Here is a 55442-nt window from a genome sequence, read left to right as displayed (position 1 = left end):
GCCAACCGGTACCCGCTGACGCCGGCGCCTACGATCACCGCGGCGCACACCGGCGACAGGTAGGAGTGGTGCCGGAATTCCTCGCGCTGGTGCACATTGGTGATGTGGACTTCGACGGCGGGAAGCTGCACGGCGGCGAGGGCGTCGCGAAGTGCCACTGAGGTATGGGTGAAGGCACCGGCGTTGATGACGATTCCGGCAGCGTTTCCGCGGGCGGCGTGGATGGTGTCCAGCAGGACGCCCTCATGGTTGGACTGGACGCATTCCACCTCGAAACCATGCCCCTTGCCGGCGGAGGCGGCGAGCTGCTCGACGTCCGCCAGCGTGGACGTGCCGTACTTCTCAGGCTCCCTGGTACCCAGCATGTTCAGGTTGGGTCCATTGATCACCAGGATGGTGCCGCGGCCGGCGGCAGGGGTAGCTTCAGTCATGCGAGCCAATCTATCGCCCGCCGGGGACGGGACGTGCATTCTTACGCCACTGTCCCGCCCGTGCCTGGAGAGCCGTGACCTTCAGCAGCAGCGCCGCTGAACTGGTCCTGGCGCAGCTTCATGGGTTGCCGGGGACGCCCCGCGTCCTGGAGACGACCATCATGTGGCGGGGATCAGCATAACCGCGCTTAAGCGGGCACCACACGCAGCTTCGCCCGTTCGCCAACGACGCGCCGGGCTTCGGCGCTGAGCCCGGCATCGCTGATCACCTCGTCCACGTCGTCCAGGGCCGCGATGGTGCTGATCCCCAGCATGCCCCACTTTGTGTGGTCGGCCAGGACCACGGTCCGCCGGGCAGCGGCCATGAAGGCGCGGTCCGTCTCCGCCTCGAGCAGGTTGGGCGTGGTGAAGCCGGCACCGGCATCCATGCCGTGGACACCCAGGAACAACAGGTCAAGGTGAAGCTGCCTTAGTGCACCCGTCGCGATGGGACCAACCAGGGCGTCCGACGGCGTGCGCTCGCCACCTATCAGGATCACGGCAGACCCGCCGGGGTGGAAGAGATCGGCGATCCTCATCGAGTTGGTGACCACCGTGATGCGCGGCCCGCCCACCAGTTCCCGGGCCAGCGCCCACGTAGTGGTGCCCGCGCTCAGGCCGACGGCCATCCCTTCCTGCACAAGGGCGGCTGCGGCCACCGCAATAGCCCGCTTTTCGGCGGTCAACCGGGTGGATTTCAGCTCAAACCCGGGCTCGTGCGCGCTGGCGTCCCCGGGAAGTTTCGCACCGCCGTGGATGCGCTCAAGCTTCCCGTCCTCTTCCAGCTGCTCAATGTCGCGCCGCACCGTCATCAGCGACACGCCCAGCTGGGCAGCCAGATCCGAAATCCGCACCACCCGCTCCCGCTGGAGTGCGTCCAGTATCACCTCGTGGCGTGCGACGGCGAGCATCCAGGTTGGTCCTTTGGGGCAGGGGAACGGTCTGCTCCCAGCATACGGCGACGGGGACTGGTGGGAGGGGAGGATGACTCCCTCCCCTCCCCCAAGGAGCCCCTACTTCCGCAGGGACGCCGCTATCTGGGACATGATGGTCGGGTCCGAGAGGGTGGTTGCGTCGCCCGGGTCCCGGCCTTCGGCTACGTCCTTGAGGAGCCGGCGCATGATCTTGCCGGAGCGCGTCTTGGGCAGTTCCGGCACCACAAGGATGTTCTTGGGCTTGGCGATGGGGCCGATTTCCTTGCCCACGTGGTTGCGCAGTTCCTGGACAGTGACGTCGCCTTCGTTGACCGCATCGCCGCGGAGGATGACGAACGCGACGACGGCCTGGCCGGTGGTCTCGTCGGCGGCGCCGACGACGGCGGCCTCGGCCACGGACGGGTGTGAGACCAGGGCGGACTCGATCTCCGTAGTGGAGAGCCGGTGGCCGGAGACGTTCATAACGTCGTCCACCCGGCCCAGGAGCCAGATGTCGCCGTCTTCGTCCTTCTTGGCGCCGTCGCCGGCGAAGTACATGGTCTCGAACCGGGACCAGTAGGTGTCCTTGAACCGTTCCGGGTCGCCCCAGATCCCGCGGAGCATGGCTGGCCACGGTTCGCGGATCACCAGGAACCCGCCGTGGCCGTTGGGCACGGACTCGCCGTTCTCGTCCACGACATCGACGGCGATGCCGGGCAGCGGAACCTGCGCGGAGCCCGGCTTGGTGGCGGTGACACCGGGCAGTGGGGCGACCATCTGGGCGCCGGTTTCGGTCTGCCACCAGGTGTCCACGATGGGGGTCCGGTCGGCGCCGATGACCTTGCGGTACCACATCCAGGCTTCGGGGTTGATGGATTCGCCCACGGATCCCAGAACGCGCAGGGAGGAGAGGTCGTACTTGTCCGGGATCTCCCGGCCCCACTTCATGAAGGTGCGGATGGCGGTGGGGGCGGTGTAGAGGATGGAGACCTTGTACTTCTCCACGATCTCCCACCAGCGGCCCTGGTGCGGGGAATCCGGGGTGCCCTCGTACATGACCTGGGTGGCGCCGTTGATGAGCGGCGCGTAGGCGACGTATGAGTGGCCGGTGACCCAGCCGACGTCGGCCGTGCACCAGTACACGTCCGTTTCGGGGTGGAGGTCGAACACTGCCTTGTGGGTGTAGGCGCCCTGGGTGAGGTATCCGCCGGTGGTGTGCAGGATGCCCTTGGGCTTGCCGGTGGTGCCGGACGTATAGAGGATGAACAGCGGGTGCTCGGAATCATGGCCCACGGCGGTGTGCTCGGCGGATGCGGCGTCCACGGTGTCCGCCCACCAGTGGTCGCGGCCCTCGGTCCAGTCCACGTCCTGGCCGTTGCGCTTGACCACCACCACGTTCTGCACGGTGTGCCCGGTGGCGGCGAGTGCCTCGTCCACGGCCGGCTTCAGCGCGCTCGGCTTGCCGCGGCGGTAGGTCCCGTCCGCGGTGACCACGAGCTTGGCTTCGGCGTCATCGATCCGTGAGCGGAGGGCGTCCGCGGAGAAGCCGCCGAACACCACCGAGTGCACGGCGCCGATCCGGGCGCAGGCCAGGAGCGTTATGACTGCTTCGGGGATCATGGGAAGGTAGACCGCCACGCGGTCGCCCTTGGCAACGCCGAGGGACTCGAACGCGTTGGCGGCTTTCTTGACCTCTTCGGTGAGCTGCGCGTACGTGTAGGTGCGGGTGTCGCCGGGCTCGCCCTCGAAGTAGATGGCCACCCGATCCCCGTTGCCAGCCTCCACATGGCGGTCCAGGGCGTTGTATGCGGCGTTGACCTCGCCGCCGACGAACCACTTGGCGAACGGCGGGTTGGACCAGTCCAGGGTCTGGTCGAAGTCCTTGCTCCAGGTCAGCAGCTCGCGGGCTTTCTTTGCCCAGAATGCCGGCCGGTCGGCGGCTGCTTCCCCGTAATCGGCAGCGGTGACCACAGCGTCGGCTGCGAACTCAGGGGTTGGCGCGAAGGCGCGGGTCTCATGCAGCAGGTTTTCGAAGGCGTCACCTTCCTGGCCGGCGGGGGCCGGGACGGGAGCAGTGGCCGTGGAGCTTGTTGTGTCCTGGGACATGTGAACCTCATCATTCATCGATCTTTGCTGCGCGGGCGTTCCGCGTGGACCTGGCTCCGCCGCATGCACGGCGTCGGGCCCGCCTGGCGGATTTTCCGCAAAGAGCTGTTCCGGGTTCAAGAGTAGTGGCTGCGGCTGCCCGCATGTGTGCCGTGTCACAAGAGAGCCCGTGAGCGGCATTTATTAAGCGGTGAATGGTCCGGCGGCTGGCTTGTGACGTCTTTTGGGCCGGACCGCCGGGCGCATGCCCGGCTAGTGATCAGGCAGGCTGTTGGCTAGGGTGAAATGGAATTGTGACTTACTTCGGGCCGGTCGCGCCAGGCATCACGAATTCCTGCGACGGCCGGATCCGCTGTACGACGGCACGGTTTGACGGGGCCACCCGGCCCCGGTGCCGCCACGCTAAGGAGAGCAGAATGGACCAGCAGAGCCATGGCCGGACAACCGGCCAGGACACTAACTCAGCGTCGAACCCCGCGGAGTCCGGTGCAGCATCCCCGGGCGGGAAGGCCGCAGCCGGGAACGGCTCCGCTGCGGACGGTGCGCAGCAGGCGGTCCTCGGCCCCTTCACTGTCCGGGACCTGGCCGTTTTCGCCGCCACCCTCATTCTGTTCACCGCCTCCCTGCTGCCCCTGTTCGGCGGCCGGTACAACCTCTGGAACCTGAACAACCAGTTCTTCCTGGGCCTCGGCGTCGTCCTGCCGCTGGTGGTCTCGGCGCTGTTCGCTGCTCGCAGGCTGGCGCCGCAGACAAAGATCCGGATTGGTTCCCTCTCGATCGACCAGTTCGCTTCCGTGACCGCATCGTTTGCGGTTGCGTTCTTCTTCCTGGCCACCGCTGCCGCGTTTGGCCCCAGCCTGCTGGTGGGCCTGATCGGTGCCGTGATCCTCTTCGCCGCCACCGTCCTGGGGCGGTTCCTGCCCTTCATTTCGGCCGACTTCCAGGGCCGGGCCGAAGTGCCGGCACATGTGGTGGCCCGCGAAGCGGCGGTTCCAGTGCGTAAGCCGCGTGCGCCGAAGCCGCCGAAGCCGTCCGAACCGGTCGGCGACGCCGCCCGGAAGTCTCCCCTGGGCGGCCGGCTGCTGGCCGGCGGCAACGCCGGGTCGTCTGCGGTGCGGCCGGGTTCCGCGGGCACCGCGGTTCCGCATGCACCCGCTCCGCACGCAGCCGCTCCGGCCCAGACTGCCGCGGCCGGAGCGGCCGCAACCGCCGCCGGCACCACCCCCCACGCGGCCGCCGCCCCCGTCTCCACAGCTCCCGAAGTTTCCGAATGGACCGCACAGGGCGAGCAGCTCCCGGCAACCCAGGCAACCGCCGTCGTACGCCCTGCCAGTGCTCCGGTGGGTGAACAGACCCAGCCAGGAGACGTCGTCGCCCCCGCCGCCGCGCCTGAAACAGCGCACGACGGCGGCGCGCGGCAGGGTGCCCCGGCCACCGGGCGCACGGCGGAACCCCCGGCGGCCACTGCGGTCCACCCGCAGGTCAGGGTTGAACAGCAGATCGGCGCCACGGTGGACCCCGCCAGCCGTCCGGAGGATTCCGGCGAGCACCCCGTCCCCGAGGCCTTCTGGTTCGCCGTGGCGCAGCACCGCACCGCCGTGGACCCTGAAACCGGTGCCCCGGCCTTTGTGATCGAGCCCGGCGGCTGGGTCCTTGCCCTCGAGGACCGCGGCCACGAATTCCTGGTCCAGCACACCGACGGGCGGCTGGGGGTCCTGCGGGACCTGAGCAACATCGAACGCGGCTAGCCTGCCATGGTGACGGTGAGCGCGGAGTCGGCCCTCGCGCTGAAGCGGCGGGCGCGCCGGATCAACCGGATCCTGGCGGAGAAATATCCCTACGCGCATGCGGAACTGGATTTCACCAACCCGTACGAGCTGCTGGTTGCCACCGTGCTGTCCGCGCAGACCACGGACGTGACGGTCAACCTGATCTCGCCGCTGCTCTTCCGCACCTACCCTGACCCGCGCGCACTGGCCGAGGCAGACCCGGCGCGGCTCGAGGAAATCATCAAGCCCACCGGCTTCTTCCGCGCCAAGGCCCGGAATCTTATCGCGCTGGCTACGCGCCTGGTGGATGAGTACGACGGCGTGGTCCCCGGACGTCTGGAGGACCTCGTTACGCTCCCGGGAGTGGGGCGGAAGACGGCGAACGTGGTGCTGGGCAATGCTTTCGGCGTGCCTGGCATCACCGTGGACACCCACTTCGGCCGGCTGGCCCGGCGCTTCGGCTGGACCCTGTCCGAGGATCCCGTACAGATTGAGTCCGATGTGGCCGAGCTGTTCGAACCGCGCGACTGGACCATGCTTTCCCACCGGGTGGTGTTCCACGGCCGGCGGGTGTGCCATTCACGGAAGCCGGCCTGCGGGGCGTGCCCGGTGGCCAACCTCTGCCCGAGCTATGGCCTGGGCGAGACGGACCCGGCCAAGGCGGCCAAACTGCTCAAGTACGAGCTCGCGCCCGGCAGCGAGGAACTGCTGGCCCGGCTGCTGGCGGAGACGCACCGGGCCGCCGAAATCCGGATGGAATCCCGGCGGGCTGCCCAGTGAGCGCGCGGGGCGACCTGCAGGAGCTGGTCCGCAGGAATCAGGAGGGGATGGCGGCCGAGCCTGATCCGCTGTGGGCGGCGCTCACCGTGGATGAGGCCACCGCCCGTAAGGCTGCCGTCCTGATGCTTTTCGGTGCGCTGGACAATGTTCCGGCGGCGTCGGACAAGCCCCTCGCGCCGGCCGACCTGGACGTGCTGTTGCTGGAGCGGGCCCATACGCTTGGCTCCCATCCCGGACAGGTGGCGTTCCCCGGCGGGCGGATCGACCCCGGCGAGTCCGCGGTGGAGGCGGCGCTGCGGGAGGCCGAGGAGGAAACCGGCCTGGATGCCGGCGGCGTGGAGGTGCTCGGCACGCTCCAGGAACTCGGGCTCGCCCACAGTAACTTCCTGGTGACGCCGGTGGTGGGCTGGTGGCAGTCGCCCTCGCCCGTCCGGGTGGTGGACTACGGGGAATCCGCACAGGTGTTTCGGGTGCCCGTGCGGGATCTGCTGGATCCGGACAACCGGGTCATGGCCACGGTGCGCCGCGTGGGCCGCACTTTCGACAGCCCCGCGTTCACCGTCAACGGCGTGCTGGTGTGGGGTTTTACCGGGATAGTGCTGAACGGGCTGTTCGAGCAGCTCGGCTGGGCCGTCCCATGGGACCGGAGCCGGAAACACAAAGTAGAGGTGTAGGACGCCAGCAGGTCCGGAGCGCCGGGCCTTGGGCGTTCTAGGCCTGCTGCTGACGCAGGTCCACCACGATCCCGGTGGCGGCGTTTTCGCGCACGGCCTTCACGCCTTCGCGGAGCGAGTGAAGGGACTTGAACCGTGGTGAGACGGCCACCGTATTGCCGTCCGAGTCGGTGAGGCGGAGCCGATAGTCCTCGTCCCCTACCCGGTGAATTTCAAATCTGCCCGCCACACGGACCTCCCTTGATATGCGTCGTTGCATCAGTCAAGTCGTTGCATCAGTCAATATGGACCGGTCTGCCTCAGTCGCAGTTATGACTGTAACGCCCGTCACTGGGGGCGGTCGAGCTACCACCGGGTAGGTTACCTTCCGCGAAGCGGCGGGTCTATTTGGCGTTGTCGTAGGAATCCACGACGGCCACGCTCACGGGAAACTCCACCGGAATCGGGCCGAACAGGAGCTCCTTTGCCGCATTGGCGGCTTCCTCGATGGCGGTGACGCAGGCATCCACGGCATCGGCCGGGGCGTGGACCATCACTTCATCGTGGAGGAAGAAAACCAGCTCCGCCGATGTACCGCCGGCACGCAGGGTGCGGAGCCGCCGTCGTAATTCCGCGAGCCAGCACGCTGCCCAGTCCGCTGCGGAGCCCTGCACCACGAAATTCCGGGTGAAGCGCCCGCGCGCCCGGGCGATGGATTCGGCGCGGCGCTGTTCCTCGGCGGTCGCCGAGCGCTGGCTGTGGTGCCAGCGGTCCGACGGGGGAGGGCTGCTGCGGCCCAGCCGGGTGGTGACCGTACCGCCTTTCTCGCCTGTCCGTGCCGCCTGCTCCACGAAGTCCACCGCACGCGGATAGGTGCGCGCCAGCTGGGGCATCAGCCGCCCCGCCTCTCCGGAGGTGGCCCCATACATCGCACCGAGCAGCGCCATCTTTCCCTTCGAGCGGTCGCCGCCGAACCCCTTGGCCGCGATGCCCGCGTACAGGTCCTGGTCCCGGGCTGCCTCGGCCATGACGGTGTCCTGCGCCAGGGCCACGAGCACCCGCGGTTCCAGCTGCGACGCATCCGCCACAATGAGCTTGTTGCCCGGGACGGCGTGGACCGCGCCCCGGACCTGGCGCGGAATCTGCAGCGCACCGCCGCCGCGCGATGCCCAACGCCCGGACACCACGCCGCCCACCACGTATTCGGGGCGGAACCGGCCGCCGGCCACCCAGGCATCCAGCCAGGCCCAGCCGTTGGCGGTGTGCAGTCGGGAGAGTTTCTTGTACTCCAGCAGGGGTCCTATGGCCGGATGGCTGGACTCCCGCAGCTCCCATTTACGCGTGCTTTTGACCTCGATGCCGTTCCGGTGCAGGGCGCGCATGAGCTCCTGCGGGGAATCCGGGTTCAGCGCCGGGGTGTTCAGGAGGAGGCGAAGCTCAGCGGCCAGCGCCTCCAGTTTCTCGGGGCGGCGGCCTGCCGGAGGGCGGGGGCCGAGGTGTTCGGCGAGGATCCGCTCGTGCAGGTCTTCGCGCCATGGAACACCGGTGTGCTGCATTTCGGCCGCGACCATGGCCGCTGCGGATTCCGCTGCAAGCAGGAGCTGCAGACGGCCGCGCATGTTTCCGGCGTGGTTCACCGCGGCCAGCGCGGCCTGCTGCGCGGCGAACTCGGTGCGGAGCTCCTCAGGAGTAAAGCGCGGCGCCGGTCCGGAGGCGTCGAACAGGGCTCCCTGCTCCGCCGGTGGAGCAGGCGGGAGGAGCGCTTTAGGCGGCAGGAGGGTTTCGTCGCCGGCTGTTGCCACGGCGGTCCTGGCGTATTCCGTGTGGGCCGAAAACTGCGAGTTCGCCAGGATGGCGCCGCAGAGCGAGAGGTCATAGCAGCGTTCAACTTCCACCCCGGCCGCTAGCAGGTCCGGGTACCAGTCCCGGGTTCGGTGCCAGATCCACCGCGGTGCCTGGCCTCCGGGGCGGCCGGCTTCCAGTCCGCGTACGACGGCGGGGAGTTCCGCTGCGCCGGCCAGACGCGGTTCGGGGTTGTCCGGCCACGGGTGGCCCGCCGGGGTTAGTTGCTGCAGCACCGCACCGTCGGGGTGGGCAGCCAGCAGCAGGTACATGGTCCAATTGTGCCTTCTTTTCCACATACGGAAGCTGACCCTTACAGGCGGCGCGGGCGCGCGGGGAGGGTAGGGCTATGAGCAGGCATGAAATGACCCCGTCCCCGCCACCCGGCACAGCACCTGCGTCGCGGGACGGCGGGGCGTGGCTGCCTGACAGGGCGACTCCGGGGATGCCGCAGGGAGGTTCGCTTGGCGATCCGTCCGGCTTGGGCCCCGCCGCCCCTTCCGGTCAGGTGACCGTCAGGCAGCCCGGGGCGCCAGGGGTTGGGCGGGATGGTGACGTGTTGCTGGTGACCGCATCCACGGTGTTGCGCGGGGAGGTGGAACGGATCGTCGCCGCCGCAGGCGCCGGGCTGCGGGTGGCCGGCGATGCGGGAACAGCGGCGGGTTACTGGGACGAAGCCGCCGCGGTGCTCGTGGGGAGTGACGTGCGCGAGTTGCCGCCGCGCCGCCGTGCGCCGGCGGTGGTAGTGGGGCTGGATGGGGAAGGCGACAGCCTTTGGCACCTGGCCGCAGTCCTGGGAGCCGAACGGGTGGCCGTGCTGCCCGATGCGGCCGCGTGGCTGGCCGACCACTTAAGCCGATCCCGGTCGCCCGATCCCGGAGGACTCGTTCTTGGCATCACCGGAGGCTGCGGGGGAGCAGGCGCCACCACCGCTGCTGTCTGGATAGCCCAGGCCGCGGCCGGTCTCGGCGCGAGGGTGTTGCTGGTGGACGGTGACCCATGGGGCGGCGGGCTGGAATTGGCGCTCGCCGCTGAGGAGGACCCCGGACTGCGGTGGCCGGACCTGTCCGGGGCGAGCGGCAGCGTCGACCCGCTGCAGCTGGCTGAGTCCTTGCCGGTGGCCGGAGGATCTTCGTTCCTTTCCTGGCCGGCCAGCCGCGACCAGCCCGTCGCGGTGCCGGCTGCCGCGACCGCGGCGGTGCTGGATGCTGCCCGTCGCGGTTACGAATTGGTGGTGGTGGACATCGGCAGGAGCGCCGGTCAGCTTGCCACTTTCGCCTGGGACTGCGACCGCGTCCTGGTGGTGGTCCCCGCGCAGCTGAAGGCTGCTGTCGCTGCGGCCAGGCTGCTGAAGGAATTTCCGCCCGTGGAGGCCGCGCTCCTGGTCCGTGGACGGCCCGGAGCGGCACTGGATGGTCCGCTCATCTCGGAAGCGGTTGGACTCCCCGTGGAGGGGCGCGTGCCGGAACTGCGCAGCGTAGCGGCGGCAATGGAAGCCGGGCGCCTCCTGGAGTTTGGCAAGCGGCGGGCCGTGCGGCATTTTGCGGCGTCGGTACTGGATTCGCTGGGGGACGTGATGGCCGGTGGAGGGCCGGGATGAGGGGTGCGGACGGATGGCCCGGGCGGTCCGCCGAAGGTGCGGCCGGCGGGACCGGGACGGGTGGCCGCACCGTGAAGCGTCGGGACCTGCGCGCCGTGCAACCCGCCATACAACCGGCCGTGCGGCGGGACGGCGGGCTTGCCGGCGGAATGCCCGGCAGGGTCGACCCTGGGCGAGGTAACGACCGGCCGTCCGGGGCGGCGCTACCGCAGGGACAGCCCCGGCCGCGAGGAATTGCCGGGGGCGACGGCGTGGACGCCGGACTCCTGGAATCGGTCCGGGAGTCGGTGATGGCCGAGGCGGGGCTGGTGACGCCGTCCAGAGTCGCCGCGGCCGTCCAGGCCACAGGCAAGCTGCTGGGGACCGCCGGGTCACTCGCGGCCGTGGAGCGGATCAGCGCCGAACTGAACGGGCTTGGTCCGCTCCAGGAGCTGACCCGCGATCCGGCAGTGACGGACATCTTCGTCAATGCTCCGGACTCGGTGTGGCTCGACCGGGGACAGGGCATTGAGCGGGCCGCCGTGGCGTTCGGCGGCGAGCCGCAGCTCAGGGCCCTCGCCTGCCGGCTGATTGCAGCGGGCGGCCGGCGGCTGGACGACGGTTCACCCTGCGTGGATGTCCGGCTGGCCGGTGGGTACCGGGTTCACGCGGTGCTCCCGCCGGTGTCCACCGCAGGAACGCTGCTGAGCATCCGGATCCGGCGTGAACGGGTGTTCACCATGGCCGAACTGGAAGAGGGCGGGATGTTTGGCATGGAGGTTCGGCACGTCCTGGAGCGGCTGGTGCAGCAGCGGCTGAGTTTCCTGGTCAGCGGCGCCACCGGTTCCGGGAAGACCACCCTGCTGTCCACGCTGCTGGGCCTGTGTGCCGGCCGGGAGCGGCTGGTCCTCATCGAGGATGCTTCAGAACTCAACCCGGTCCATCCGCACATCGTGTCGCTTGAGTCGCGGCACGGGAACCTCGAAGGCGGCGGGGCGGTGGACCTTGGTGAATTGGTCCGGCAGGCCCTCCGCATGCGGCCGGACCGGCTGGTGGTGGGCGAGTGCCGCGGCGCCGAGGTGCGGGAACTGCTGACGGCGCTGAACACCGGGCACAGCGGCGGGGGTGGAACCATCCACGCCAATACAGCTGCGGCGGTTCCTGCGCGTCTTGCGGCCCTGGGTGCCCTCGCGGGAATGAACCAGGACGGGATCCGGTTGCAGGCAGCCAGCGCCCTCGACGCCGTCATCCACGTGGAGCGCACGCCCCATGGCCGCCGGGTTACCTGTATTGGGGTGATGGCCGACCTCGGCCGTGGCCTGGTGGTCCGTCCGGCAATCGAGTCGGGTCCATCCGGCGCCCTCCACCGCGGTCCCGGGTGGGCGGCGCTGGCAGGACGGCTCGGACTGGAAGGACCTGATGGTGGCCTGGTCCGGCCGGACGACCGGGAGGGCGGCCGCTCATGATGGCCGGACTGACTGCTCTGTTGCTGGGCCTGGCCGCGGTCTTGGCTCTCGGTCCGGCCGGTGGTACGGGGGCGAGGCTTCGCAGGGCCGGATTCGGAGGAACCTGGCCGCCCGGGGGCCGGACGAGGTACGGGCTGCTTGCGCGGGTCGTCCGGCGCGGTCCAGTACCTGCCAGCCGGTCGGCACGGAACCGGGGGCTCCGGAACGGGGTGGCCGCCATCTCGCTCACCCTGGTGGTGCAGCAGTTGGCTGCCCTATTAAAGGGTGGCCGTTCACCCGGGCGGCTTTGGGAGGAACTGTGGATCCTGTACGGCCAGCCCAGCGGAAGCCACGAAGCAGGACCTGGACGTGGAAGCCTTCACCCGGCCTCGTTGGACGTTATTGCTGCCGCCCGGGCCGCGGCCGCCAACGGAATTCCGGTGTCCGCCGCCATCCGGAGGGTGCTGGCCGCCGGGGGAGCAGGCCGGCGAGGCATTTCATTGCACTACCGGGACGCCCGGACCTGGGCCGAACTGGCCGCATGCTTCGATATCGCAGAGGCCAGCGGCTGCCCCCTTGCGGGTGTGCTCACACGGTTCGCTGCCCAACTTGAAGCAGAGGACGACGCCGACGCCGCCCGTGGGACAGCCCTCGCCGGCCCCAAAGCCACGGTTGGATTGCTCACCTGGCTACCCGTCCTGGGGCTTGGCCTCGGTGCTGCCCTTGGCGTGGACCCTCTGGCCGTCCTGCTCGGTACGCCGCTGGGCCTCGGCGCGCTCGCCGCGGGAGCGGCGCTTACGGTGGCCGGGCGGGTCTGGTCCGCGAAGCTCGTGGCAACGGCGGCCGCCGCCGGCGTGCCGTGACGGGAGCCTGGGCACTTCCAGGCCTGGCGCCTGCCGGGCTGCTCTTCGCCCTCCTTGCAGCCGCCGCGTTCCTCGCCGTGGCCGGGCCTTCTGCGCCGGGGAAAAGGTTACGGCTCCTGGTCCGGGAACCGGGCCGGAGCGTCCACCAGGCCGTGGGCCCGGAACAGGGCAGCTCAGGGCTGCGGGACACAGCCATGATGCTTGAACTGGTGGCAGCCATGCTGGACGCAGGCGCGGGTGTCGGCCGGTCCCTGGAGCTGGTGGCGGCGGTGTCCTCACCCCGCTACCGGGATGCCCTGCGTCCGGTGGTTTCGGCTCTGGCGATCGGCGCGGACTGGGAAACGGCCTGGCGCAGCTCTGCCGTGCGGCTTCCCGAGGTCCTGGAACTGCGCGACGCCCTGGCTTTCGCGGCCCTGACTGGCGCGCCCTCATCGGCAATCCTCTACGCGCAGGCAGCGCGGCTCCGCAGGGAACGGTTCCGGGCTGCCGAAAAGCGCGCAGCGTCGCTCGGCGTAAAGCTCGTAGTGCCCTTGGGCCTGTGCTCACTTCCGGCCTTCATCTGCCTCGGCGTGTTGCCGGTGCTGCTGGCACTGGTTCCGTCCTGACGTGGCCGGCACCTTCAACTGCACCTGCGCGTCCTGTCCTCCACAGCTGCCCTGCCTGCGGTCTTTGTCCACTTACAGGCAATGCCGCCTTACGGCACCGTTAGCGGACCGGAAGAGTCGAAGCAGCCGGCAGATCCCCGCCGGCATAACGAAAGGAACCTGCACATGTATGCCCGTCATTACAGCCACCGCATGAAAGGCGCCGGGGCACCCAACGCCACGGCATCAGACCGTTCAGCCGAGGCCACCCGCCCTCCGGCACTTCGGCTGGTGCAGCCTATGGAAGAAGCATCAGGAGCGCCGTCCGGCCGCACGGCCCCTGCCCCTGCCCCTGCGACAGCGTCGGTTATCGCTCTTCCGGTCCGGCGCAGGGAAAGGCTCTTCGCGTCGGAAGCCGGGATGGCCACTGCGGAATATGCCATCGCTACCCTCGCCGCCGTCGGGTTTGCCGGGCTGCTGGTGTTCATTCTCCGCAGCGAGGAAGTCCGGGGCTTCCTCCTGACGCTGATCCGCACGGCGCTGGCACTGCCATGAGCAGGGTGCCGGCCGTGCATCCTTCCCGGTCCAGCGGTGCGGTGACTGCGGAATTTGCCGTAACGCTCCCTGCCGTACTCCTGCTCCTGGCCCTGCTGCTCTCGGCTGCGGCTGCCGGGGTCACGCAAGTGCGGCTCGAAGAAGGAGCACGCGCCGGCGCCCGCGCCCTGGCCCGCGGTGAGGATCGTGCCGCCGTCCAGGACATCGTCGCCCGTCTCTCCGGGAACTCGGCCTCGGCCGTCGTCTCGGCCGATGGCGGCTGGTTGACCGTAACGGTGACCGACCGGGTTGGAGGGCCCCTTGGGGCGTCTATCCCCTGGACACTCACCGCCAGGGCTACCACCCGCAGCGAGTTAGCGGGATGAGCCTCTGTAGAACGGCGCTGAACTCACGCAGGGAACGCGCTTGCACAAGGCGCGGCCCCGCGCAACGCTCCTGCGGAGAACGCGGCTCCGGCACGGTCCTGGCCGTGGGGCTGGCGCTGACGGTCCTCCTGGTGATGGCTGTGGTGCTCCTGTTCGCCCAGGCAGCGGCCCTCGCCGGCAGGGCAGCGTCTGCCGCGGACTTGGCGGCGCTTGCAGCTGCGGACGCGCTAAGGGGGCTCACCGAGGGAGAGCCCTGCACAGTGGCGCTGGAGGTGGCTGCCCGGCACGGTGCCACATTGGTCAGCTGTGTCGAAGGCGCCGGCCACACGGTGGAGGTCCGGACGGAGCTCGTGGAACGGACGGTGGCGGGTCCGGCCCGGGGCCACGCCCGCGCCGGTCCGCCGCCGTAGCGCGGCTAACGGCCGGCGGGGCTTGGTGCCGGCACCGCGGCCGGCAGGGGACTGTCGCCTGCATCGCGCAGCAGGACGTCGAGGAGCGTGACGGCTGCTGCTTTGTCCAGGGGATTGTTCTTGTTGCCGCATTTCGGCGACTGCACGCAGGACGGGCAGCCTGAATCGCATTCGCAGGCCTTGATGGCGTCGCGTGTGGCCGCGAGCCAGACCTTTGCCTTATCGAATCCGCGCTCGGCAAAGCCGGCCCCGCCGGGATGCCCGTCGTAGACGAAGATCGTGGGCACGCCGGTATCCGCATGGAGAGCCGTGGACACACCGCCGATGTCCCACCGGTCGCTGGAGGCCACCAGCGGAAGCAGGCCGATGGCGGCATGTTCGGCAGCGTGCAGGGCCCCGGGGAACTGGGCTTCGACGAGGCCGGCTCCCGTCAGGGAGCGGTTGTCCACCACGAACCACACGGCCTTGGTGAACAGGTCCCGAGCACCGAGGTCCAGCGGTTCTTCCCCGAGTACCTCGTTGGAGATCAGGGCCTTCCGTTGAAAGGAGACGACTTGGGTGGTCACCCTGACATCCCCGAAGTGCACGGTGACGTCTCCCCACTGCATGGTGCGCTGCGTTTCGAGCACCTCGATCTGGGTCACGTCCCGGGCCGTCGTGTAGTAGTCGGGGTTCGCCCGGCGCACCATCACGCAGTGGTCGTCCTCGTTCAGGTCCTCCACCACATACGTGTCGCCCTGGTGGACATACACCGCGCCGGTATGCGCCTGATAGTGCGTCTGCGGCGAATCCATGGTGCCCAGCAGCGAGCCAGTCTCGGCGTCCACGATGCTCACCGGCCCGCCGCCGTCGGCCCGCAGGTTGACCATGCCCGCCGCGCTTTGGGAATGCGTCCAGAACCAGCCCGCCGGCCGCCGCCGAAGGTATCCCTGCCCCACAAGCCGGTCCAGCAGGCTTTCGGCCGTGGAACCGAACAGGTCCAGTTCCGCAGGGCCCAGCGGCAGTTCCGCCGCAGCCGCGCACAGGTGCGGACCCAATACATAGGGGTTCGCAGGGTCGAAGACCGTGGCTTCCACCGAGACGTCGAAGATGGCTTCCGGGTGGTTGACCAGATAGGTGTCCAGCGGGTCGTCGCTGGCCACGAAGGCGGCCACGGCGTCCTGCCCGGCCCTGCCGGCGCGGCCGATCTGCTGGAACAAGGAAGCCCTGGTGCCAGGCCAGCCCGCGACCAGTACCGCGTCCAAGCCGGAGATGTCGATTCCCAGCTCCAGGGCCGAGGTGCTGGACACGCCCAGCAGTTCCCCGGCGCGCAGCGACCGTTCCACCTCCCGCCGTTCCTCCGGGAGGTACCCGGAGCGGTAGGCAGCGACGCGCTGGGGCAGGCTGGGGTCCACCTCGTCCAGGAGGCGCTTGGTGATGGAGGAGATGGTCTCTGCGCCGCGGCGGGACTTGATGAACGCGATGGTGCGGACCCGTGCGGAAACCAGGTTCGCGAGCAGGTCCGCGGTTTCCGCCACTGCCGTGCGGCGCTGGGGGGCTCCGTTCTCGCCGCGCGCTTCCGTCAGGGCCGGTTCCCAGAAGGCCACGGTGGTGGATCCGTGCGGGGAGCAGTCCTGCGAAACCGCGGTGACGGGAGCACCGATGAGCCGGGAAAAGGAAACATCCGGCTCGGACGCCGTGGCCGAAGCTGCGATGAACACAGGCTCGGGAAAAGTCCGCCCGGCCCCGTAATAGGCGCAGACCCGGCGCAGTCTGCGCATTAGGTTCGCCACGTGGGACCCAAACACGCCCCGGTAGCTATGCGCCTCATCGACGATGACGTACCGCAGCCTGCGGAAGAACGACGCCCACCAGGCATGGTTGGGGAGGATACCGAAGTGAAGCATGTCCGGGTTGGCAAGAATGAAGTTGGCGTGGTCCCGGATCCAGCGGCGCGCCGCAGGATCGGTATCGCCGTCGTACGTTTCCGCGCGGACGGTGGCGAGCTGCAGCGCGCGGATCGCGTTCAGCTGGTCAGCAGCCAGCGCTTTTGTGGGGGAGAGGTAGAGCGTTACCGCGCCGTCGTCGTGGATCTTCCCCGGCTCCGCGAGCACCCGCAGTTCGGAACGGTGGATGGCGTCCAGGGCAGGCAACTGGTACGCGAGCGATTTCCCGGAGGCCGTGCCGGTGGCCACCACGGTGTGGACCCCGCGGTGGGCGAGGCCCGCGGCTTCAACCTGGTGCCGGAACGGCTCCCGGATTCCGAGGGAGCCGTACGCGGCCACCAGGTCCGGGTGCACCCACTCCGGCCAGGGCCCGTGGACCGCCTGGCGCGCAGGGATGGTATGGACATGACGGAGCTGCTCCGGTTCCGGGCCGCGGCCCAGCAAGGGAATCAGGGAGTCATGGGGGTTCACCCCAACATTGTTTCACCCGGCGCGCACGGAGCACGCCCGGTTCGCCATGGGGATAACCGTCCTCCGCCAGGCAGTCCGGCGCGAGGAAGGACCGGATCAGCTCAGGGAGAGGTCGGCGCCGTCATGGGAGGAAGAGAGCATCAGCACCCGCGAGACGGTGTTCCAGCCCAGGTGGGAGTACAGCTTCTGCCCGTCAGCGGAAGCCAGCAGGAGCCCGCTCTGGACGTCGTGCTCAAAGGCCTGCGCCGCCAGCGCGCGCATGATGAAGCTGCCCAGGCCGCGGCGCTGGAAGGCAGGCTCTGTAATGATCTTGTCGAACACCGCGGTATCGCCCACTACGAACACCCGCCCGCTCGCGGCAAGGGTTTCGCCGGAGCGGACCTCGGCAAAATGGACGCCGTTTGCGCTGGTGGCGGTCAGTGCAAGATCGTCGTCCGAAAGCCAGGGGTCCTCGGCGTCCTGTGTTTCCATGTCCACGATCATCATGGTCTGGGTGTCCGAGGTGACATTCAGGCCGTGGCGGGCGGCGAGGGCCGCATACTTTGCGGGGTCGTTGGTGAGGATGGTGAGGCCGCGGGCGGGCACCTCCGCGGTCTTGGCCGCCAGCGCCGCAAATTCGTCGTCGGTGGGGTCCGAGGCGAAGTATTCCCAATCGCCGGACGTATCCGACCGGAGCGCGGACGGGAACCGGCCTTCCTTGGCCGTCTGGTATCCGCGGCAGCCTGCCCAGCCGGCCACCCAGACCTCGAGCAGGCCGGTGATGTCTTCAACCATGGTTTCCGGACTCATGGATTGAGACTATTCCAGCGCGGGCACCAGCAACAGGGGCGTGAAGAGTGCTTATGCAATTGTGATCAGTCCACACCCGTACCGGTACCCTTAAATACGTGGCTTTGAACCGAATCGTGCTCTTTTACGGCTTTACCCCCATCCCGGATCCTGACGCCGTCCGTCTCTGGCAGCGTGCCCTCTGCGAGAAGCTCGGACTGACCGGCCGCATCCTGATCTCGAAGGACGGCATCAACGCCACCGTAGGCGGGGAAATCGGCGCCGTGAAGCAGTACGTGAAGACCACCCGCGAATACAAGGGCTTCCACGGCATCGACGTCAAATGGTCCGACGGCGGCGCCGGGGACTTCCCGAGGCTCAGCGTCAAAGTGCGGGATGAGATCGTCTCCTTCGGCGCCCCGGGCGAGCTCAAGGTGGACGGCAACGGCGTGGTGGGCGGCGGAACGCACCTCAAGCCGGAGGAGCTCCACCGGCTCGTCGATGCCAAGAAGAAGGACGGCGAGGACGTGGTGTTCTTCGACGGCCGCAACGCGTTCGAAGCCCAAATCGGCAAGTTCAAGGACGCTGTGGTCCCGGACGTCGCCACTACCCATGACTTCATCAAGGAACTGGAATCGGGCAAGTACGACGACCTGAAGGACAAACCCGTGGTGACATACTGCACCGGGGGTATCCGCTGCGAAGTGCTCTCCAGCCTTATGGTGAACCGGGGGTTCAAGGAGGTCTACCAGCTGGACGGCGGCATCGTCCGTTACGGCGAAACGTTCAAGGACCAAGGGCTTTGGGAAGGTTCGCTCTACGTCTTCGACAAGCGCATGCACCTTGAGTTCAGCGACGAAGCCAAGACCATCGGCAAGTGCACCCGCTGCTCAGCGCCCACCAGTAAGTTCGAGAACTGCTCCAACCCCAGCTGCCGGACCCTCACCCTTTACTGTGCCGATTGCGCCGCCAGCCCGGAGACGCTCCGCTGCCCCGATGGCTGCGCTGCCTGACCTTTCCAGTGCCCCGCCTGCGAGCTGACGTACCCGGTACGCGTAGTTTGCTTCCGCCGATGCCTCCACCCGGACTTCCAGCACAGTGCCTGTGGGCAGGTAGATGACGTTCTCGCGCGTGATCCCGCACCGCAGGCCCAGGTCCACCAGTGCCACACTGCCGCTGAGGACCGCGAAATTCACCCTTTGCGTGCTCCGGCAGGCCAGCGACAGCACATAGGACCCGGGCGACAACTCTGGTGTGGTCTCCATGGCAGCCTCCCCGGCCGCCAACAGCCCCGCCTCGACGTGCAGCGCCGGCGGGTCCGTCCCCGGCAGGACCTCCGCTACCCAGGACTCCAGTTCATCGGCCGGGACCGGCTCCGGCTGCGGGTTCCGCGTGAACTGCGGGCCCGGCGCGGGAGTGGCGACGGCGCTGCTCCAGCCGCGCCCGTCGTCGTACGTATACTCACAGCCGGCTACGGCGGCGGCCGCAACGAAAGCACCAAGGACTGCAACGGCGCCCGCTCTGGTTCCCCGGCCGGCCCTGCGGGACCGTCGCCCGGGTGATGGGAGCCCTGGAGTGCGGCGGTCCGGGGCGCCCGGGTAGGCGGCCATACTCAGACTTTAGGCCTGTGCGCCGGCCGGGGCCAGAGCCGGTGACCCGGACGTGCGGTTATTCGGCGGACACCACGTGGTAGGCGTACAGGACGGGCGCGTCGACGCTCGACATGCTGAACTCAAGGGGCCCGTCCGCGGCCAGGGTGACCTTCGCGCGCTCAGGCGTGCCGTAGCAGGCGGCGCCGAGGTCGGCTACATCCTTCCCGCCTGAGCTGACGGCCAGGAACGCCTTGCCGCCGCCTTCGCAAACAAGCGTCACGGTGTATGCGCCGGCCGGAAGCTCCTGGGTGCGGTCGACCGGCCGGGCGGTCAGGAGCTTGCCGGAGCCTTCGGCCACGATTCCGCCGGCGGACGGCATCGCGGTGGCTTTCCAGGCCGGTACGTCAGCCTCTTCCACGGTGAGTCGGGGCGCGCAGCCGGTGCCCGCCACGAGGACGGCGGCTGCGGCAGTGGCCGCCAGGGCGCGCGGGAAGGAAGGGAGGGGGAGGGCCATGCCTCCAATTTACCGGGACCGCGGGGACGTCCGCGCCCGCCCCTAGACTTGAGCCGTGCCCACCTCATACGAATTTACCGCCGGCAACACCCCCGATGCCCCGCGCAGCGACCTCCCGCAGCAGCTTGCAACGCTCGCCGCGGACCTGCGCGCCGTGGACTACACGCTGGACGGCGTGGCCGGCCTCCTCGGTGAGTCCGCCTACAACGCGCTGAACCGCGACCAGACCATCCCCGCCCTGCTGGCTACCGAAAGCGCCGCGCGCGGCGGCGGGGCCGCTGCGGCGCTGGCCGCCGTCGTACGGCTCTGGCTGCTGGCGGAACCGCAGGAAGGCAAAACGCTCGACGCCGCCCTCCCGGGCATCCGCGCGGAAGGGCTCGTGGAGCTGGGGCTGCTGCAGCCGGTGCCCGGCACCGGGAAGTTCACGGCACGGGCGGACCTGCGGCCCTACGGCTGGGATAAGAACGAAGACGGCAGCGGCGGGGCCGAGCTGTGGGTGGCGAGCGACCTGGCCGCGCACCAGCAGGAGGGCGTCCTGCGGCACGATCATGTGCTGGGCATCGGCCAGGCGTCCACCACGCTGGTGCAGGCGACCATCCGTCGGCATACGGAACGGGCGCTGGACCTGGGTGCCGGCTGCGGCATCCAGACCTTCCACCTGCTGCACCACTGCCAGCACGTCACGGCCACGGATATTTCCGAGCGGGCCCTGGCCTTCACGCGGTTCAACATCCTGCTTAATGCGGAGGCCCTGTCCGTGGACCCGGAGCGGCTGTCGGACCGCGTGAGCCTCCGGTGTGGGTCCATGCTGGAGCCCGTAGCCGGCGAGGAGTTTGGGCTGGTGGTATCCAACCCGCCCTTCGTGATCACCCCGCGGACCGCCGGGGAGGACGCGGCCGGGCAGTTCACCTACCGCGATGGCGGGCTCCCGGGCGACCAGATTGTGTCTTCGCTGATCCAGGGCCTGCCCTCAGTGCTGGCGCCGGCCGGAACAGCCCAGCTATTGGGCAACTGGGAGGTGGCCGCAGGGACCGAATGGCAGGAAGGGCCGCAAAAGTGGGCCGGTCCGGACGTTGACGCCTGGTTCATCCAGCGCGAGCAGGTCAGCCCGGAGCAATACGCGGAAACGTGGCTGCGGGACGCCTCCGAAGGCCGCGACCGGGAACACTACCGGGACGCCTACGCCGCCTACCTGGCCGACTTCGCATCGCGCAACGTTGAGGGCGTCGGCTTCGGGATGGTGTGGCTGCGTCGGCCCGCGGAAGCGGGCGGGGAACGCATCCGGCGCTTCGAGGAAATCACCTACCCCATCGAACAGCCCGTCGGCCCGCACCTGGGCGCGGCGGTGGAACGATCCGACTGGCTCTTCACGCACAGCATCGAGGATGCGTACCTGCTCGTGGCCGAGGACGTCACCGAGGAACGGCACCAGCGGCCGGGCGCGGAGCACCCCGGCGTGATCCTGCTGCGGCAGGGCGCGGGGCTGCGCCGGACCAACGTGCTCAGTACGGAGCTGGCCGGTTTTGTGTCCGCGTGCGACGGCGACCTGACCGCCGGACAGATCGCCGGGGCCCTGGAAGCATTGCTCGGCGGAGGAGAGGACTTCGACGCGGCAATGTTCCGGACAGCGCTGCTGACCGGGGCCGAAAACCTGGTACGTGACGGGTTTCTCATCCCCGCCGCCTGAGCGCCGAAGGGCCTTTCCACAACCCCGCGCTTTTCCACAGGAATGCGCACAATCGGCCAAAATATGGTGAACTAGGCAAATATGGGCTCATCTGCCCGAGCAACCCTTTTCTGTAGGAGCACCGTGCCAAGCAAGGCCAAAACCGGCAAGAAACTCGTGATCGTGGAGTCTCCGGCCAAGAGCAAGACCATCGCCAAGTACCTCGGCGAGGGTTTCATCGTGGAGGCCTCCATCGGTCACATCCGTGACCTGCCCCAGCCGTCCGAGCTGCCTGCGGAACTGAAGAAAACCCCGGTGGGCAAGTTCGCCGTCGACATCGAAAACGGCTTCAAGCCTTACTACGTGGTCTCTCCGGACAAGAAGAAAAAGGTCACCGAACTCAAGGCGGCGCTCAAAGACGCCGACGAACTCTACCTCGCAACCGATGGGGACCGCGAAGGCGAGGCCATCGCGTGGCACCTGCTGGAAGTGCTCAAGCCCAAGGTCCCGGTGTACCGGATGACGTTCGGCGAAATCACCAAGGAAGCCATCCAGCGCGCCATGGGCAACCTGCGCGACGTAGATTCGGCCCTGGTGGATGCCCAGGAAACCCGCCGCGTGCTGGACCGCCTTTACGGCTACGAAATTTCCCCGGTCCTGTGGCGCAAGGTAGCCCGCGGTCTCTCCGCCGGCCGCGTCCAGTCCGTTGTCACCCGCATGGTGGTGGACCGCGAACGCGAGCGCATGGCGTTCAAGGCGGCGTCCTACTGGGACCTGACCGGGCAGTTCGGCGCCGACGCCGGCTCCTTTAAGGCGAAGCTCGCCGCCGTGGACGGCGCCAAGGTGGCAAGCGGCCGGGACTTTAACGACGACGGCGAACTCACCTCGCGCAACGTGGCGCACCTCAACGAGGAACTGGCAACGTCCTTGGCCGCAGGGCTGCAGAACGCCGAGTTCCGCGTCCGCGCCGTCGACACCAAGCCCTACACCCGGCGTCCGGCCGCGCCGTTCACCACCTCCACGCTGCAGCAGGAGGCCGGACGCAAACTGCGGTTCTCCTCCAAGAGCACCATGCAGATCGCCCAGCGGCTGTATGAAAACGGCTACATCACCTATATGCGTACGGACTCCTCGGCGCTGAGCGACGAGGCCGTCACGGCCGCCCGGCGGCAGGCGTCGGAGCTGTACGGTTCCGAGTACATTCCCGGCTCGCCGCGGGTCTACTCCAACAAGGCCGCCAACGCGCAGGAAGCCCACGAGGCTATTCGTCCCGCCGGTGACTCCTTCCGTACCCCGGCCCAGGTGGCTTCGCAGCTGTCCGGCGACGAGTTCCGCCTCTACGAACTGATCTGGAAGCGCACCGTCGCCTCCCAGATGGCCGATGCCAAGGGTTCGACCGCCACTATCCGGCTGGGTGCCGTTGCCGCCGACGGCCGGGACGCCGAATTCTCCGCCTCCGGCACCGTGATCACCTTCCCCGGCTTCCTGGCCGCCTACGAGGAAGGCAAGGACGAGACCCGCGGCGATGACGACCCGGACGAGGCACGCCGCCTGCCGAACGTAGCCAAGGGTGACTCCCTCGCTGCCTCCGACATCGTGGCCGTGGGCCACGAGACCTCCCCGCCGCCGCGGTATACGGAGGCCTCGCTGACGGCGGAGTTGGAAAAGAAGGGCATCGGCCGCCCGTCCACGTACGCGTCCACCATTTCCACGATCCAGGACCGCGGCTATGTCCGGAAACAAGGCTCCGCGCTGGTTCCGAGCTGGATCGCGTTCTCGGTGATCCGGCTGCTGGAACAGCACTTCCACGACTACGTGGATTACGAGTTCACGGCGGACATGGAGGGCGACCTGGACAGGATCGCCAACGGACAGGAGGCGGGCGCCGCCTGGCTGAAGCACTTCTACTACGGTGAAGATTCGGACCCCGGCCTGCTGAGCATCGTGAACAACCTCGGCGAGATCGACGCGCGGGAGATCAACTCGGTGCCCATCACAGACGGCATCACGCTGCGCGTGGGCAAGTTCGGCCCGTACCTGGAAAGCACCGTGCCCACCGTCGACGCGAAGACCGGCGAGGTGGTGGAAAACGCCCGTGCCAATGTGCCGGAGGACCTGGCTCCGGACGAACTGACCGCTGAGAAGGCCGTTGAGCTGATGACGACGGCGGCACCCGAGGAACGCGTCCTTGGCACCGACCCGCACACAGGCCACACCATCGTGGCCAAGAACGGCCGCTACGGCGCCTACGTCACCGAGGTCATCCCCGAGATGACAGAGGAACAGATCGCGGCGCAGCCCGTGGAATACTACAAGAACGGCAAGCCGAAGCCGCCCAAGAAGCCCGTCAAGGCCAAACCGCGCACCGGTTCGCTGTTCAAGTCCATGACCGTGGAGTCGGTCACCCTGGACGAAGCCCTGCAGCTGATGAGCCTGCCACGGGCCCTTGGCGAGGACGCTGAAGGCAACCTCATCACCGTGCAGAACGGCCGGTTCGGCCCATACCTGAAGAAGGGCATGGATTCCCGGTCCATCGGGTCGGAAGAGGAGATTTTCACCATCACGCTGGAACAGGCGCTGGAGATCTACTCGCAGCCCAAGCAGCGCGGTGCCCGCGCTGCGGTGCCGCCGCTGGCCGAGTTCGGCCCGGATCCGGTGTCGGAGAAAAACATTGTGGTGAAGGAAGGCCGGTTCGGTCCCTACATCACCGACGGGATCACCAACATCACCGTGCCGCGGTCCACGTCCCTGGAGGAACTGACCCGCGAACAGGCTGTAGAGCTGCTCGCGGAGAAGCGCGCCAAGGGCCCGGTCAAGCGCACCGCTGCCCGTAAGGCGCCGGCCAGGAAGAAGGCAGCCGCGAAGAAGTAGGCGTTTGCGGTGTCGGGCGGTGCATGATCAGGTAGATATATGACTGAACAGCCCGGAATTGCCGACACCACTCCGCTGAACGACCTCGAGGAGAAGCTCGCCAAGGGCGGACAGCCCGACGCAAGCCCCGTGGATGTGATCCTTTCGTTCCTGAACAACGAGGTCTACATCGTCAGCCCGGACGGGATCGAGGGCGAGGACTCCCAGGTGGAGCCCCTGGTCCTCGCCAACGCTGACGGTGATCCCGTGCTGGCTGTGTTCTCGCACCCGAGCCGGGTGGACGCCCGGTACCTCGATGCGGCCCCGAACGTCCTGGGCACCCAGGGCGCCGCCATCATCGCCAACATCGGCGAGGAGCTGGGCATGGTGATCAACCCGGGTGCTGCCTACGGCTTCGAGATCAACCCCGAGGGCGTGGCCAACATCAAGCGCGACTTCAAGCGGGCCGACGAGGAATAATGTCACCATGCGGCTAGGCGTCCTTGATATCGGGTCAAATACTGTCCATCTCCTGCTTGTTGATGCCCACCCGGGCGCCCGGCCGGTTCCGTTCGCCTCGCACAAGCGCCCACTGTCCCTGGTCCAGTACCTGGAACCGGACGGCAGCATCAGCGACGCCGGCCAGCACGAACTCACGGAGTTCGTGCTGGAGGCCTGGGAATTCGCGGCCAGGCACAAGGCCGAGGACCTGTTGGCGTTCTGCACGTCCGCCATTCGTGAGGCCACCAACGGTCCGGAGGTCCTGGCCCGCGTAAAACACGAAACCACGGTAACTCTCCAGGAGCTGACCGGCAGCGAAGAAGCGTCCATGACGTTCTTCGCGGTCCGGCGCTGGCACGGCTGGGGTGCAGGGCCGATCCTTAACCTGGACATCGGGGGCGGGTCCTTCGAAATGGCCTTCGGCCAGGACGAACTGCCGGAGATGGCCACGTCCGTGCCTTTGGGCGCCAGCCGCCTCACGCGGGACTGGCTGCCCGAAGACCCGCCCACGGCGAAGAGCGTGAAGGACCTGCGGCGCTACATCCGCGACACCCTCAAGCCCGCCGTCCGCGAATTTGACGGGCTGGGCAAGGCGAACGTGGTGGCGGGCACCTCGAAGACCTTCCGCTCCCTGGCGCGGATTACCGGGGCCGCGCCCAGCGCGGCCGGGCCGTACGTCAAGCGGGAACTCAAGGCCTCGGATCTGGGAGTATGGGCGCAGCGCATTTCCGCCATGAAGTCTGAGGACCGCCTGCACCTGCCCGGCGTGTCCGAGGCCCGCGCCCGTCAGCTGCTGGCCGGGGCCCTGGTGGCGGAAGCTGCACTGGAACTGTTCGAATTCAAGAAACTGAGGATCTGCCCCTGGGCACTGCGGGAGGGCCTGATCCTGCGCCGCCTGGACCAGCTGGTGTTTTCCGGACCGCTGGAGCCGGCGCCGCACGTGGCCGCGCGCGTATAGCGGCTGACACGCCCCGGAAGCCCGCTTAAATGCGGGAGCACCGGAGTCCGAAGCCGGGAAAATGGGGGAAAACCCGGCAAGGACCTCCGGTGCCCCGGCAGGCATCCCCATGCCTGCCGCATCACTCGCACCCTCAATGAGGTACCTATTACGCTAGGACCCCAACTTGTGAGCAGCCTGCGTCCAACATGGGAACAGGCTGGGAATCCCTCCCAGCATGGGAGACCTGCACCATTAACGCCGAACTGCAATGATGGAGCCATGAGCAACCGAATCGCATTCCTTGGCTGTGGGTCCATGAACGAGGCCATCCTGGCCGGTCTGGTCGAGGCGGGCACGGATCCGGCGGACATCGTGGCAACCGTCCGTCGCGCCGAGCGCGCCGCGGAGCTGGCCGAGCGCCACCACGGAATCACCGCGATCGCCGGTGAGGAGGAACCCGACAACAACAGGCAGGCAACCAAGGGGTCCGCCGTCGTCGTCCTTGGCGTCAAACCCGTGGGGATCGCGGACCTGGCCCGGGAGATCAGCGGCTCGCTCTCCCCGGACACCGTGGTGGTCAGCGTTGCGGCAGCGGTGTCCATCGCACAGCTCGAGGCGGCGCTGCCGGCCGGGCAGCCCGTGATCCGCTCGATGCCCAACACGCCCGCCAAGTTGGGACGTGGAGTGGTTTCGGTCTCGCCGGGCACCAATTGCAGCGCCGGGCAGCTGCAGGCGGTCAAGGAGGTCCTTCGGGGCGCCGGCACCGTGGTGGAGGTTCCGGAAGAGCAGGTGGACGCCCTTTCGGCCATCAGCGGCTCAGGACCGGCCTACGCGTTCTACCTGGCGGAGGCCATGGCCGCCGCGGGCGTCGAACTGGGGCTGGACGCGGAACTGTCCCTGCTGCTGGCCCGCGAGACCGTGGCCGGCGCGGGATTCATGCTGGCAGAGCCGGGCGCTGACCCGGCGGCGCTCCGCAAGGCCGTCACCAGCCCCAACGGCACCACGGAACGGGCTATCGCCACCTTCGATGAGCAGGGCATCCCCGCCATCGTCGCCGCCGGCGCGCGGGCTGCGGCGGAGCGGGCGGCGGAGATCACCCGCCAACTCGGCTGACCTCTTACGGCCGGGCGGCGAAACGCTCCAGCAGGTCCACGTGGCCGGACACGATCAGCATGTCGCGTGAGGACACCTTGGTCTCCGGCCGGGCGTAGGTGAAGTCCTCGCCCGGGGATTTCACGCCCACAATCGTTACCCCGTACTTGGACCGCACCTTGGATTCGTCCAGCGTGAAGCCCACTGTCTCACGCGGCGGGTACATCTTGACGATCGCGAAGTCGTCGTCGAATTCGATGAAGTCCAGCATGCGGCCGGACACCAGGTGGGCGGCCCGCACCCCGGCGTCCGCCTCCGGGTAGATGACGTGATTGGCGCCGATGCGGGTGAGGATCTTGCCGTGCGAGGGCGTAATTGCCTTCACCCACAGGTGCTCGATGCCCAGGTCCACCAGGTTGACGGTGATCAGCACCGAGGACTCGATGGACGTTCCAACGCCCACGACGGCGGAGCTGAACTCCTGCGCCCCGAGCTGGCGGAGAGCGTCAATGTTGGTGGCATCGGCTTCCACCACGTGCGTCAGCAGCGGCGACCACTTCTGGACCAGGGACCGGTCACGCTCGATGGCGAGGACCTCGCGGCCCTGCTTGACCAGCTGCTCCGCAGTGGAGGAACCGAACCTGCCCAGCCCAATGACCAGCACCGGTGCGTTGTGGGCGGGGCGCCGGGGGGCGTCTGAGGAACTAGCCAATGATGGGCCTCTCTTCGGGGTAGTGGTACAGCTGGCTGCGCTGGCGCAGGGCCAGCGCAGCGGCGAGTGTAACGGTTCCTACGCGGCCGGCGAACATCAGGGCCGTCAGGACGTACTTGCCTGCGGGCGCCACTTCGGCGCTCAGGTTGGTACTGAGGCCGCAGGTTGCGAAGGCGGAAATCGTTTCAAAGAGTACCCGGTCCAGCGACTGCCCGCTGATGTGGAGCAGGAGGAAAGCCCCCAGGGAGACCAGCGTCGCGCCGGCCACGATCACGGAGATGGCAACGCGCATGGCGCCTTCCGGGATGGTGCGGCCGTAGACCTTCACATCGGTGTCTCCGCGGGCCTCGGCCATGATGGCCAGGAACATGATGGCAATGGTGGTCACCTTGATGCCGCCGGCCGTGGACGCCGAGCCGCCGCCGGCGAACATCAGCGCGTCCGTCAGCAGCATGGTGGTGGACTCCAGCTGGTTCTGGTCCACCAGGTTGAAGCCGCCCGACCGCATCTGGACGGACGCAAACAGGGAATGCATGACTTTGTCGCCGGTACCCATGCCGCCGATGGTGGCGGCGTTCTCCCACTCCATGACCGCCCAGGCCAGCGCGCCGGCCAGGAAAAGGATCAGCGAAACCTGGATGGTCAGCTTGGTGTGCAGGTTCCACCGCTTCCAGTTCAGCCCGTTCTGCTGCAGGACCATGACGACGGGGAAGCCCAGGCTGCCCACGAACACGCCAGCCATGATGGGGAGCAGGATCCACAGGTCGTTCTCGAACGGGATGATGCCCTCGGCGTGGGCCGTGAAGCCGGCGTTGTTGAACGAGGAGATGGCGTAGAAAATCCCATGCCACAGTGCCGTCGCCGGGCTTTCGCCGAGCATGAGGAAACGGGGCACCAGGATCACGGCAAGAGTGGCTTCGATGACAACCGAGGTGGTGATGACGATCCGCAGGAGCGTACCCACCTCGCCCAGGCGGCCGGCGTTGTTCATGGACTGCGCGGCGATCAGCTTGCCGCGCACGCCCAGCCGTTTGCTGACCATCAGTGCCAGCAGTGAAGCAAGGGTCAGGGTTCCCAGGCCGCCCACAAAGATGCCCACCAGGATGACAAGCTGCCCGAAGAAGGACCAGTGCGTCGCGGTGGTGACCACGGTCAGTCCGGTCACGCACACGGCCGATACCGCGGTGAACATTGCGTCATGCAGCGGCGTGGACTGGCCGTTGGCCGCAGCTGCCGGCAGTGACAGCAGTCCCGTGAACAGCAGGACCACCATGCCGAAGGCTGTCAGCGCCAGCCGTGCGGGGGACGTATTGGCCACTGTGTCAATGAAGTCACGCAGCCGCGTGAGGAACCACAGCCCCTGGTGCTCGGCGGAGCCCGGCTGCCACTCTGCCCGGGCGATGGGCCCCGACTCGCGCTGCGTCATGTGGCTTTCCTTGGTTGAAACGGTTTCCTTCAGTAGTAAACCACTAATGCCGCGTAATGGCCCGGGGGTTGGACGGCTGTGCTCGGGTAGCCTGTGATTGATGACATACCTCCCCGGCCTCGCCCTGCCCGCGCCGCCAACAGTGGTGGTGTGGAGTCCGGACATGACCGCCTACAACTTCGGGGCGGGCCACCCGATGGCACCGGAACGGATGGACCTGACCGCCCGGCTGGCCCGGAGCCTGGGGCTCTTCGACCTGGCCCACGTTGACGTCGCGGCGCCCGGCGTCGCTTCGGACCCGGAGTTGGAAACGGTCCACTCCCCGGAGTTCGTGGCCGCCGTCCGCCGCGTCAGCGCCCACCCCGACAGGCACGACCATGAGCGGGGTCTGGGTACCGAGGACGACCCCGCCTTCGCCGGCATGCACGAGGCCGCAGCCCGGCTGGCCGGCGGTTCGCTCCTGGCCGCCTCCCGCATCCTGGACGGTTCAGCTCTGCATGCGGTCAATTTCGGCGGCGGCATGCACCACGCCTCCCGCAGCCGCGCCAGCGGGTTCTGCATCTACAACGACGCGGCCCTCGCCATCCAGCGGCTGCTCGACGGCGGTATCCAGCGCGTGGCATATATCGACGTCGATGCGCATCACGGCGACGGAACGGAGAGCATCTTCTGGGATGACCCCCGCGTGCTGACCATTTCGCTGCACGAGAGCGGCCTGACGCTCTTCCCCGGCACCGGGTTCGCCAATGAAACCGGCGGAGCGCCGGCGGAGGGAACGGCGGTTAACGTCGCCCTTCCCGCGGGTACGGGGGACGCCGGCTGGCTCCGGGCGTTTTACGCTGTCGTGCCGCAGCTGGTCGCCGCTTTTGACCCGGACGCGATCGTCAGCCAGCACGGCTGCGACTCGCACCGGGACGACCCGCTCACGCACCTCAACCTCAGTGTGGATGGCCAGCGGGAGGCGGCCACCGCCGTCGGGAACCTCGCGGAGCGCCACTGCGGCGGCCGGTGGATCGCCACGGGAGGAGGCGGGTACAGCGTGCTGGACGTGGTGCCCAGGTCCTGGAGCCACCTGGTGGCGATTGCCGCGGCGCGGCCGGTGCCCGTGCGCACCCCCGTCCCGCAGGACTGGCGCCGGTACGTCGAGGAGAAATTCGGGACCGCCGCGCCCCGCCTGATGGGTGACGACGTGGAGCTGTGGTGGCGGTCCTGGGAGGTGGGCTTCGACCCGAACGACGCCGTGGACCGCACCATCATGGCCACCCGGAAGGCCGTCTTCCCGCTGCACGGCCTGGACCCATGGTTCGACTGACCGGCCCAGCCTGTACCGCACGAAATAGTTGATGCCTTTCGGCGTATATGTCGCTAGGGTGGAGGCATGGTGACAGACGACGTATTTGCCGTCATTGCGGAATCTACCCGGCGCGACATCCTGGTGGCCCTTCGTGCGGGTGACAAGGCTGTAGGCGAGCTGGTGCAGGAGCTTGAGGCGAGCCAGCCCACGATTTCGAAGCACCTGAAAGTACTCCGCGAGGCCCAGCTGGTGAGCATGCGCGCCCAGGGCCAGAAGCGGTACTACGCGCTGAACCGGGAACCGCTGGAGGGCATTTCGCACTGGCTGGAGACGTTCGACGTCGGCAATGCGGCCGCCGCCCCCTCCGCGCCGGCCGCCCGAGGAGCCCAGGGGAAGGCCGCCGCAGCAGGCCGCCCGTCAGCCGGAACGGCCGCCGCGGCGCGTTTAGCCGGTGAAGCCAGTCGAACTGCCGCGGGCGCGCCGGAAGAGGTTGCCGCCGAAGCTGTCTCTGCCGGTGTCCTTGCGAGGGACGGCGCGGAACTGAGCCCCGCCGTCGTGATTCCCGGCGGAACTGCCGCCGCGCTGAGCGACGACACCGTGCCCCAGCAGATTGGCCGCAGCGTGGGCCGTGCCGCAACGAAGGCCGCGGACCTCCTGGCGAACCTCCCCAAGTTCGGCCGGAAGAAATAGGACCTGCCGGGACCGATGCCTACCTGCGCAGCAGGCGCACGTGGTCCGGGTTAAGTTCGGAGATCCGGCTGGCGCCCAGCAGCGCCATGGTGCGGGCCATGTCCTTTTCGAGGATCTGCAGGGTGCGGTCCACTCCGGCGCGGCCGCCCGCCATCAGCCCATACAGGTAGGCGCGGCCAATCAGCGTGAAATCGGAACCCAGTGCCAGGGCGGCCACAATGTCCGCGCCGCTCATGATGCCGGTGTCCAGCATGATCGCTGCGTCCGTGTTGTCCTTGGTGAACGCTTCCTTGACCTCCGGAAGGAGGTGGAACGGGATCGGCGCGCGGTCCAGCTGGCGGCCGCCGTGGTTGGACAGGATAACGCCGTCGGCGCCGTGGTCCACCACCCGCCGGGCGTCCTCCACCGTCTGGATGCCCTTGACCACCAGGTTGCCCTTCCAGGTGTCCCGGAGCCAGTCCAGGTCCTCGAAGGTGAGCGTGGGGTCGAACATGGAGTTGATCAGGTCCGCCACGGTGCCCGTGTAGCGGGACAGGGACGCGAAGGTCAGCGGCTCGTGGGTGAGGAAGTTGAACCACCATGCGGGCCGGTAGGAGGCGTCCAGGACGGTCTTGAGCGTCAGGGCCGGCGGGATGGTCATCCCGTTGCGGACGTCGCGGAGCCGGGCGCCGGCCACGGCGGTGTCCACGGTGACCATGAGGGTGTCGTTGCCTGCCTTGGCCGCGCGTTCGATGAGTTCCAGCGAGCGGTCCCGGTCCGTCCAGAGGTACAGCTGGAACCAGTTGCGGCCGTTCGGAGCGGCCGCGGCGACGTCCTCGATTGAGGCGGTACCCATCGTGGAGAGGGTGTACGGGATGCCTGCGGCTTCTGCTGCCTGCGACCCGGCGTATTCGCCCTCGGACTGCATCATCCGGGTGAAGCCGGTGGGGGCGATGCCCACGGGCAGGCGGGAGGTCCGGCCAAGGATGTCCGTGCTCAGATCGATCTGGGATACGTTCCGGAGGATGCCCGGGCGGAATTCGATGTCCAGGAAGGCTTCGCGGGCGCGGCGAAGCGTGATCTCCTCTTCGGCGGCGCCATCCGTGTAGTCGAACGGTGCCCGCGGTGTGCGGCGCTTGGCGATGTCACGAAGCTCCCAGATGGTGCTGGCGCGCTTGAGGCGGGCTTCCTTGCTGAACTCCGGCGTCTTGAACTGCATGAGCGGCGCGAGGTCCGAGTACTTGGGAATCCGGCGCTTCAGCGCGGCGGGCACCTTGGATGCGGGGGCGGCGGACGACGCCGGCGCGGCAACAGGTGCCCGCGTTGCCGGGATGTCCGTGGTTTCCGGAGCGGGGGTCGCCTCGGGATTGCCGGGTTGGAGCGTGTGCGTCATGGCGTCCTTCGTTGGGCGTGCCGGTGGTGGTCTGCCTCACACTGTACGACATGTGGTCGGACCACATCAACCCTTTGAGTTTCCCTCCACTCACACGGCTTAACCGGGGTGTTAAGGGCTGTAACTGGACACAAAACGGGATGTTGCGGAGACGATTTGGCGGGTGGTGCGGTGCGCGGCTATGGTCTTTCCCATGACAAACCGTTGGTATGCGTATTTTTCGTTGGCTCTGGAGGGGCCCGCGTCTGACTGACACGCATCCAACTACCTTCAGAGCCAACAGGGCAGAGATCATTCTCTGCCCTTCGCCGTTTCTCCGGCGGGTTCTGAAATTCCGGGCCCGCTTCCCATTCTGGAACAGGACCCACCACATGAACACCGCAACAGCCCAGAACTCCACCTCGAACCTGCGCGTCAGCGAATTCACCGCCCTCCCCACACCCCAGGACCTCATCGCGGAGCTGCCCCTGGACGAAAAGGCGGCAGGCGTCGTCGAACGCGGCCGTGACGAAGTCCGCGCAATCATGGACGGGGTGGACGACCGCCTCCTGGTCATCGTTGGCCCCTGCTCCATCCATGACCCCAGGGCCGGCCTGGAATACGCCCGCCGGCTGGTCAGCCAGGCCGGGAAGCACAAGGAGGACCTGCTGATCGTCATGCGCACGTACTTCGAAAAGCCACGCACCACGGTGGGCTGGAAGGGCCTGATCAACGATCCGCGCCTTGACGGCAGCCACGACATGGTCACCGGCCTGCGCACCGCACGCCGGTTCCTGCAGCAGGTCACCGCACTGGGCCTGCCCACCGCCACCGAGTTCCTGGAGCCCATCAGCCCGCAGTACATGGCAGACCTGATCGCGTGGGGCGCCATCGGGGCACGGACCACCGAGAGCCAGATCCACCGCCAGCTGGCCTCCGGGCTGTCCATGCCGGTCGGCTTCAAGAACGGGACCGACGGCGACCTCCAGGTGGCAATCGACGCCTGCGGTGCCGCCACGGCAGCCCAGTCCTTCCTGGGGATCGACGGCGACGGCCGCGCCGCCCTGGTGGCGACCTCCGGAAACCCGGACACCCACATGATCCTCCGCGGCGGCCGGAAGGGGCCGAACTACTCGGCGGCCGACGTCGGGAGTGCTTCCGAAAAACTTGCTGCCAAGCACCTGAACCCCCGCCTGATCGTGGACGCCAGCCACGCAAACAGCGGCAAGAGCCACCACCGGCAGGCCGAGGTGGCGCTGGAAATCGGGGCGCAGTTGGAGGACGGCGGCACCGCTGCCCAGGCCGTCGCCGGAGTCATGCTCGAGAGCTTCCTGGTGGGCGGCGCACAGAGCCTGGATGTCGCTGAGAACGCGGCCGGGCGGGCTGACCTGGTGTACGGCCAGAGCGTCACGGATGCCTGCATGGAGTGGGACGTCACGGTGTCCGTCCTGGACCAGCTGGCGGCGTCGGCCCGGAAGCGCCGGACGGCCTGCTAAAAGTGCCGTCAGGCACTTTCACTTCTGCCACATGAACAACTAGAGTGTGCAAATAGGTGGTTGGTGGATGGCTCAGCATCAGAACACCGCATTGGCATTACATGGGGTCACTGTGTCCATCCGTCAGCAAAGGAATTCAGGGAAATGTCGGCAGAGCAGAACTTCTCCAACGCGAAGTTCCTGACCGTGGCAGAAGTCGCCCAGGTCATGCGGGTCTCCAAAATGACGGTGTACCGTCTTGTCCACGCCGGCGAGCTGCCGGCCGTCCGCTTCGGCCGCTCCTACCGGGTGCCGGAAAACGCCGTGGAGCAGTACCTCCAGGGCGCCATCGTGGACGGGCACACCGAGACTGCCTGATCCGCGCTGTCAGGAGCCGCTCCGGATAAGCGGTACCCTGTTAAGGAACGTTTTACGTCATTGTAAGAATCTGTCAGTTGTCAGTTCGTTGCTCAGTCCGCGAACCATTTCCATCAGACAGGTACTGCATCTAGTTTGGTAAGGAACTTTCGTGGGTTCAGTTATTAAGAAGCGTCGCAAGCGTATGGCCAAGAAGAAGCACCGCAAGCTGCTTCGCAAGACCCGTCACCAGCGCCGCAACAAGAAGTAAATACTTCGCACAGCGTGGAACTGCCCGTCGCCTTTCTGGCGGCGGGCTTTTCTGTTGCCACGGAGGCTTAGAGCCGCGGGCCGCGCATCCGGGCGAAGCCCTTCCAGAGCCCGTACACGGCGCCGCAAACGGTGGCGGCCTTGAGCCCGAAGGTGGCGGCCCGCCGGCCGGCCCGGAAGTCATACACGGGCCAGTTGTTATCGCGGGCGTGCCGGCGCAGCCGTGAGTCCGGATTGATGGCCACCGGGTGGCCCACCAGGGTGAGCAGCGGGATGTCATTAAAGGAGTCGCTGTAGGCCCAGCATCGCTTGAGGTCCAGGCCCTCGGTGTCGGCTATTGCCTGGACGGCCACGGCCTTGGCGGATCCGTGCAGGATGTCGCCCACCAGCCGGCCGGTATACAGCCCGTCGGAAATCTCGCCCACCGTGCCCAGGGCTCCGGTGAGGCCCAGCCGGGTGGCGATGACCGTAGCCACCTCGATGGGGGTGGCGGTTACCAGCCAGACGCGCCGGCCCACGCGCAGATGTTGATCTGCCAGGGCCTTGGCGCCGGGCCAGATCCGGGAGGCAATCATCTCGTCGTAGACTTCCTCGCCCAGGATCCTGACGTCATCGACGCTGATGCCCACCGCGAGGCTGAGGGCGGAATCGCGGACCGCATGGACGTCATCCATGTTTTCTCCGCGGGCCATGAACATGAACTGCTTCCACGCCATGCCGGCTGCCTGCCGCAGGGTGAATGCACCGCGCTGGTGCATCTTACGGGCCACGTGGAACAGGCTGGCCCCGCGCATCAGGGTGTTGTCCACGTCGAAGAAAGCCGCCTCGCCGGGCTGCGGCGACGCAACCGGCCTGGTGACTACGGCGACGTATTTCTCCTCGGGCATGGTCTCGAGTCTAGTTGTATCGCCCTCGGAGGCCAGGAACGCCCGGCGGGGACGGGCGGCAAAAAGAAGCAGCTAGCGGCCCGGAATCACCGACCGTAAACTGGGTGGGAGCAAAGGAGCGGCCGCGATGGGCGCTGAAGTTCGTCATCCAGAGGTTCAATCCTGCGCGCGGGGATCCCGGAGGCGGGCCCTGACGGCGGTGCTCGCGTTCCTTGCACTTCTCCTGGGTTTCGTCCCCGGAGCGCCTTCCGCCCACGCCGTGTCCCTGTACGGCCACGACATCTCGTGGCCGCAATGCCCGACGGCGGCGGGCGGCTTTGGTTTGCCCATGCCGCCCGCGTCGTCCCAGTTCGTCATCATCGGCCTGACGAAGGGGCTGCCCTTCACCGAGAACCCGTGCCTGGCGAGCCAGGTGGGCTGGGCCAGGACCAACAGCAAGCCCGCGCAGGCGTATACCATGGCGGCTTTCCCCACGCCTGGACAGCTCGCCACGTACGGGACGCAAGGACCCTGGTCCGCCACCACCCTCGCCGGCCAGCTGTCCAACGTGGGATATGCCGAAGCGCGCTTCGCCATCGCCAGCCTGGCACGGGTGGGCTTTGCGCCGCCGGTGGTGTGGATCGACGTCGAGCCCCGTCCGGCCCAGCCCTGGCCCACGGCCACCGCAGCCCAGCAGCGCGAAAACCGATACATCATCGAGGGCATCATGCGCGCCCTGCGGGACGCGAAATTCTCGTACGGCCTCTACTCGTTTGCATCAGGATGGGCCGGCATCACCGGCTCGTGGCGGCTGCCAGGCGTCCCGGTGTGGGCAACAGCCGGCAAGCTGGACTACCCCGGGGAGGCGCTGGACCGCTGCCATCAGCCGAGCTTCTCGGGGGGACGCGTCTACATTTCGCAGTGGTACGACGACACCCGGGACTACGACCTGACCTGCGATCCCTATGCATTCACTCCTTTGCCCATCCCGGCATCGAGCCTCTCCGGATCGACCGCGGACTTCAACGGTGACTGGAACACGGACATCCTCGCCCGCGTGCCAGCCACCGGCGAGCTGCGGATGTACCCCGGAAACGGGCGCGGAGGCCGGCTCCCCGGCGTGCCCATCGGCAAGGGGTGGAACATCTTCAACTCCCTCGAGACACCCGGAGACTTCGACGGGGACGGTGCGCTGGATGTCCTGGCCCGGGAAACTGCCACCGGCTACCTGTGGCTCTACCGCGGCAACGGCACCGGCGGCTTCCTGCCCCGGCTCCGCATCGGCAACGGCTGGAACATCTTCACCGCCATCATCGGCCCCGGCGATTTCAACGGGGACCAGCGGGCCGACATCCTTGCGAGGGAAACCCGCACCGGCTACCTGTGGCTGTACCGTGGCAACGGCACCGGCGGCTTCCTGCCCCGGGTGCTCGTCGGCAGCGGCTGGAACATCTTCAGCGCCATCGTCGGCCCGGGGGACATGAACGGCGACGGGGCAGCCGACGTCCTGGCGCGGGAGAGCGCGACGGGATTCCTATGGCTGTACCGCGGTAACGGTGCCGGCGGCTGGCTGCCCCGGATCAGGGTGGGCAGCGGATGGAATGCGATGACCGCCGTCGTAAGCCCTGGCGACTTCAACGGCGACCGCCGTCCCGATCTGCTGGCCCGCGACGGTGCCGGCATGCTGTGGCTCTACCCCGGCAGCGGTGCCGGCGGCCTGGTTTCGCGGATCCAGGTGGGTCCGGGCTGGAACGGGCTCTCACCGCTCTTCTGACAGCGCCCTGTTTGATGCGGCTGGGTCGCCTATGGGATGGATGTGATTCAGTCGCGCGAGAAGGCGCGCATCCCGGTCCGTCACCGCGTCCCCGCGAACGGGGCTACCGTTAACGCATGGCTACACCGCGCGTCGTCCTGATCACCAAATCTGAGTGCCACCTTTGCGAAGAGGCGCGCAACGCCGTCGGACGCGTTACTGCCGCGCTGGGGCTGGCCTGGACGGAAGAGTCCATGGACCAGAGCCCGGAACTGCGTGAACGCTACGCCGAGGAGATCCCGGTGGTGCTGGTGGACGGCGTCCAGCGCGATTTCTGGAAGATCGACGAAAACCGCCTGCACCGTGTCCTCCAGCGCGCCATGGCGCAGTAGGGGAGTGGCTTCACGTGAATACGGCTGCTTTGTTGGCACCGGCAGCGTGGCCCTAGAGTGGAGGCACGACGCAGCGCAAAGGATGGGATGGTGACGGCAATGGACCACACCCCGCATCCTGTTGCGGACCTTCCGGGGGCGCCGGGGAAGGAAATTCCCCCGGCTGCCGTGGCGCGGCTGACCATCTACCTGCGCGCCCTGAACGCGCTAATGGCCGACGGCGTGGAGCGGGTTTCATCCGAATCCCTTGCCGAAGTCTCCGGCGTGAGTTCGTCCACCCTGCGTAAGGATCTATCGCACGTTGGGTCCTACGGGACAAGGGGCGTCGGCTACGAGGTGCAGTACCTCAGCCGCCACATCGCCGCGGCCCTGGGTCTGACCCATGACTGGAAAGTCGCGATTGTTGGTGCCGGCAACCTGGGCAAGGCGCTGGCCCGGTATGGCGGTTTCGAATCCCGGGGCTTCGATGTGGTGGCCATCTTTGACGCCGACCAGATGGTAGTGGGCAACGAAGTCGGCTGGCTCCGGGTGAGCGACGTTGCCGACCTTGAGCCCGTCCTGCACCGGACCGGCGCCAACATGGTGGTGCTGGCGCTGCCGGCGGCCGTGGCGCAGGACGTGTGCGACAGGGTGGTCGCGGCAGGAGTGCACAGCATCCTCAGCTTCGCCCCCGTCATCCTCCAGGTGCCCGACGGGGTCAACCTGCGCAAGGTGGATATGGCCACCGAACTGCAGATCCTGGCGTACCACGCGCAACGGGCGCAGGCTCCGGGGCAGACCGCCTAATCCCGGCGGTGTCCGGCGCCTGCGCCTGTTGAAGCGTGCAGGTTTGGCTACAGGGTGCTGGTGTTTGCGGGCGGGCTTTACCGCCCGTACGGGTTGCCCATGCCGCCGCCGTAGGGGTTGGCGAACGGCTGCTGGCGGAAGTACGGAGCAGTTGCCGGCAGGTAGAGCAGGACGATCGCGACGATGCCCAGGACCGTGCCCAGGGTGGCGATGGTGGGCGGTCCGAAGAGTCCGAACACGGAGAGCGCGGCGAAGACGGTTCCCAGGATGCGGGCCCAGTTCTTGCCCTTGCGGACGAAGACGGCGACCAGCAGGTAGAGGACCACGCCGATGATGCCGAACACCACCATGGTGCCGGCGATAAGGCCCTTGATGTCGTCGTAGCTGACCGCGTTGCCGCTGCCTTCGAGCTGCCGCTCGAATTCCTCGCGGAACATGGGGTTGTCCAGGTCTCCCAGGCCCGTCAGCAGCGAAATGAGGAAGATGGCCCCGGACGCGATGAGCAGCCAGAACGAAACATTGACCAGCTGCGGCGCCTGGCCCTTGCCGCCGCCGTTGGGCTGCTCGGAGGGGTACTGGGCGTAGGGGGACTGGCCATACGGCTGCTGCCCGTAAGGGGACTGGCCGTAGGGTGCCTGGCCGTACTGCGGGGAATTCTGGCCGTACGGCGCCTGGCCTCCGGGCTGCTGCCCATAACCGGGAGCCGGCGGCGGATTCTGTCCGTACTGCGGGGCATTCTGGCCGTACTGGGGAGCGTTTTGCCCGTACTGGGGGGCGTTTTGCCCGTACTGCGGGGCATTTTCGCCATAGCGCGGCGGCTGGTTCGCTGAGCTGTCCCCATGCCGGGGATCGTTCGGGCCGGGCGGCGGGGGGACGGGCGGAGTGCTCATGGGCGGTCCTTTTCCAGAAATGCTTCCAAAACGGTACTGCCGGGATCGATCCTGCCCTACCCCCGGCATGGCTTAGCTCAACCGTACCCCTGCACGGTCGCGTTGTGGGGATAACCCGCTTAAACACAGCACCCCGGGCGCCCTGCTGCTGAAGCCGGGTGCCCGGGGTGCTGATGCAATTGGGAGAAAGCTGCTTATGCTGCGGGGGCGATGAAGGCCAGTTCCAGGTTGATGGCAACCTTGTCGCTGACCAGCACGCCGCCGGTCTCGAGGACAGCATTCCAGGTGAGGCCGAAGTCCTTGCGGCTGATGGTCGTCTCAGCGGAGAGGCCGGCGCGGGTGTTGCCGAACGGGTCGACAGCAACGCCGTTGAACTCCGTTTCCAGGACGACCGGGCGGGTGACACCCTTGATGGTCAGGTCGCCGGAGAGCTCGTAGCTGTTGCCCTTGGCCACGAGGCCGTTGGAGACGAAGGTCATCTCGGGGAACTTCTCCACGTCGAAGAAGTCCTCGCCCTTGACGTGGCCGTCGCGGTTGGTGTCGCCGGAGTCGAAGCTGCCGGTCTGGATGGTGGCGTTGACCTTGGAGTCGACGACGTCCTCGGCAACCTCGAGGGTCGCTGCCGCTTCGGTGAACTGGCCGCGGACCTTGCTGATGCCTGCGTGACGGACGGTGAATCCGATCTCGCTGTGGGAGTTGTCCAGGATCCAGGTGCCGGTGGTGACGTCTGCGGGAAGTGCCATGGTGATGCTCCTTGAGGTGGAAGTGCTGTGCTGTCTGCGTTGAGGCCATTGACGCTTCATCTGTTGAAGCCTCAACTAACCGCTGCATTCAGTATAAACATGCATTTGCATCTTTTGTTCCCCCGGGCGGGAACTTTTTTGCAAAATCCTGAGTTCTACCGGGTGTAGAAGATTTCGGATCGCACGCCATCTTTGAGAAACTGGTAAACATGCCCCAATCCACTGTCCACTTGCTCCGCCATGGCGAGGTCCATAATCCTGACGGCGTGCTGTACGGCAGGCTGCCCGCATTCCACCTCTCGGAGCTGGGCCGCCGGATGGCTGAAATGCTCGCGGAGCACTTCGCCCGGCGGGCCGCCGCAGGGGCACGGATCACCTACCTGGCAGCGTCCCCGCTGGACCGTGCCCAGGAGACAGCCCGCCCCACGGCAGAGGCACTGGGACTGGAGATCCACACTGACGGACGGATCATCGAGGCGGAAAACTACTTCGAGGGCCTGAAGGTCACCAAGGCCGAACTCCGCAAGCCCAAGCACTGGCCACACCTGGTCAACCCCCTCCGCCCGTCCTGGGGCGAGCCCTACAAGCAGCAGGCGTCCCGTGTCATGGATGCGGTCCAGGAAGCGCGCCTGCGTGCAATAGAACTTGCCGGCAGCGATTACGGCACGGCCGGTCCTGAAGCGATCATGGTCAGCCACCAGCTCCCGATCTGGGCCACCCGGCTCAGCGCCGAGGGCAAACCGCTGTGGCACGACCCGCGCAAGCGCGAGTGCACGCTGACCTCCATCACCTCCCTGGTGTTCGACGACGCCGGCGTGCTTCTGCGCGTCGAGTACACCGAGCCGGCGGCCTCCCTTCTTCCGGGTGCGGCCAGCACCCCTGGAGCCTGATAGTGACTGACAGCAACAGCAGCAAGCCCCGCAGCGCCGGGCCCCTCGCCTCCCGGCGCAGCGTACTGGCCGCCGGCGGCTTCACCCTGGCGGCACTGACCCTTGGGTTGTCCGCGTGTGCCCAGGAAGACGCCCTGGCCAAGCAGGCCCGCGCCGGGGACAACAAGAACTACGTGGCCGGAGACGGCTCCGTGACCGAGTTCGCCGCAACGGACCGCAAGGCCCCGGTCCAGGTCACCGGAACGCTCTTCAACGGCACGGCCATCACCCCTGCGGACTTCCAGGGCAAGGTCACGGTGCTGAACTTCTGGTTCGCCGCATGCGCACCCTGCCGGGTGGAGGCCCCCATCCTCGAGGAGCTGCACCAGGAATTCAAGGACCAGGGGGTCCAGTTCTTCGGCGTGAACCTGCGCGACGAGAAAGCCACCGCGGAAGCGTTCGACAAGACCTTCGGCCTCACGTATCCCAGCTTCGACGACAAGGACGGCGGAGTGCTGCTGGCCGTCTCCGGACTCGTCCCGCCCGGAGCGGTTCCCACCACACTGGTCCTGGACAAGCAGGGCCGGGTGTCCGCCCGCGTGCTCGGCGAGATCGAGCGCGGCACCCTGAAGGCCCTCATCGCCGCGGCCGTGGCAGAGTAGCCGGCCGTGAACAGCCCCTTCGCCGAAGCCATCCTCAACGGTTCGCTGCTGCTGGCCATCCCGGTGGCCCTGCTGGCCGGACTGGTCTCCTTCCTGTCCCCGTGCGTGCTGCCCCTGGTCCCCGGATACCTGGGGTATGTCACAGGCCTGAGCGGCGTGGACCTGCAGAAGCAGAAGCGCGGCCGGATGCTCGCCGGGATCGGGCTGTTCGTCCTGGGTTTCTCCGCCATCTTCGTCCTGCTGGGCGGCGCCTTCGGACAGCTTGGTACCCTCGTCACGGGCAGCCAGAACGCGTGGATCACCCAGCTCCTGGGCATCGTGGTGATCATGATGGGCGTGGTGTTCATGGGTGGCCTGGGCTGGTTCCAGCGTGACGCCAAGATTCACGCCAAACCGCCGGCCGGCCTGTGGGGAGCTCCGCTGCTGGGCCTGACCTTCGGGCTCGGCTGGGCGCCGTGCATCGGCCCCACCTATTCCGCGGTCCAACTGCTGAGCCTCTCCGGCGGTTCATCCGCGGCCAAGGGCGCCTTCCTGGCCTTCGTGTACAGCCTGGGCCTGGGCATCCCCTTCCTGCTGATTGCGCTGGGCCTGCGCCGCGGCATGGGCGTGATGGCGTTCTTCCGCGAGCACCGCGTGGCCATCCAGCGCACCGGAGGAGGCATCCTGGTGCTGCTGGGACTGCTGATGGCCAGCGGCGTGTGGGGTACCTGGGTCACCGGGCTGCAGTACTGGTTCCAAACCGACGTGAAGTTGCCAATCTGATGAGCGAGCGAGTGAACGAAGAAGCTAAGTCTGCCGTGACCGGTCCGAAGCCTGACGCCGAAGACGCAAGGGCCGGCGCAAAGCCGGACGCGGCGGTGCCGGTCCTCGGCCCCCGGGAAATGCTCCGCTGGGCGTGGACCCAGCTGACCAGCATGCGCACGGCGCTGTTCCTGTTGCTCCTGCTGGCCGTGGCCGCCGTGCCGGGATCCCTGTTCCCGCAGCGGCCCGCCAACCCTTCCGTGGTCACCCAATACATCAAGGACAACCCCGACTACGGCAGGATCCTGGACTCGCTGCAGCTCTACGACGTCTACTCTTCCGTCTGGTTCTCCGCCATCTACCTGCTGCTCTTCACCTCCCTGATAGGCTGCGTGGTTCCCCGCGCCATCGCCCATTACAAGGCGATGCGCTCCCAGCCGCCGCGTACCCCCAAACGCCTGTCCCGCCTGCCGGAGTACGGCACCCTGGCCATTCCCGCCCGCGCCGGGATCCCGGCGTCGGACGCCATCCACCGTGCCGCGGCGCTGCTGAAGAAGCGCGGCTACCGCGTTGAGGTGAGGGACGACGACGGCGCGCGGCCATCCTTGGGGGCCGAGCGCGGCTTCCTGAAGGAAGTGGGCAACCTGGTGTTCCACACGTCGCTGATCGGCGTGCTGGTGTCCGTGGCCGCCGGCGGCCTGTTCGGCTACAGCGGCCAGCGCATCCTGGTGGAGGGCGACACATTCGTGAACACCCTGGTGGGCTACGACCAGTTCACGCCCGGCACCAACTTCCAGTCCAGCCAGCTGGAGCCCTACTCGGTCCAGCTGGACAAGTTCGACATCACGTTCGACCGTGAATCGCAGGGCAAGTTCGGCCAGCCCATCGATTTCTCCGCCGCGGTGACCACCAGGGAAAGCCCGGACGCGCCGGCCAAGCAGGAAATCCTGAAGGTCAACGACCCGGTCAGCCTGGGCGGCACCAGCATCTACCTGACCGGCAACGGCTATGCGCCCGTGGTGACCATCCGCGACGGCGAAGGCAACGTGGCCATGCAGGGCCCCGTGGTGGCCAAGCTGCAAGGCGACAACTACTACTCCTCCGTGGTCATCAAGGTCCCGGACGCCAAGCCGGACCAGCTGGGCTTCGTAGGCTTCTTCCTGCCCACCGCGTTCGTCACGGATGAGGGCGTGTCCTTCAGCGGCGACCCGGATCTCTTCAACCCGCAGCTGACCCTGAACTCGTTCTACGGCGATCTGGGCCTGGACGCCGGCGCACCGCAAAACGTCTTCGAACTGGACGTGGCGGAGCTGACGCCGCTGAACGCCCGGAACCTGGATGCCGGCGGCATCACCCTGGCTCCGGGCACCAGCTACACCCTGCCGGACGGCAAGGGCAGTATCAGCTTCGACGGCGTGAAGCGCTACATCGGCGTGGACATCCACCACAACCCCGGCCAGATGTACGCGCTGATCTTCGCGCTGCTGGCAGTGGCGGGCCTGGTCGCCTCCCTCTACGTCAACCGCCGCCGCGTCTGGGTGCGCGCCGGCACCTCCGAGGACGGCCGCACTATGGTGGAATACGGACTCCTGGCCCGGGGCGAAGACCACAGGCTGGCCGGAGAAGCCGACACCATCCGGAAGCTGCTGGCCGCCGAATGGCAGCTGGATCCGGACGCCGCTGCCACAGAACCTTCCTCCACCTCCACCCCAGCCGGCCCCGCAGGGCCCGAAAAGGACCAGTAATGCCGTACGGAATCAACGAAACCATGGGCCAGTACAGCGAGCTCTTCATGCTGCTCGCGGCCGGCACCTACACCGTTGCCTTCATCGCCTTCGCCTGGGACCTGGCCAAGAGCAGCAAGGCACTGCGCGCCATCGACCTGAAGGCCGCACAGGCGGGAGAACAGGCTGCTGTTCCGGCCGTCGTGGGGGCCGGCGCCGCAGCGGCGGGCGGCGAGGCGGACTCCGGTGCGTCCCGCCTGGACGGGCCCGCGGGACGTGCGGAGCGGCCGTCGTCGTCCGTTGCCAAGGCGGCCGGCGCCACCGGCGTGGCCATGGCTGACGCCGACATGAAGTACGCAGCCGAACGCCGCGCCCCCGCACGGGTCGCCGTCGCCCTGACCGTCCTGGGCGCCGTTATCCACGGCGCCGGCGTGGTTACCCGCGCCATCGGCGCCGGACGCGTGCCGTGGGGCAACATGTACGAATTCCTCACCACCGGCGCGTTCGTGGCCATCGCCGTGTTCCTGCTGGCGCTGATCCGCCGCGACCTGCGCTTCCTGGGCACTTTCGTGGTGGGGCTGGGCATCATCATGCTGGTGGCCGCCTCCGTGGCGTACTGGACCCCGGTGGGCCACCTGGTCCCGGCGCTGCAGAGCTACTGGCTGATCATCCACGTGTCCATCGCCGTGCTTTCGTCCGCCCTGTTTACGCTGACGTTCGCGATGTCAGCGCTGCAGCTGGTCCAGGCACACCGGCAGAAGACCGTGGCCGCCGGCGGAGCCGACAAGCTCGGCTTCATGCGCCTGGTGCCGTCCGCACTGAGCCTGGAAAACCTCTCCTACCGCATCAACGCCATCGCCTTCATCGGCTGGACGTTCACGCTGATGTTCGGCGCCATCTGGGCAGAGAAGGCCTGGGGCCGGTTCTGGGGCTGGGACACCAAGGAAGTCTGGACGTTCGTCATCTGGGTGGTCTATGCCGGCTACCTGCACGCCCGCGCCACGCGCGGCTGGACCGGAACCCGGGCGGCCTGGCTGTCGATTGTGGGCTACCTGTGCGTAATCTTCAATTTCACCATCGTGAACCAGTTCTTCAACGGGCTCCACTCGTACTCAGGGCTGTAGGGCTCCTGCGGGGCGAGCCTGCATAACGGGGCGCTACGGCGTCCCGTCCGGGCCTTGGGCGCCGGCATCCCGGTCGCCGGTATCGCGGGGATCCTTGCCGCCGCCCTGCTCCCGTGACTTCGCGTCAAGTTCATCCTTGAGCTTCTGCAGGCGGGCCGCCTCCGCCTGGTTGCGGCGGCGTGCCTCAAGGTTGCGAAGGAAGTCGGGGTCGTCGTCCGGCGCGGTGGGATGACGGTACTCCTGCGGCCTGGCCGAACCGCCGCGGGGCCGGCCCATCAGCAGCCACAGGATGGCGCCCAGGACCGGCAGCACGATCATGACTACGATCCAGGCGGGCTTGGAGATGCCCCGGGTGAGGCGGGCGTCAGTGCGGATCACGTCCACCAGGCCATACACGAAGATGACGAGGACAGCGACGGCCAGAGCCACACGGATGAGCATGCCATCAAGTCTATCGCCCGCGGGAGCAAGGGCTTCCGGCGGGGGCGACTAAACTTGAATAGTGGCCTTTTTGAAATATTCCCTGATCCGCCTGGCGCTCTTTGTGCCCATGTTCGTGCTTTTCCTGTTCCTGCAGCTGGGCGCACTGATGTCCGTGGTGGCAGCTGCGCTCATCGCTTTCGCGGTGAGCTACCTGTTCTTCCAGAAGCAGCGCGACGAAGCTGCGGCCGCACTGCACCAGCGCTTTTCCGGCAAGGCCAAGCCCATCCGTTCCGCCGGCGAGGTCCAGGACGCGGACGCTGAGGACACGCTGCTGGACTCCAACCCGGGCGTCACCATCCGGAACGACGCCACGGAGCGCAAGAACCCGTAACGCCTCCCGCCGTACTGATCGATCCCGAGCCGCTAGAACCCGTGGCTGAGCACCAGTCCGGCTGAGAAGAGCAGGCTGTATCCGAGGTTGATCAGCCCGGTCTGCTTCAGGACGGGGATCAGGCTCTTGCGCTTGCGGCCGTTGATCATGAGCCAGGCCGGCATCAGGCAGGCCGGGATGAGCAGCAGGACGATCAGCATCCACGGCCGGCCCGGAGCCAGCACCACCACCAGCAGGATGGCCACGGCGAGCATGAGCACGTAACTTTCGCGCGCATGCTTGTCGCCCAGCCGGACAGCGAGGGTCTTCTTGCCGGCCTGGATATCGGTGGGGATGTCCCGGACGTTGTTGGCCATCAGCAGCGCCGTGGCAATCAGGCCGGTGCCCACCGCGCCGATGATGGCGGGCAGGTTGACCTGGCCGGCCTGCGTGTAGGTGGTGCCCAAGGTGGCCACGAGGCCGAAGAAGACGAACACGAACACGTCGCCCAGACCGAGGTAGCCGTAGGGGTTCTTTCCTCCGGTGTAGCCCCAGGCAGCCATCACGCAGCCCAGCCCCACCAGGAGCAGCCACCAGCTCTGGGTGATCACCACCAGGATGAGTCCAAAGACCATCGCCGCGGCGAATGCGCCGAAGGCTGCATATTTGACGTGGTCCGGTTCCGCGGCGCCGGAACCTACAAGCCGCAGGGGGCCCACCCGGTCGTCATCGGTGCCGCGTATTCCGTCCGAGTAATCATTCGCGTAGTTCACGCCTACCTGCAGGAGAAGCGCCACCAGGGCCGCCAGGATCGCATTCAGCAGAAGGAACGAATCCATCTCGTAGGCGGCGGCGGAACCGATCAGCACCGGCGCGATCGCAGCCGGAAGCGTGCGAAGGCGGGCGCCTTTGATCCATTGTGCGGCTGTGGCCACGGTCAGTACCTCGTGTTGGCTCGGAAATACGGCAGGACAGGGATGGTGCTCCCGCCGCGATGGTGCAGGTCCACTTTACTTTCCCCGGTGCCGCGCGCTGAGTTCAGCGGTCATGGCCAGCCGGTCGGGCTTCCCATTGGGCAGCATGAGCAGCGCCGGTGCGGCCAGGACGGTTTTGGGGGCCAGCAGGCCCAGGGTGTTGTGCCACTGCCCTTCCAGCGCGGTGCCCTGCTCTTCCGGGTCCGCGTTCGGCGCCACCGCCACATAGGCGGCCACGGCCTGTCCCCATTCAGCGGACGGCACGCCGGCCACGAAAGCCGCGCCCACGCCGTCGGACTTTTCCAGCTCTTCCTGGACCCGTGCCGCGGACACCTTGATGCCTCCGGTGATGATGACGTCGTCCGCGCGTCCCAGCACGGTGAGCCGGCCGTCGTCGTCCAGGCGGCCCAGGTCGCTGGTACGGTACCAGCGCACGCCGTCCTCTTCGAAGAAGGTGCCCGTTTCAAGGTCCGGCGCCTCCAGGTACCCGGCGGCGATGGTGTCGCCGCCCAGGAGGATCCGGCCGTCCGGGTCCACGCGCACGGAGACGCCCTCCAGAGGGTAACCGTCGTAGACGCAGCCGCCGCAGGTCTCCGCGGAGCCGTAGGTGCTGATAACCCGGACGCCTGCGTCGCGGGCGGCGGCCATCAGCGATGACGGTGCCGGCGCTCCGCCCAACAGCACGGCGTTGAAGCGGCGCAGTACGGCGAGCGTGTCGGCTGAAGGGTCCTGCAGGAGCCGCTGGAGCTGGGTGGGGACCAGCGAGGTGAACCGGACGGTGTCCGTCAGTTCCAGCGCCGCCGCGGTGAACGCCCGGGGGGTGAACCCGCCGGACATGTCCATCACCCATGGCCGGGTGCCGGCGAAAAGCGACCTGACCAGTACCTGGACGCCGGCCACATACTGGATGGGCAGCGCCAGCAGCCACTGGCCTTCGCCCTTGAGTGCGATCGCGGTAGCCATCGAGGACGCAGCAAGGGACTCGACAGTAAGCACGGCGGCCTTGGGCGCGCCCGTGGACCCGGAGGTGCGGACCACCACCACGGCGTCGTCGCAGCCGGGCGTGTCCACGTGTCCCACCACCAGCCCGCCCGCGGCGTCCACGGAAAGTTCGACGGCGGGACCCTCGCCGTGGAGGGCGGCCGAGAGGGCCCTCAGTGCCGGTTCGACATTGAGGGGGACTCCGGCGGACGGTTCGCTGTTCATAGCCGTTCCTGCCTTAGAAGTAGTGCGGGAAACTGGACCAGTCGGGGTCGCGCTTCTGCAGGAAGGCCTCCTTGCCCTCCACGGCCTCATCCGTCATGTAGGCCAGGCGGGTGGCTTCACCGGCAAAGACCTGCTGGCCGGCCAGTCCGTCGTCGGCGAGGTTGAAGGCGAACTTGAGCATCCGGATGGCCTGCGGCGACTGGCGCGCGATGTCCGCCGCATACTCCAGGGCGACCTCTTCAAGGCGGTCGTGGTCAACGGCCTCGTTCACGGCGCCCATCCTGACCATATCCTCGGCGGAATACTCGCGGGCCAGGAAGAAAATCTCGCGGGCGGCCTTCTGGCCGATCTGCCGGGCCAGCAGGGCGGAGCCGTAGCCGGCGTCGAAGCTGCCCACCGTGGCGTCTGTCTGCTTGAACTTGCCGTGCTCGCGGGACGCGATGGTCAGGTCGCTGACCACGTGCAGGGAGTGCCCGCCGCCGGCTGCCCATCCGTTGACGACGGCGATGACGACCTTGGGCATGGTGCGCATCAGCCGCTGGACTTCCAGGATGTGCAGGCGCCCGGCGCGGGCGGGATCGATGGTCTCCTGGGTTTCGCCGTCTGCATAGCGGTAGCCGTCCCGGCCGCGGATCCTCTGGTCACCGCCGGAACAGAACGAGTGGCCCCCGTCCTTGGGGGAGGGCCCGTTGCCGGTGAGGAGCACTGTGGCGACATCCGGCGTCATCCGGGCGTGGTCCATGGCGCGGTATAGCTCGTCCACGGTTCCCGGCCGGAAGGCGTTGCGGACCTCGGGCCGGTTGAAAGCGATCCGGACCGTGGGCAGGTCGCGCACCCGGCCACCGTCGGAATCACGTTCCACCTGGCGGTGGTACGTCATGTCCTGGAAGTCCTCAAAGCCGGACACCACGCGCCAGCGGGTGGGATCGAAAACGTCAGACACTTTGGCCGGGATTTGATTGCTCACCGTTCAAGTCTAGTAATCGGCCTCAGCTGATGCAGAACTCGTTGCCTTCGGGGTCCGCCATGGTGTGCCAGGAATGCGGCCCCTGGCTGGCAGACCACAGGTACGTGGCGCCCCGCGCCTCAAGCTCGTGCCGGGCCTGGTCCTTGTCCTTACCGGCCAGGTTAACGTCCCAGTGCACCCGGTTCTTGACGGACTTCACCTCCGTGCCGGTCTGGAAAAGGATGCGCCGGGCAGGAGCCTTTGCGTCGACTTCCTCGGGCGGGCGGATGGCCGAGCCGTCCTTCCACACGAGGTTTCCGCGGTGGATCATGGTCTGGTCTTCGCTGGCGTACCCCTGCGTGACCATGGAGCGGATGAAGGTGGCATCCTGCGCCTCCACGGACCACTGCAGTGTTTCGGCCCACCAATCCGCGAGCTGGTGCGGGTGCCGGCAGTCCACGACGATCTGGATATTGAGTCCCATGCGCCCACGCTACGGCTGCAGTCGCCGGTGCGAAACCCCCGAAATGTGCTTCCACCCCGCGCCGCACTCGGAGGAGCGGGTCAGGGCTGGACCTGCTGCAGCTGATCGAAGACCTCGGGCGGGATTGCATAGATGAATACAACGGCCAGGAGGTTCTTCGCGGCGTGCACGAAGTAGGAGAACATCAGGTTCTTTCCGGTCCAGACATACACAAATACCAGGGTTGCCCCCATGGCCAGGTAGGGCAGCAGTGCGGTCAGGGTGATGGCCTCCTGGCCGGCGATATGGATGCCGGCGAACAGGATGACGGACAGGGTGCAGCAGATCCAGACGTTCAGGCGCCGGCCCAGCTTGCCGATCAGCAGGTGCCGGAAGATGTATTCCTCGACGAACGGCCCCACCACCACCAGCAGCGGCACCATGAGCCAGCCCGGGACCTGCTGCATGAGTTCCTGCAGGCCTTCCTGGTTGGCGGATGTCTCCGTTTCGCCGCCCCATGAGACCAGGAGGGCGGTCAGGATGAGCATTCCGACGACGGCGGCCGGCACCATCAGCAGGGTGAACCACGGGCGCGTGGCAAGGACCTCGAGGTCGCGGCGCACCACCTTGCGGGCCGCAAGCAGCGCCAGTATGCCTACGGAGGCATAAAACAACAGGTTTACCGCGTAGGAGACTGCGGCGGGGGACGGAGCCAGGCTGCTGAGGAACGGGGCCAGCAGTTCTCCCGCTATCCCGAACACCACTCCGATGGCGACGTACGCGCCCAGGGCCCAGTAATCCAGGGACGAGAAACGGTACATACGGGGATGTGGTGCCGGCGGGAGACGGCGGGCAGTAGGCATGGGCCCAGCCTATCGCCGTTGCATGGACGCCGGCTGGACGCCGCCGCGTTGCCCGCCGTACCCGCGTCAACTAGAATATTCGGTATGCCTAAAAATATGTTTCGGTGCGCCAAAGTAGCCGTCCCGAACCGGCGGTCCCAGGTCCGTGCGCTCCAGCACGTGCGCCTGCGCGCCGCGGCCGTTGCCGCAGTGGTACTTTCACTGGTCCTCACCGCCTGCGGAGGTGGCGCCGAGGGGAACGGCGGGGACAGCAAGCCGGTGGTCCTCACTACCTTCACGGTGCTGGCCGACGTCGCCCGAAACGTTGCGGGGGACAAGCTGACGGTGGAGTCCATCACCAAGGCGGGCGCGGAAATCCATGGCTACGAACCCACCCCCGGGGATATCCGCAAGGCGTCCAAGGCTGACCTGATCCTGGACAACGGCCTGAACCTGGAAGCCTGGTTCTCCCAGTTCGTGGAGGGACTGGACGTGCCCCATGCCGTGGTCAGCGACGGAGTTGAAGTGATGGACATCGGCGAGGACTCCTACCGGGGCAAGCCGAATCCGCATGCGTGGATGTCTCCGCTGAACGTGCAGATCTACGTAGACAACATGGTCATGGCCTTCTCCGACCTGGACCCGGAGAACGCTGCCGCCTTCAAGGCCAACGGGGAGGCTTACAAAGCGGAGCTGCAGGCGGTGCAGGACCAGCTGACCAAGAGCCTGTCCGCCCTGCCCAAATCGCAGCGGGCGCTGGTCACCTGCGAAGGCGCCTTCTCCTACCTGGCGCGCGACGCAGGGCTTAAAGAGGTGTATATCTGGGCTGTGAACGCCGAGCAGCAAGCGACCCCGCAGCAGATCACCCGCGCCATCGAATACGTCAAGGAGCACCGGGTTCCCGCCGTTTTCTGCGAGTCCACCGTGTCCGACGCGCCCATGCAGCAGGTGGTTGAGGCCACCGGCGCGGAATTCGGCGGGACGCTCTACGTCGACTCGCTGTCCGAAGCGGATGGGCCCGTTCCCACCTACCTTGACCTCATCCGCCACGACGCGGACGTGATTATCAAGGCTCTCGCCGGAGCCGAATCATGACGCACCCTGCCATCCTGGTGGACCACGTCACCGTCCATTATGGCGAAGTGCTGGCGCTGGATTCAGCATCCCTCGCCTTGGAGCCGGCGCGGGTCTGCGGGCTGGTGGGGATGAATGGCTCCGGCAAATCCACCCTCTTCAAGGTCATCATGGGAATGGTGAAGCCCGACGCCGGGACGGTCCGGATCCACGGACAGCCGCCGTCCCGGGCGCGCAGGGAAGGGGGGATCGGCTACGTGCCCCAAAGCGAGGACGTGGACTGGCAGTTCCCCTTGTCCGTCCGCGACGTGGTGATGATGGGCCGCTATGGTCACCAGGGCTTCACCCGCCGGGCATCGAAGGCGGACCGGGCTGCGGTGGATGAAGCGCTGGAGCGTGTGGAACTGCAGGATTTCGCCGGCCGGCAGATCGGGCAGCTCTCCGGGGGGCAAAAGAAGCGCGCCTTCGTAGCCCGCGGCATCGCGCAGGGTGCCACCACCATGTTGCTGGACGAACCGTTCGCCGGTGTGGACAAGCGCTCCGAGGCCACCATCACTCGGCTGCTGCGCGAGCTTGCAGCGGACGGTTGCACCATCCTGGTGTCCACCCATGACCTCCACGCCCTGCCTCGGCTGTGTGATGAGGCGGTGCTGCTGATGCACAGGGTGCTCATGCACGGGCCGCCGGAACAAGTGCTGCAGCCCGAAAACCTGGCCATGGCGTTCGGGCTTGATGTCCTGGACCGGGATGCCCGCCGTGCGGAAGGGCGGACGGCCTGATGGAACTGCTCCTGGAACCCCTGGGCTACGACTTCATGGTCCGCGCCCTGCTCACCACGGTGCTGGCCGCCGTCGTCTCAGCCGTGCTGAGCTGCTGGCTGGTGCTGATCGGCTGGTCGCTTATGGGCGACGCGGTGTCCCATGCGGTCCTGCCAGGCGTGGTCCTGGCCTATATCGTGGGTGCGCCGTTCGCGCTGGGAGCCCTGGTCTTCGCGCTTGTGGCCGTGACGCTGATCGGGGTGGTCCGCAATACGTCCCGGGTCAAGGAGGACGCGGCGATCGGCATCGTCTTTTCCTCCTTGTTCGCGCTGGGCCTTGTCCTGATCTCCGTTACGCCCAGCCAGACGGATTTGAACCACATCATCTTCGGCAACCTGTTGGGGGTTAGTGTCCCGGACCTCATCCAGGTGCTGGTGCTGGGCGTGGTGGCCCTGGTGGTCCTCATCCTGAAGCGCCGCGACCTGACGCTGTACGCCTTTGATCCCACCCACGCGCACGCCATCGGGCTCTCGCCCCGGCGGCTTGGGGCGCTCCTGCTAGGCCTGCTGGCCCTGACCTCGGTGGTTGCGCTGCAGACCGTGGGCGTGGTGCTGGTGGTGGCCATGCTGATCATCCCGGGCGCCACGGCGTACCTGCTGACTGACCGGTTCTCGCGGATGCTCCTGATCGCACCGTCGATTTCCGCAGTATGTTCGGTGGCCGGCATCTATCTCAGCTACTACCTGGACACCGCCTCCGGCGCAATGGTGGTGCTGGCGCAGGGCACGGTGTTCGCCCTGGTGTACCTTTTCAGCCCCCGCCAAGGGCTCATCGGTACCCGTCTGGCCAAAGCGAGGCGCCGCCGGCAGGCGGTTCCCGCAGGCCCCGCGTGAGCCCAGCCACCGCGGGCTGTAGCCCGGGTCACGGTGGTATACGAAATTTCTTGTAGGATGGATAGGCCGCTTGAGCTTCGGCGGTGTGCCCAATTGCGCTCATAAACGGATGCCTGACGAGCAAAAGACCGAATATGTGAGCCAGGTCATACTATCACCGGATGCGGCGAAAACCCCAACCCACAAGGAATAGTTGTGTCCCAAACCCCAACAGAACTTAAGAACGCCGCGGCGCCATCCACAGCCGCCGACTCTTCCCTCAGCGCTGAGGGCTACGCGAAGGCGCTGAGTGGCCGCCAGGTCACCATGATCGCCATGGGCGGTGCCATCGGCGTCGGACTCTTCATGGGTGCCGGCGGCCGGCTGGCCTCCACCGGCCCCGCCCTGATCTTCTCCTACGCCATTGCCGGCGTCATCGCCTACCTCCTGATGCGCGCCCTCGGCGAACTCATCATGTACCGCCAGACCTCCGGTTCCTTCGTCAGCTACGCCGGCGAAATGTTCGGCAAGAAGGGCGCGTACCTGTCGGGCTGGATGTACTTCATCAACTGGGCCATGACCGGCATCGCCGAACTCATCGCCATCGGCCTGTACTTCCAGTTCTTCTTCCCCAACGTTCCGGTCGAGATGTCTGCGATCGCGGCGCTGCTCCTCCTGGTGGGCGTGAACCTCCTGAGCGTCAAGGCGTTTGGCGAGTTCGAATTCTGGGCTTCCTGCCTCAAGGTGGGTGCCATCGTCATCTTCCTGGCCGTGGGTACCTTCATGGTCATCACCAACGCCCAGGTGGGTGACGGCAACGCCTCGGTGGCCAACCTCTTCGCTGCCGAAGGCGGCATGTTCCCCAAGGGCGCGCTGGTCATGATTCTGGTGCTCAACGCCGTGATCTTTGCCTACAACGGCATTGAACTCGTTGGCATCACCGCCGGCGAAATGCAGGATCCGGCGAAGGAAGTGCCCAAGGCGATCCGCGCCGTCGTGCTCCGCATTGTGGTGTTCTACGTTGGTTCCGTCACCCTGCTGGCGATGCTGCTGCCTTCGGACCAGTACGTGGCCGGCACCTCGCCGTTCGTTACCGTGTTCGGCCAGATGGGCCTGGCATGGATGGGTGACGTCATGAACATGATCGTCATCACCGCTGCGCTGTCTTCCTGCAACTCCGGCCTCTACTCAATCGGCCGGATCTTCCGCACCATGGCCAACAACGGGCACGCCCCGGAATGGCTTACCCGAATGTCCAAGAACCACGTGCCGTATGCCGCCATCCTGGCCATCGGCGCCGTGTACCTGGTGGGCATCATGCTGAACATCTGGCTTGGCGGCTCCCACGCGTTCGATCTCGCCCTCAACTCCGCCTCGATCGGCGTGATCTTCACGTGGGGTGCCATCTTCGCCAGCCAGATCGCGCTGCGCACAAAGAAGGGCAAGGTTTCTGCCCTGCCCGCACCGGGCGGCGTGTGGAGCAGCTGGGTGGGCCTGGCCTCCCTGCTGGTGATCACCATCCTGATCGGGTTCGACACGATGACCAGCAAGTCCGGCGAGGTTTTCCACCTCGGCCTCTGGACCCTGGCCACCATTCCGCTGTTCTCGCTGCTGCTGTGGCTGGGCTGGCGGAAGGTCAGGAACAACGAACCGAAGTCGGCGCTGTTCAGCTAACGCTTTCCGCAATGACGACGACGGCGGGCCGCCCTTCCCGGGCGGTCCGCCGTTGGCGTTTTCCGGAATCGATTGCTCCGCAACTGCCGTCTTGGGGTGTCAAAAGGACCGCTACGGAGCAATCGATGGGGGCGGTGGTGTGGAGCACGCCGCAGGGGCAGACTGGGCCTTGTGGGCGAACCCTGGGTGCTGCATGTGGACCTTGACCAGTTCATTGCAGCTGTGGAAGTACTCCGCCGGCCCGAGCTCGCGGGCAAGGCGGTGATTGTTGGCGGCCGCGGTGATCCCACCGAGCGGGCAGTGGTGTCGACGGCATCCTACGAAGCCCGTGCCTATGGCGTCGGCTCGGGAATGCCCCTGCGGATCGCTGCGCGGAAAGTGCACGACGCCGTCATCCTGCCCGTCGACCAGGAGGCCTACCTCGCGGCGTCCGAACAGGTCATGGCGATCCTCCGCTCGCAGCCCGGTGCCACCGTCCAGGTGCTCGGCTGGGATGAAGCCTTCGTCGGCGTGCAGGCAGAGGATCCGGAGGCCTACGCCCGGCAGTTGCAGCACGCTGTACTTGGGGCGACCCGTCTGCACTGCAGTGTGGGCATCGGTGACACCCTGGTCCGTGCCAAGGTGGCCACAACGTTCGGCAATCCCGCTAGTTACAAATGCACCGCCTAGCCGTTGCGTACCTAGCTGACGTAGCTGCCCGCAATACTTCGGGACTATGCATGGACAAATGCCCTGTTCCCGGGGCCTCTGCGCCCATGGGTTGATCGCGCTGTGAAGACTAAGACCCAGGCCGACAACGGGAGCCAACCCGCACACGAATAGGCAGCGGGGTGGGCATGGTGGTTCAATCCTCCTTGAGCGAAGGATCCTCATCTCTTCCGGCTACGTGCTCGGTTACCGTTGATCGAAGAGGCTCCAATATAGGCCAAGTGGCCAGTTCGAAAGCTGAGAGATCTCCTGCTTTGACGGCTCTTCGCAGTTGAGGGTGTAGTCGAGGGTCGGCGGCTGGTTCGTGGATAGACGTCGAGGTCTTCCAGGATGGAAGTTCTCACACTGCCCAT

At 67.3% G+C, this 55442-nt stretch carries 54 protein-coding genes and 1 pseudogene (1 of these 55 running past the window's edge); 35 read left to right on the top strand and 20 right to left on the bottom strand.

Annotated elements, in window-relative coordinates; translation table 11 throughout:
- The 3 genes from aroQ to acs all read right to left on the bottom strand — a co-directional run.
- On the bottom strand, nucleotides 1-431 hold the 5' portion of the coding sequence (aroQ, locus tag ACIQCN_RS12200; protein WP_400604949.1) for a type II 3-dehydroquinate dehydratase. 28 nt of this gene lie to the left of the window's left edge; the window shows 431 of its 459 coding nt (coding positions 1-431); the start codon lies at nucleotides 429-431; its stop codon lies beyond the left edge, outside the window.
- Nucleotides 432-619: 188 nt separating this feature from the next.
- Nucleotides 620-1381 carry a DeoR/GlpR family DNA-binding transcription regulator gene (locus tag ACIQCN_RS12195; protein WP_400604947.1) on the bottom strand — a complete coding sequence of 254 codons (762 nt, stop codon included), beginning with the start codon at nucleotides 1379-1381 and terminating at the stop codon, nucleotides 620-622.
- Nucleotides 1382-1483: 102 nt separating this feature from the next.
- Nucleotides 1484-3490, bottom strand: a complete 2007-nt coding sequence (gene acs / locus ACIQCN_RS12190; RefSeq protein ID WP_400604945.1) for an acetate--CoA ligase — start codon at nucleotides 3488-3490, stop codon at nucleotides 1484-1486.
- Between the two features lie 416 nt (nucleotides 3491-3906).
- Between acs and ACIQCN_RS12185 the strand changes: the two genes are divergently transcribed.
- The 3 genes from ACIQCN_RS12185 to ACIQCN_RS12175 are packed head-to-tail and all read left to right on the top strand — an operon-like array spanning nucleotide 3907 to nucleotide 6713.
- Nucleotides 3907-5238, top strand: a complete 1332-nt coding sequence (locus ACIQCN_RS12185) for a hypothetical protein (RefSeq protein WP_400611186.1) — start codon at nucleotides 3907-3909, stop codon at nucleotides 5236-5238.
- 6 nt (nucleotides 5239-5244) lie between these two features.
- On the top strand, nucleotides 5245-6039 hold the full coding sequence (gene nth, locus ACIQCN_RS12180) for an endonuclease III (RefSeq protein ID WP_400604942.1): 795 nt from the start codon (nucleotides 5245-5247) through the stop codon (nucleotides 6037-6039).
- Entirely contained in the window at nucleotides 6036-6713 is a 678-nt protein-coding gene (locus ACIQCN_RS12175) for an NUDIX hydrolase (RefSeq protein ID WP_400611184.1), read from the top strand. The genes nth and ACIQCN_RS12175 overlap by 4 nt, the downstream gene beginning before the upstream one ends.
- Nucleotides 6714-6750: 37 nt before the next feature.
- Here the strand turns inward: ACIQCN_RS12175 and ACIQCN_RS12170 are convergent, their stop codons facing one another.
- Both ACIQCN_RS12170 and ACIQCN_RS12165 read right to left on the bottom strand, forming a co-directional pair.
- Entirely contained in the window at nucleotides 6751-6942 is a 192-nt protein-coding gene (locus ACIQCN_RS12170; RefSeq protein WP_400604938.1) for a YegP family protein, read from the bottom strand.
- Between the two features lie 154 nt (nucleotides 6943-7096).
- Nucleotides 7097-8806 (bottom strand): bifunctional 3'-5' exonuclease/DNA polymerase, encoded by a 1710-nt coding sequence (locus ACIQCN_RS12165; RefSeq protein WP_400611182.1) that lies wholly within the window; start codon nucleotides 8804-8806, stop codon nucleotides 7097-7099.
- A 293-nt stretch (nucleotides 8807-9099) separates the two neighbouring features.
- On the opposite strand from ACIQCN_RS12165, the gene ssd reads away from it, so the two are divergent.
- The 7 genes from ssd (at nucleotide 9100) to ACIQCN_RS12130 (ending at nucleotide 14335) form a co-directional block, all read left to right on the top strand.
- Entirely contained in the window at nucleotides 9100-10134 is a 1035-nt protein-coding gene (ssd, locus tag ACIQCN_RS12160; protein ID WP_400611181.1) for a septum site-determining protein Ssd, read from the top strand.
- A gap of 149 nt (nucleotides 10135-10283) precedes the next feature.
- A complete protein-coding gene (locus ACIQCN_RS12155) occupies nucleotides 10284-11579 on the top strand; it encodes a TadA family conjugal transfer-associated ATPase (protein ID WP_400611245.1) in 1296 nt (431 codons plus the stop codon).
- Nucleotides 11579-12421 (top strand): hypothetical protein, encoded by an 843-nt coding sequence (locus tag ACIQCN_RS12150; RefSeq protein WP_400611244.1) that lies wholly within the window; start codon nucleotides 11579-11581, stop codon nucleotides 12419-12421. Before ACIQCN_RS12155 ends, ACIQCN_RS12150 begins: the two co-directional genes overlap by 1 nt.
- Nucleotides 12418-13026, top strand: a complete 609-nt coding sequence (locus tag ACIQCN_RS12145) for a type II secretion system F family protein (RefSeq protein WP_400604930.1) — start codon at nucleotides 12418-12420, stop codon at nucleotides 13024-13026. The genes ACIQCN_RS12150 and ACIQCN_RS12145 overlap by 4 nt, the downstream gene beginning before the upstream one ends.
- Nucleotides 13027-13191: 165 nt before the next feature.
- Nucleotides 13192-13560 carry a DUF4244 domain-containing protein gene (locus ACIQCN_RS12140; protein WP_400611179.1) on the top strand — a complete coding sequence of 123 codons (369 nt, stop codon included), beginning with the start codon at nucleotides 13192-13194 and terminating at the stop codon, nucleotides 13558-13560.
- Nucleotides 13557-13925, top strand: coding sequence for a TadE family type IV pilus minor pilin (locus ACIQCN_RS12135; protein WP_400611177.1), 369 nt, complete (start codon nucleotides 13557-13559; stop codon nucleotides 13923-13925). The genes ACIQCN_RS12140 and ACIQCN_RS12135 overlap by 4 nt, the downstream gene beginning before the upstream one ends.
- Nucleotides 13922-14335 carry an Rv3654c family TadE-like protein gene (locus tag ACIQCN_RS12130; protein ID WP_400604924.1) on the top strand — a complete coding sequence of 138 codons (414 nt, stop codon included), beginning with the start codon at nucleotides 13922-13924 and terminating at the stop codon, nucleotides 14333-14335. Before ACIQCN_RS12135 ends, ACIQCN_RS12130 begins: the two co-directional genes overlap by 4 nt.
- Nucleotides 14336-14340: 5 nt before the next feature.
- Here ACIQCN_RS12130 and ACIQCN_RS12125 read toward each other — a convergent pair whose 3' ends face one another.
- Together ACIQCN_RS12125 and ACIQCN_RS12120 are read right to left on the bottom strand one after the other, a co-directional pair.
- A complete protein-coding gene (locus ACIQCN_RS12125) occupies nucleotides 14341-16731 on the bottom strand; it encodes a DEAD/DEAH box helicase (protein ID WP_400611176.1) in 2391 nt (796 codons plus the stop codon).
- Between the two features lie 96 nt (nucleotides 16732-16827).
- Entirely contained in the window at nucleotides 16828-17520 is a 693-nt protein-coding gene (locus tag ACIQCN_RS12120) for a GNAT family N-acetyltransferase (RefSeq protein WP_400604920.1), read from the bottom strand.
- 98 nt (nucleotides 17521-17618) lie between these two features.
- Here ACIQCN_RS12120 and ACIQCN_RS12115 point away from each other — a divergent pair, with 98 nt between their 5' ends.
- The gene (locus tag ACIQCN_RS12115) at nucleotides 17619-18512 is read left to right on the top strand and encodes a rhodanese-related sulfurtransferase (RefSeq protein ID WP_400604919.1); all 894 of its coding nucleotides are present in this window, start codon (nucleotides 17619-17621) and stop codon (nucleotides 18510-18512) included.
- Between the two features lie 655 nt (nucleotides 18513-19167).
- On the opposite strand, the gene ACIQCN_RS12110 is transcribed toward ACIQCN_RS12115, so the two are convergent.
- A complete protein-coding gene (locus ACIQCN_RS12110) occupies nucleotides 19168-19605 on the bottom strand; it encodes a hypothetical protein (protein WP_400604917.1) in 438 nt (145 codons plus the stop codon).
- A gap of 55 nt (nucleotides 19606-19660) precedes the next feature.
- On the opposite strand from ACIQCN_RS12110, the gene ACIQCN_RS12105 reads away from it, so the two are divergent.
- The 5 genes from ACIQCN_RS12105 (at nucleotide 19661) to proC (ending at nucleotide 26675) form a co-directional block, all read left to right on the top strand.
- Nucleotides 19661-21292 carry a methyltransferase gene (locus tag ACIQCN_RS12105; RefSeq protein ID WP_400611174.1) on the top strand — a complete coding sequence of 544 codons (1632 nt, stop codon included), beginning with the start codon at nucleotides 19661-19663 and terminating at the stop codon, nucleotides 21290-21292.
- A gap of 123 nt (nucleotides 21293-21415) precedes the next feature.
- Nucleotides 21416-24142 (top strand): type I DNA topoisomerase, encoded by a 2727-nt coding sequence (topA, locus tag ACIQCN_RS12100; protein WP_400611172.1) that lies wholly within the window; start codon nucleotides 21416-21418, stop codon nucleotides 24140-24142.
- A gap of 39 nt (nucleotides 24143-24181) precedes the next feature.
- Nucleotides 24182-24601, top strand: a complete 420-nt coding sequence (locus ACIQCN_RS12095; protein ID WP_400604911.1) for an SseB family protein — start codon at nucleotides 24182-24184, stop codon at nucleotides 24599-24601.
- 7 nt (nucleotides 24602-24608) lie between these two features.
- Nucleotides 24609-25580: a Ppx/GppA phosphatase family protein gene (locus tag ACIQCN_RS12090; RefSeq protein ID WP_400604909.1), complete on the top strand. Its 972-nt coding sequence runs from the start codon at nucleotides 24609-24611 to the stop codon at nucleotides 25578-25580.
- A 261-nt stretch (nucleotides 25581-25841) separates the two neighbouring features.
- Nucleotides 25842-26675: a pyrroline-5-carboxylate reductase gene (proC, locus tag ACIQCN_RS12085; protein ID WP_400604907.1), complete on the top strand. Its 834-nt coding sequence runs from the start codon at nucleotides 25842-25844 to the stop codon at nucleotides 26673-26675.
- A gap of 4 nt (nucleotides 26676-26679) precedes the next feature.
- Here proC and ACIQCN_RS12080 read toward each other — a convergent pair whose 3' ends face one another.
- Together ACIQCN_RS12080 and ACIQCN_RS12075 are read right to left on the bottom strand one after the other, a co-directional pair.
- Nucleotides 26680-27318: a potassium channel family protein gene (locus ACIQCN_RS12080; protein ID WP_400605449.1), complete on the bottom strand. Its 639-nt coding sequence runs from the start codon at nucleotides 27316-27318 to the stop codon at nucleotides 26680-26682.
- 40 nt (nucleotides 27319-27358) lie between these two features.
- Nucleotides 27359-28792, bottom strand: coding sequence for a TrkH family potassium uptake protein (locus tag ACIQCN_RS12075; protein WP_400604905.1), 1434 nt, complete (start codon nucleotides 28790-28792; stop codon nucleotides 27359-27361).
- A gap of 100 nt (nucleotides 28793-28892) precedes the next feature.
- Between ACIQCN_RS12075 and ACIQCN_RS12070 the strand changes: the two genes are divergently transcribed.
- A complete protein-coding gene (locus ACIQCN_RS12070; RefSeq protein ID WP_400611170.1) occupies nucleotides 28893-30104 on the top strand; it encodes an acetoin utilization protein AcuC in 1212 nt (403 codons plus the stop codon).
- A gap of 66 nt (nucleotides 30105-30170) precedes the next feature.
- The gene (locus tag ACIQCN_RS12065) at nucleotides 30171-30776 is read left to right on the top strand and encodes an ArsR/SmtB family transcription factor (RefSeq protein ID WP_400611169.1); all 606 of its coding nucleotides are present in this window, start codon (nucleotides 30171-30173) and stop codon (nucleotides 30774-30776) included.
- 19 nt (nucleotides 30777-30795) lie between these two features.
- On the opposite strand, the gene ACIQCN_RS12060 is transcribed toward ACIQCN_RS12065, so the two are convergent.
- Nucleotides 30796-32148, bottom strand: coding sequence for an alpha-hydroxy-acid oxidizing protein (locus ACIQCN_RS12060; protein ID WP_400611167.1), 1353 nt, complete (start codon nucleotides 32146-32148; stop codon nucleotides 30796-30798).
- Between the two features lie 371 nt (nucleotides 32149-32519).
- Between ACIQCN_RS12060 and ACIQCN_RS12055 the strand changes: the two genes are divergently transcribed.
- The 3 genes from ACIQCN_RS12055 (at nucleotide 32520) to ACIQCN_RS12045 (ending at nucleotide 34230) form a co-directional block, all read left to right on the top strand.
- Nucleotides 32520-33623, top strand: coding sequence for a 3-deoxy-7-phosphoheptulonate synthase (locus ACIQCN_RS12055; RefSeq protein WP_400611166.1), 1104 nt, complete (start codon nucleotides 32520-32522; stop codon nucleotides 33621-33623).
- A gap of 144 nt (nucleotides 33624-33767) precedes the next feature.
- The gene (locus ACIQCN_RS12050) at nucleotides 33768-33980 is read left to right on the top strand and encodes a helix-turn-helix domain-containing protein (RefSeq protein ID WP_400604896.1); all 213 of its coding nucleotides are present in this window, start codon (nucleotides 33768-33770) and stop codon (nucleotides 33978-33980) included.
- A gap of 151 nt (nucleotides 33981-34131) precedes the next feature.
- Nucleotides 34132-34230 carry a 30S ribosomal protein bS22 gene (locus tag ACIQCN_RS12045; protein ID WP_003792170.1) on the top strand — a complete coding sequence of 33 codons (99 nt, stop codon included), beginning with the start codon at nucleotides 34132-34134 and terminating at the stop codon, nucleotides 34228-34230.
- 67 nt (nucleotides 34231-34297) lie between these two features.
- Here the strand turns inward: ACIQCN_RS12045 and ACIQCN_RS12040 are convergent, their stop codons facing one another.
- On the bottom strand, nucleotides 34298-35116 hold the full coding sequence (locus ACIQCN_RS12040) for an HAD family hydrolase (protein ID WP_400604895.1): 819 nt from the start codon (nucleotides 35114-35116) through the stop codon (nucleotides 34298-34300).
- Between the two features lie 127 nt (nucleotides 35117-35243).
- On the opposite strand from ACIQCN_RS12040, the gene ACIQCN_RS12035 reads away from it, so the two are divergent.
- From ACIQCN_RS12035 to ACIQCN_RS12025, 3 genes are all read left to right on the top strand, one after another.
- A complete protein-coding gene (locus ACIQCN_RS12035) occupies nucleotides 35244-36869 on the top strand; it encodes an FG-GAP-like repeat-containing protein (RefSeq protein ID WP_400611164.1) in 1626 nt (541 codons plus the stop codon).
- A gap of 116 nt (nucleotides 36870-36985) precedes the next feature.
- The gene (locus ACIQCN_RS12030) at nucleotides 36986-37240 is read left to right on the top strand and encodes a glutaredoxin family protein (RefSeq protein WP_400604892.1); all 255 of its coding nucleotides are present in this window, start codon (nucleotides 36986-36988) and stop codon (nucleotides 37238-37240) included.
- 87 nt (nucleotides 37241-37327) lie between these two features.
- Nucleotides 37328-38026 (top strand): redox-sensing transcriptional repressor Rex, encoded by a 699-nt coding sequence (locus ACIQCN_RS12025; RefSeq protein ID WP_400604890.1) that lies wholly within the window; start codon nucleotides 37328-37330, stop codon nucleotides 38024-38026.
- A 77-nt stretch (nucleotides 38027-38103) separates the two neighbouring features.
- Here the strand turns inward: ACIQCN_RS12025 and ACIQCN_RS12020 are convergent, their stop codons facing one another.
- Both ACIQCN_RS12020 and ACIQCN_RS12015 read right to left on the bottom strand, forming a co-directional pair.
- On the bottom strand, nucleotides 38104-38916 hold the full coding sequence (locus tag ACIQCN_RS12020) for a hypothetical protein (RefSeq protein ID WP_400611162.1): 813 nt from the start codon (nucleotides 38914-38916) through the stop codon (nucleotides 38104-38106).
- 194 nt (nucleotides 38917-39110) lie between these two features.
- Nucleotides 39111-39659, bottom strand: coding sequence for a YceI family protein (locus ACIQCN_RS12015; RefSeq protein ID WP_400604887.1), 549 nt, complete (start codon nucleotides 39657-39659; stop codon nucleotides 39111-39113).
- A gap of 209 nt (nucleotides 39660-39868) precedes the next feature.
- Between ACIQCN_RS12015 and ACIQCN_RS12010 the strand changes: the two genes are divergently transcribed.
- The 5 genes from ACIQCN_RS12010 to ccsB are packed head-to-tail and all read left to right on the top strand — an operon-like array spanning nucleotide 39869 to nucleotide 44779.
- Nucleotides 39869-40549, top strand: coding sequence for a histidine phosphatase family protein (locus tag ACIQCN_RS12010; RefSeq protein WP_400604886.1), 681 nt, complete (start codon nucleotides 39869-39871; stop codon nucleotides 40547-40549).
- 2 nt (nucleotides 40550-40551) lie between these two features.
- The gene (locus ACIQCN_RS12005; protein ID WP_400611160.1) at nucleotides 40552-41190 is read left to right on the top strand and encodes a TlpA family protein disulfide reductase; all 639 of its coding nucleotides are present in this window, start codon (nucleotides 40552-40554) and stop codon (nucleotides 41188-41190) included.
- A 6-nt stretch (nucleotides 41191-41196) separates the two neighbouring features.
- Nucleotides 41197-41952 (top strand): cytochrome c biogenesis CcdA family protein, encoded by a 756-nt coding sequence (locus ACIQCN_RS12000; RefSeq protein WP_400611158.1) that lies wholly within the window; start codon nucleotides 41197-41199, stop codon nucleotides 41950-41952.
- Nucleotides 41952-43676, top strand: a complete 1725-nt coding sequence (locus ACIQCN_RS11995) for a cytochrome c biogenesis protein ResB (RefSeq protein WP_400611157.1) — start codon at nucleotides 41952-41954, stop codon at nucleotides 43674-43676. The genes ACIQCN_RS12000 and ACIQCN_RS11995 overlap by 1 nt, the downstream gene beginning before the upstream one ends.
- A complete protein-coding gene (gene ccsB / locus ACIQCN_RS11990) occupies nucleotides 43676-44779 on the top strand; it encodes a c-type cytochrome biogenesis protein CcsB (protein WP_400611156.1) in 1104 nt (367 codons plus the stop codon). The genes ACIQCN_RS11995 and ccsB overlap by 1 nt, the downstream gene beginning before the upstream one ends.
- A gap of 33 nt (nucleotides 44780-44812) precedes the next feature.
- On the opposite strand, the gene ACIQCN_RS11985 is transcribed toward ccsB, so the two are convergent.
- On the bottom strand, nucleotides 44813-45220 hold the full coding sequence (locus ACIQCN_RS11985; protein WP_400611154.1) for a PLDc N-terminal domain-containing protein: 408 nt from the start codon (nucleotides 45218-45220) through the stop codon (nucleotides 44813-44815).
- Between the two features lie 61 nt (nucleotides 45221-45281).
- Here ACIQCN_RS11985 and ACIQCN_RS11980 point away from each other — a divergent pair, with 61 nt between their 5' ends.
- Complete coding sequence (locus ACIQCN_RS11980) at nucleotides 45282-45593, top strand: DUF4229 domain-containing protein (RefSeq protein ID WP_400611152.1); 312 nt, start codon at nucleotides 45282-45284, stop codon at nucleotides 45591-45593.
- 32 nt (nucleotides 45594-45625) lie between these two features.
- Here the strand turns inward: ACIQCN_RS11980 and ACIQCN_RS11975 are convergent, their stop codons facing one another.
- The 5 genes from ACIQCN_RS11975 to ACIQCN_RS11955 all read right to left on the bottom strand — a co-directional run bounded on the left by ACIQCN_RS11975 (nucleotide 45626) and on the right by ACIQCN_RS11955 (nucleotide 50024).
- Nucleotides 45626-46507, bottom strand: coding sequence for a 1,4-dihydroxy-2-naphthoate polyprenyltransferase (locus ACIQCN_RS11975; RefSeq protein ID WP_400604875.1), 882 nt, complete (start codon nucleotides 46505-46507; stop codon nucleotides 45626-45628).
- 75 nt (nucleotides 46508-46582) lie between these two features.
- Nucleotides 46583-47752, bottom strand: coding sequence for an AMP-binding protein (locus tag ACIQCN_RS11970; RefSeq protein WP_400611150.1), 1170 nt, complete (start codon nucleotides 47750-47752; stop codon nucleotides 46583-46585).
- A gap of 13 nt (nucleotides 47753-47765) precedes the next feature.
- Nucleotides 47766-48719 carry a 1,4-dihydroxy-2-naphthoyl-CoA synthase gene (locus ACIQCN_RS11965; RefSeq protein ID WP_400604871.1) on the bottom strand — a complete coding sequence of 318 codons (954 nt, stop codon included), beginning with the start codon at nucleotides 48717-48719 and terminating at the stop codon, nucleotides 47766-47768.
- Nucleotides 48720-48741: 22 nt separating this feature from the next.
- The gene (locus tag ACIQCN_RS11960) at nucleotides 48742-49182 is read right to left on the bottom strand and encodes a VOC family protein (RefSeq protein WP_400611148.1); all 441 of its coding nucleotides are present in this window, start codon (nucleotides 49180-49182) and stop codon (nucleotides 48742-48744) included.
- An 80-nt stretch (nucleotides 49183-49262) separates the two neighbouring features.
- Nucleotides 49263-50024, bottom strand: coding sequence for a lysostaphin resistance A-like protein (locus tag ACIQCN_RS11955; protein WP_400611146.1), 762 nt, complete (start codon nucleotides 50022-50024; stop codon nucleotides 49263-49265).
- A gap of 84 nt (nucleotides 50025-50108) precedes the next feature.
- Here ACIQCN_RS11955 and ACIQCN_RS11950 point away from each other — a divergent pair, with 84 nt between their 5' ends.
- The 5 genes and pseudogenes from ACIQCN_RS11950 to ACIQCN_RS11930 all read left to right on the top strand — a co-directional run.
- Nucleotides 50109-51098: a metal ABC transporter substrate-binding protein gene (locus ACIQCN_RS11950; protein WP_400611145.1), complete on the top strand. Its 990-nt coding sequence runs from the start codon at nucleotides 50109-50111 to the stop codon at nucleotides 51096-51098.
- Nucleotides 51095-51856, top strand: a complete 762-nt coding sequence (locus tag ACIQCN_RS11945) for a metal ABC transporter ATP-binding protein (RefSeq protein WP_400604863.1) — start codon at nucleotides 51095-51097, stop codon at nucleotides 51854-51856. Before ACIQCN_RS11950 ends, ACIQCN_RS11945 begins: the two co-directional genes overlap by 4 nt.
- The gene (locus ACIQCN_RS11940; RefSeq protein ID WP_400611143.1) at nucleotides 51856-52728 is read left to right on the top strand and encodes a metal ABC transporter permease; all 873 of its coding nucleotides are present in this window, start codon (nucleotides 51856-51858) and stop codon (nucleotides 52726-52728) included. The genes ACIQCN_RS11945 and ACIQCN_RS11940 overlap by 1 nt, the downstream gene beginning before the upstream one ends.
- A gap of 189 nt (nucleotides 52729-52917) precedes the next feature.
- Complete coding sequence (locus ACIQCN_RS11935) at nucleotides 52918-54381, top strand: amino acid permease (protein WP_400611243.1); 1464 nt, start codon at nucleotides 52918-52920, stop codon at nucleotides 54379-54381.
- Between the two features lie 186 nt (nucleotides 54382-54567).
- Nucleotides 54568-55029 (top strand): annotated as a pseudogene (locus ACIQCN_RS11930) (DNA polymerase IV); the annotation flags it as partial.
- Nucleotides 55030-55442 lie beyond the last annotated feature (413 nt).

Source organism: Pseudarthrobacter sp. NPDC092424 (assembly GCF_044754925.1).
GTDB lineage: Bacteria > Actinomycetota > Actinomycetes > Actinomycetales > Micrococcaceae > Arthrobacter.
Note: the sequence above shows the minus strand (reverse complement) of the source record. Positions and strands in the feature narration are given on the sequence as shown.

What these genes read in the sequence shown, in the direction of transcription:
- ACIQCN_RS12120 (WP_400604920.1), bottom strand. Translation starts at nt 17,520, where the DNA reads ATGAGTCCGGAAACCATGGTTGAAGACATCACCGGCCTGCTCGAGGTC.
- ACIQCN_RS12195 (WP_400604947.1), bottom strand. Translation starts at nt 1,381, where the DNA reads ATGCTCGCCGTCGCACGCCACGAGGTGATACTGGACGCACTCCAGCGG.
- ACIQCN_RS12110 (WP_400604917.1), bottom strand. Translation starts at nt 19,605, where the DNA reads ATGGCCCTCCCCCTCCCTTCCTTCCCGCGCGCCCTGGCGGCCACTGCC.
- ACIQCN_RS12050 (WP_400604896.1), top strand. Translation starts at nt 33,768, where the DNA reads ATGTCGGCAGAGCAGAACTTCTCCAACGCGAAGTTCCTGACCGTGGCA.
- ACIQCN_RS11955 (WP_400611146.1), bottom strand. Translation starts at nt 50,024, where the DNA reads ATGCCTACTGCCCGCCGTCTCCCGCCGGCACCACATCCCCGTATGTAC.
- ACIQCN_RS11995 (WP_400611157.1), top strand. Translation starts at nt 41,952, where the DNA reads ATGAGCGAGCGAGTGAACGAAGAAGCTAAGTCTGCCGTGACCGGTCCG.
- ACIQCN_RS12065 (WP_400611169.1), top strand. Translation starts at nt 30,171, where the DNA reads ATGGTGACAGACGACGTATTTGCCGTCATTGCGGAATCTACCCGGCGC.
- ACIQCN_RS12055 (WP_400611166.1), top strand. Translation starts at nt 32,520, where the DNA reads ATGAACACCGCAACAGCCCAGAACTCCACCTCGAACCTGCGCGTCAGC.
- ACIQCN_RS12150 (WP_400611244.1), top strand. Translation starts at nt 11,579, where the DNA reads ATGGCCGGACTGACTGCTCTGTTGCTGGGCCTGGCCGCGGTCTTGGCT.
- ACIQCN_RS11985 (WP_400611154.1), bottom strand. Translation starts at nt 45,220, where the DNA reads ATGCTCATCCGTGTGGCTCTGGCCGTCGCTGTCCTCGTCATCTTCGTG.
- ACIQCN_RS12025 (WP_400604890.1), top strand. Translation starts at nt 37,328, where the DNA reads ATGGTGACGGCAATGGACCACACCCCGCATCCTGTTGCGGACCTTCCG.
- ACIQCN_RS12135 (WP_400611177.1), top strand. Translation starts at nt 13,557, where the DNA reads ATGAGCAGGGTGCCGGCCGTGCATCCTTCCCGGTCCAGCGGTGCGGTG.
- ACIQCN_RS12090 (WP_400604909.1), top strand. Translation starts at nt 24,609, where the DNA reads ATGCGGCTAGGCGTCCTTGATATCGGGTCAAATACTGTCCATCTCCTG.
- ACIQCN_RS12040 (WP_400604895.1), bottom strand. Translation starts at nt 35,116, where the DNA reads ATGCCCGAGGAGAAATACGTCGCCGTAGTCACCAGGCCGGTTGCGTCG.
- proC (WP_400604907.1), top strand. Translation starts at nt 25,842, where the DNA reads ATGAGCAACCGAATCGCATTCCTTGGCTGTGGGTCCATGAACGAGGCC.
- ACIQCN_RS12075 (WP_400604905.1), bottom strand. Translation starts at nt 28,792, where the DNA reads ATGACGCAGCGCGAGTCGGGGCCCATCGCCCGGGCAGAGTGGCAGCCG.
- ACIQCN_RS12185 (WP_400611186.1), top strand. Translation starts at nt 3,907, where the DNA reads ATGGACCAGCAGAGCCATGGCCGGACAACCGGCCAGGACACTAACTCA.
- ACIQCN_RS12155 (WP_400611245.1), top strand. Translation starts at nt 10,284, where the DNA reads ATGCCCGGCAGGGTCGACCCTGGGCGAGGTAACGACCGGCCGTCCGGG.
- ACIQCN_RS12010 (WP_400604886.1), top strand. Translation starts at nt 39,869, where the DNA reads ATGCCCCAATCCACTGTCCACTTGCTCCGCCATGGCGAGGTCCATAAT.
- ACIQCN_RS12140 (WP_400611179.1), top strand. Translation starts at nt 13,192, where the DNA reads ATGTATGCCCGTCATTACAGCCACCGCATGAAAGGCGCCGGGGCACCC.
- ACIQCN_RS11945 (WP_400604863.1), top strand. Translation starts at nt 51,095, where the DNA reads ATGACGCACCCTGCCATCCTGGTGGACCACGTCACCGTCCATTATGGC.
- ACIQCN_RS11970 (WP_400611150.1), bottom strand. Translation starts at nt 47,752, where the DNA reads ATGAACAGCGAACCGTCCGCCGGAGTCCCCCTCAATGTCGAACCGGCA.
- ACIQCN_RS12165 (WP_400611182.1), bottom strand. Translation starts at nt 8,806, where the DNA reads ATGTACCTGCTGCTGGCTGCCCACCCCGACGGTGCGGTGCTGCAGCAA.
- ACIQCN_RS11950 (WP_400611145.1), top strand. Translation starts at nt 50,109, where the DNA reads ATGCCTAAAAATATGTTTCGGTGCGCCAAAGTAGCCGTCCCGAACCGG.
- ACIQCN_RS11940 (WP_400611143.1), top strand. Translation starts at nt 51,856, where the DNA reads ATGGAACTGCTCCTGGAACCCCTGGGCTACGACTTCATGGTCCGCGCC.
- ACIQCN_RS12015 (WP_400604887.1), bottom strand. Translation starts at nt 39,659, where the DNA reads ATGGCACTTCCCGCAGACGTCACCACCGGCACCTGGATCCTGGACAAC.
- acs (WP_400604945.1), bottom strand. Translation starts at nt 3,490, where the DNA reads ATGTCCCAGGACACAACAAGCTCCACGGCCACTGCTCCCGTCCCGGCC.
- nth (WP_400604942.1), top strand. Translation starts at nt 5,245, where the DNA reads ATGGTGACGGTGAGCGCGGAGTCGGCCCTCGCGCTGAAGCGGCGGGCG.
- ccsB (WP_400611156.1), top strand. Translation starts at nt 43,676, where the DNA reads ATGCCGTACGGAATCAACGAAACCATGGGCCAGTACAGCGAGCTCTTC.
- ACIQCN_RS12060 (WP_400611167.1), bottom strand. Translation starts at nt 32,148, where the DNA reads ATGACGCACACGCTCCAACCCGGCAATCCCGAGGCGACCCCCGCTCCG.
- ACIQCN_RS12030 (WP_400604892.1), top strand. Translation starts at nt 36,986, where the DNA reads ATGGCTACACCGCGCGTCGTCCTGATCACCAAATCTGAGTGCCACCTT.
- ACIQCN_RS12070 (WP_400611170.1), top strand. Translation starts at nt 28,893, where the DNA reads ATGACATACCTCCCCGGCCTCGCCCTGCCCGCGCCGCCAACAGTGGTG.
- ACIQCN_RS11960 (WP_400611148.1), bottom strand. Translation starts at nt 49,182, where the DNA reads ATGGGACTCAATATCCAGATCGTCGTGGACTGCCGGCACCCGCACCAG.
- ACIQCN_RS12095 (WP_400604911.1), top strand. Translation starts at nt 24,182, where the DNA reads ATGACTGAACAGCCCGGAATTGCCGACACCACTCCGCTGAACGACCTC.
- ACIQCN_RS12130 (WP_400604924.1), top strand. Translation starts at nt 13,922, where the DNA reads ATGAGCCTCTGTAGAACGGCGCTGAACTCACGCAGGGAACGCGCTTGC.
- ACIQCN_RS12035 (WP_400611164.1), top strand. Translation starts at nt 35,244, where the DNA reads ATGGGCGCTGAAGTTCGTCATCCAGAGGTTCAATCCTGCGCGCGGGGA.
- ACIQCN_RS12020 (WP_400611162.1), bottom strand. Translation starts at nt 38,916, where the DNA reads ATGAGCACTCCGCCCGTCCCCCCGCCGCCCGGCCCGAACGATCCCCGG.